This is a genomic window from Aeromonas media (genome assembly GCF_000819985.1).
Lineage (GTDB): Bacteria > Pseudomonadota > Gammaproteobacteria > Enterobacterales > Aeromonadaceae > Aeromonas > Aeromonas media.
In genome coordinates, this window is sequence record NZ_CDBZ01000179.1 from 1 (window position 1) to 56729 (window position 56729).

At 62.9% G+C, this 56729-nt stretch carries 48 protein-coding genes, 5 tRNA genes and 1 pseudogene; 12 read left to right on the forward strand and 42 right to left on the reverse strand.

All coding sequences use genetic code 11. The features are described 5' to 3' along the window. Nucleotides 1-35: 35 nt before the first annotated feature. The 18 genes from BN1127_RS15220 to ruvA all read right to left on the reverse strand — a co-directional run bounded on the left by BN1127_RS15220 (nt 36) and on the right by ruvA (nt 12350). Nucleotides 36-111, reverse strand: a tRNA-Lys gene (locus BN1127_RS15220). 46 nt (nt 112-157) lie between these two features. After that, nucleotides 158-233: transfer RNA gene (locus tag BN1127_RS15225), tRNA-Val, on the reverse strand. Nucleotides 234-255: 22 nt separating this feature from the next. Continuing rightward, nucleotides 256-331 (reverse strand) — tRNA-Lys (locus BN1127_RS15230). 46 nt (nt 332-377) lie between these two features. Then, nucleotides 378-453 (reverse strand) — tRNA-Val (locus BN1127_RS15235). A 32-nt stretch (nt 454-485) separates the two neighbouring features. After that, nucleotides 486-561, reverse strand: a tRNA-Lys gene (locus tag BN1127_RS15240). A 174-nt stretch (nt 562-735) separates the two neighbouring features. Further along, nucleotides 736-1542, reverse strand: coding sequence for a tol-pal system protein YbgF (gene ybgF / locus BN1127_RS15245; protein ID WP_041206741.1), 807 nt, complete (start codon nt 1540-1542; stop codon nt 736-738). A 158-nt stretch (nt 1543-1700) separates the two neighbouring features. After that, on the reverse strand, nt 1701-2225 hold the full coding sequence (gene pal / locus BN1127_RS15250) for a peptidoglycan-associated lipoprotein Pal (protein ID WP_005331552.1): 525 nt from the start codon (nt 2223-2225) through the stop codon (nt 1701-1703). A 50-nt stretch (nt 2226-2275) separates the two neighbouring features. Then, nucleotides 2276-3601, reverse strand: coding sequence for a Tol-Pal system beta propeller repeat protein TolB (gene tolB / locus BN1127_RS15255; protein WP_041206742.1), 1326 nt, complete (start codon nt 3599-3601; stop codon nt 2276-2278). Between the two features lie 93 nt (nt 3602-3694). Beyond that, nucleotides 3695-4831, reverse strand: a complete 1137-nt coding sequence (gene tolA / locus BN1127_RS15260) for a cell envelope integrity protein TolA (RefSeq protein WP_005331548.1) — start codon at nt 4829-4831, stop codon at nt 3695-3697. A 5-nt stretch (nt 4832-4836) separates the two neighbouring features. Further along, nucleotides 4837-5283 carry a protein TolR gene (gene tolR, locus BN1127_RS15265; RefSeq protein ID WP_005331545.1) on the reverse strand — a complete coding sequence of 149 codons (447 nt, stop codon included), beginning with the start codon at nt 5281-5283 and terminating at the stop codon, nt 4837-4839. Continuing rightward, nucleotides 5284-5973, reverse strand: a complete 690-nt coding sequence (gene tolQ / locus BN1127_RS15270) for a protein TolQ (RefSeq protein WP_005331543.1) — start codon at nt 5971-5973, stop codon at nt 5284-5286. It lies immediately after the preceding gene. Continuing rightward, complete coding sequence (gene ybgC, locus BN1127_RS15275; protein WP_005331541.1) at nt 5963-6370, reverse strand: tol-pal system-associated acyl-CoA thioesterase; 408 nt, start codon at nt 6368-6370, stop codon at nt 5963-5965. The genes tolQ and ybgC overlap by 11 nt, the downstream gene beginning before the upstream one ends. Nucleotides 6371-6578: 208 nt before the next feature. Beyond that, nucleotides 6579-6890: a cyd operon YbgE family protein gene (locus tag BN1127_RS15280; RefSeq protein WP_041206743.1), complete on the reverse strand. Its 312-nt coding sequence runs from the start codon at nt 6888-6890 to the stop codon at nt 6579-6581. Continuing rightward, nucleotides 6877-6993: a cytochrome bd-I oxidase subunit CydX gene (gene cydX, locus BN1127_RS21710; protein ID WP_005331536.1), complete on the reverse strand. Its 117-nt coding sequence runs from the start codon at nt 6991-6993 to the stop codon at nt 6877-6879. The genes BN1127_RS15280 and cydX overlap by 14 nt, the downstream gene beginning before the upstream one ends. A gap of 14 nt (nt 6994-7007) precedes the next feature. Next, complete coding sequence (gene cydB, locus BN1127_RS15290; protein WP_042650005.1) at nt 7008-8144, reverse strand: cytochrome d ubiquinol oxidase subunit II; 1137 nt, start codon at nt 8142-8144, stop codon at nt 7008-7010. 12 nt (nt 8145-8156) lie between these two features. Further along, the gene (gene cydA / locus BN1127_RS15295; protein WP_041206745.1) at nt 8157-9713 is read right to left on the reverse strand and encodes a cytochrome ubiquinol oxidase subunit I; all 1557 of its coding nucleotides are present in this window, start codon (nt 9711-9713) and stop codon (nt 8157-8159) included. Nucleotides 9714-10649: 936 nt separating this feature from the next. Beyond that, entirely contained in the window at nt 10650-11660 is a 1011-nt protein-coding gene (gene ruvB, locus BN1127_RS15300) for a Holliday junction branch migration DNA helicase RuvB (RefSeq protein WP_005331532.1), read from the reverse strand. Nucleotides 11661-11735: 75 nt separating this feature from the next. After that, a complete protein-coding gene (ruvA, locus tag BN1127_RS15305; RefSeq protein WP_041206746.1) occupies nt 11736-12350 on the reverse strand; it encodes a Holliday junction branch migration protein RuvA in 615 nt (204 codons plus the stop codon). Between the two features lie 257 nt (nt 12351-12607). Here ruvA and BN1127_RS15310 point away from each other — a divergent pair, with 257 nt between their 5' ends. Further along, on the forward strand, nt 12608-14332 hold the full coding sequence (locus BN1127_RS15310; RefSeq protein ID WP_005331525.1) for a proline--tRNA ligase: 1725 nt from the start codon (nt 12608-12610) through the stop codon (nt 14330-14332). A 93-nt stretch (nt 14333-14425) separates the two neighbouring features. Here the strand turns inward: BN1127_RS15310 and BN1127_RS15315 are convergent, their stop codons facing one another. The 3 genes from BN1127_RS15315 to BN1127_RS15325 all read right to left on the reverse strand — a co-directional run bounded on the left by BN1127_RS15315 (nt 14426) and on the right by BN1127_RS15325 (nt 16409). Next, nucleotides 14426-15106, reverse strand: coding sequence for an SDR family oxidoreductase (locus BN1127_RS15315; protein WP_005331522.1), 681 nt, complete (start codon nt 15104-15106; stop codon nt 14426-14428). Nucleotides 15107-15246: 140 nt separating this feature from the next. Beyond that, nucleotides 15247-15876 (reverse strand): TIGR04219 family outer membrane beta-barrel protein, encoded by a 630-nt coding sequence (locus tag BN1127_RS15320; RefSeq protein WP_041206747.1) that lies wholly within the window; start codon nt 15874-15876, stop codon nt 15247-15249. Between the two features lie 92 nt (nt 15877-15968). Beyond that, nucleotides 15969-16409 (reverse strand): copper chaperone PCu(A)C, encoded by a 441-nt coding sequence (locus BN1127_RS15325; RefSeq protein WP_005331518.1) that lies wholly within the window; start codon nt 16407-16409, stop codon nt 15969-15971. Nucleotides 16410-16498: 89 nt separating this feature from the next. Between BN1127_RS15325 and BN1127_RS15330 the strand changes: the two genes are divergently transcribed. After that, nucleotides 16499-17254 (forward strand): enoyl-CoA hydratase-related protein, encoded by a 756-nt coding sequence (locus BN1127_RS15330; RefSeq protein WP_005331516.1) that lies wholly within the window; start codon nt 16499-16501, stop codon nt 17252-17254. Here BN1127_RS15330 and BN1127_RS15335 read toward each other — a convergent pair. Further along, nucleotides 17247-17675 carry a DUF2753 family protein gene (locus tag BN1127_RS15335; RefSeq protein WP_005331514.1) on the reverse strand — a complete coding sequence of 143 codons (429 nt, stop codon included), beginning with the start codon at nt 17673-17675 and terminating at the stop codon, nt 17247-17249. The two genes, BN1127_RS15330 and BN1127_RS15335, sit on opposite strands and share 8 nt — an antisense overlap. A gap of 85 nt (nt 17676-17760) precedes the next feature. Next, on the reverse strand, nt 17761-18468 hold the full coding sequence (locus BN1127_RS15340; RefSeq protein WP_041206748.1) for a ParB-like protein: 708 nt from the start codon (nt 18466-18468) through the stop codon (nt 17761-17763). A 174-nt stretch (nt 18469-18642) separates the two neighbouring features. Here BN1127_RS15340 and BN1127_RS15345 point away from each other — a divergent pair, with 174 nt between their 5' ends. The 5 genes from BN1127_RS15345 to BN1127_RS15365 all read left to right on the forward strand — a co-directional run bounded on the left by BN1127_RS15345 (nt 18643) and on the right by BN1127_RS15365 (nt 24710). Then, entirely contained in the window at nt 18643-20247 is a 1605-nt protein-coding gene (locus tag BN1127_RS15345) for a peptide ABC transporter substrate-binding protein (protein ID WP_005331510.1), read from the forward strand. A gap of 110 nt (nt 20248-20357) precedes the next feature. Next, entirely contained in the window at nt 20358-20657 is a 300-nt protein-coding gene (locus BN1127_RS15350) for a hypothetical protein (RefSeq protein WP_005331508.1), read from the forward strand. 167 nt (nt 20658-20824) lie between these two features. Then, nucleotides 20825-22384 (forward strand): methyl-accepting chemotaxis protein, encoded by a 1560-nt coding sequence (locus BN1127_RS15355; RefSeq protein WP_005331504.1) that lies wholly within the window; start codon nt 20825-20827, stop codon nt 22382-22384. Nucleotides 22385-22608: 224 nt separating this feature from the next. Further along, nucleotides 22609-23925, forward strand: a complete 1317-nt coding sequence (locus BN1127_RS15360; protein ID WP_041206749.1) for a sphingomyelin phosphodiesterase — start codon at nt 22609-22611, stop codon at nt 23923-23925. Further along, entirely contained in the window at nt 23922-24710 is a 789-nt protein-coding gene (locus BN1127_RS15365; protein WP_041206750.1) for a F0F1 ATP synthase subunit delta, read from the forward strand. The genes BN1127_RS15360 and BN1127_RS15365 overlap by 4 nt, the downstream gene beginning before the upstream one ends. Nucleotides 24711-24782: 72 nt before the next feature. Here BN1127_RS15365 and BN1127_RS15370 read toward each other — a convergent pair whose 3' ends face one another. From BN1127_RS15370 to tpx, 3 genes are all read right to left on the reverse strand, one after another. Beyond that, complete coding sequence (locus BN1127_RS15370; RefSeq protein WP_005331497.1) at nt 24783-26285, reverse strand: alkaline phosphatase D family protein; 1503 nt, start codon at nt 26283-26285, stop codon at nt 24783-24785. 80 nt (nt 26286-26365) lie between these two features. Beyond that, on the reverse strand, nt 26366-27586 hold the full coding sequence (locus BN1127_RS15375; protein ID WP_042650006.1) for a DEAD/DEAH box helicase: 1221 nt from the start codon (nt 27584-27586) through the stop codon (nt 26366-26368). Between the two features lie 258 nt (nt 27587-27844). Continuing rightward, nucleotides 27845-28345, reverse strand: a complete 501-nt coding sequence (gene tpx / locus BN1127_RS15380; protein ID WP_005331486.1) for a thiol peroxidase — start codon at nt 28343-28345, stop codon at nt 27845-27847. A 223-nt stretch (nt 28346-28568) separates the two neighbouring features. Between tpx and BN1127_RS15385 the strand changes: the two genes are divergently transcribed. Then, entirely contained in the window at nt 28569-30965 is a 2397-nt protein-coding gene (locus BN1127_RS15385) for a zinc/cadmium/mercury/lead-transporting ATPase (protein WP_041206751.1), read from the forward strand. A 195-nt stretch (nt 30966-31160) separates the two neighbouring features. On the opposite strand, the gene pulA is transcribed toward BN1127_RS15385, so the two are convergent. Next, nucleotides 31161-35222, reverse strand: a complete 4062-nt coding sequence (gene pulA, locus BN1127_RS15390) for a pullulanase-type alpha-1,6-glucosidase (RefSeq protein WP_042650007.1) — start codon at nt 35220-35222, stop codon at nt 31161-31163. A gap of 267 nt (nt 35223-35489) precedes the next feature. On the opposite strand from pulA, the gene BN1127_RS15395 reads away from it, so the two are divergent. Then, nucleotides 35490-35903 carry a hypothetical protein gene (locus BN1127_RS15395; protein ID WP_005326471.1) on the forward strand — a complete coding sequence of 138 codons (414 nt, stop codon included), beginning with the start codon at nt 35490-35492 and terminating at the stop codon, nt 35901-35903. A 40-nt stretch (nt 35904-35943) separates the two neighbouring features. On the opposite strand, the gene dmeF is transcribed toward BN1127_RS15395, so the two are convergent. Beyond that, nucleotides 35944-36894, reverse strand: coding sequence for a CDF family Co(II)/Ni(II) efflux transporter DmeF (gene dmeF, locus BN1127_RS15400; RefSeq protein WP_005326469.1), 951 nt, complete (start codon nt 36892-36894; stop codon nt 35944-35946). A gap of 71 nt (nt 36895-36965) precedes the next feature. On the opposite strand from dmeF, the gene BN1127_RS15405 reads away from it, so the two are divergent. After that, nucleotides 36966-37241: a metal/formaldehyde-sensitive transcriptional repressor gene (locus BN1127_RS15405; protein ID WP_005326467.1), complete on the forward strand. Its 276-nt coding sequence runs from the start codon at nt 36966-36968 to the stop codon at nt 37239-37241. A gap of 28 nt (nt 37242-37269) precedes the next feature. Here the strand turns inward: BN1127_RS15405 and bcsC are convergent, their stop codons facing one another. From bcsC to bcsG (BN1127_RS22870), 8 genes and pseudogenes are all read right to left on the reverse strand, one after another. Further along, nucleotides 37270-40713 carry a cellulose synthase complex outer membrane protein BcsC gene (gene bcsC / locus BN1127_RS15410; RefSeq protein WP_082030120.1) on the reverse strand — a complete coding sequence of 1148 codons (3444 nt, stop codon included), beginning with the start codon at nt 40711-40713 and terminating at the stop codon, nt 37270-37272. Continuing rightward, on the reverse strand, nt 40698-41807 hold the full coding sequence (gene bcsZ / locus BN1127_RS15415; RefSeq protein WP_005326462.1) for a cellulose synthase complex periplasmic endoglucanase BcsZ: 1110 nt from the start codon (nt 41805-41807) through the stop codon (nt 40698-40700). The genes bcsC and bcsZ overlap by 16 nt, the downstream gene beginning before the upstream one ends. A gap of 3 nt (nt 41808-41810) precedes the next feature. Beyond that, the gene (gene bcsB, locus BN1127_RS15420; RefSeq protein WP_231557500.1) at nt 41811-44033 is read right to left on the reverse strand and encodes a cellulose biosynthesis cyclic di-GMP-binding regulatory protein BcsB; all 2223 of its coding nucleotides are present in this window, start codon (nt 44031-44033) and stop codon (nt 41811-41813) included. Beyond that, entirely contained in the window at nt 44033-46600 is a 2568-nt protein-coding gene (gene bcsA, locus BN1127_RS15425) for a UDP-forming cellulose synthase catalytic subunit (protein ID WP_005326458.1), read from the reverse strand. Before bcsA ends, bcsB begins: the two co-directional genes overlap by 1 nt. Next, nucleotides 46594-47262 (reverse strand): cellulose biosynthesis protein BcsQ, encoded by a 669-nt coding sequence (bcsQ, locus tag BN1127_RS15430; protein ID WP_041206753.1) that lies wholly within the window; start codon nt 47260-47262, stop codon nt 46594-46596. Before bcsQ ends, bcsA begins: the two co-directional genes overlap by 7 nt. Further along, a complete protein-coding gene (locus tag BN1127_RS15435) occupies nt 47259-47489 on the reverse strand; it encodes a cellulose biosynthesis BcsR family protein (RefSeq protein ID WP_231557501.1) in 231 nt (76 codons plus the stop codon). Before BN1127_RS15435 ends, bcsQ begins: the two co-directional genes overlap by 4 nt. Nucleotides 47490-47497: 8 nt before the next feature. Further along, the gene (bcsG, locus tag BN1127_RS15440) at nt 47498-48847 is read right to left on the reverse strand and encodes a cellulose biosynthesis protein BcsG (protein ID WP_306821164.1); all 1350 of its coding nucleotides are present in this window, start codon (nt 48845-48847) and stop codon (nt 47498-47500) included. Between the two features lie 79 nt (nt 48848-48926). Next, nucleotides 48927-49145: pseudogene (bcsG, locus tag BN1127_RS22870) on the reverse strand (cellulose biosynthesis protein BcsG); the annotation flags it as partial. A 394-nt stretch (nt 49146-49539) separates the two neighbouring features. Between bcsG (BN1127_RS22870) and BN1127_RS15445 the strand changes: the two are divergent. Both BN1127_RS15445 and BN1127_RS15450 read left to right on the forward strand, forming a co-directional pair. Further along, nucleotides 49540-50736, forward strand: a complete 1197-nt coding sequence (locus tag BN1127_RS15445; protein ID WP_005332625.1) for an amino acid aminotransferase — start codon at nt 49540-49542, stop codon at nt 50734-50736. Between the two features lie 115 nt (nt 50737-50851). After that, the gene (locus BN1127_RS15450) at nt 50852-51778 is read left to right on the forward strand and encodes a LysR family transcriptional regulator (RefSeq protein ID WP_041206754.1); all 927 of its coding nucleotides are present in this window, start codon (nt 50852-50854) and stop codon (nt 51776-51778) included. 12 nt (nt 51779-51790) lie between these two features. Here the strand turns inward: BN1127_RS15450 and BN1127_RS15455 are convergent, their stop codons facing one another. The 6 genes from BN1127_RS15455 to BN1127_RS15480 all read right to left on the reverse strand — a co-directional run bounded on the left by BN1127_RS15455 (nt 51791) and on the right by BN1127_RS15480 (nt 56400). Continuing rightward, a complete protein-coding gene (locus BN1127_RS15455; protein WP_005332629.1) occupies nt 51791-52114 on the reverse strand; it encodes a DUF1820 family protein in 324 nt (107 codons plus the stop codon). A 118-nt stretch (nt 52115-52232) separates the two neighbouring features. After that, on the reverse strand, nt 52233-53135 hold the full coding sequence (locus BN1127_RS15460; protein WP_042650009.1) for a YjjW family glycine radical enzyme activase: 903 nt from the start codon (nt 53133-53135) through the stop codon (nt 52233-52235). Continuing rightward, on the reverse strand, nt 53125-54651 hold the full coding sequence (locus tag BN1127_RS15465) for a YjjI family glycine radical enzyme (RefSeq protein ID WP_005332633.1): 1527 nt from the start codon (nt 54649-54651) through the stop codon (nt 53125-53127). The genes BN1127_RS15460 and BN1127_RS15465 overlap by 11 nt, the downstream gene beginning before the upstream one ends. 115 nt (nt 54652-54766) lie before the next feature. After that, a complete protein-coding gene (locus tag BN1127_RS15470) occupies nt 54767-55108 on the reverse strand; it encodes an AzlD domain-containing protein (protein ID WP_005332636.1) in 342 nt (113 codons plus the stop codon). A gap of 2 nt (nt 55109-55110) precedes the next feature. Continuing rightward, nucleotides 55111-55824, reverse strand: a complete 714-nt coding sequence (locus BN1127_RS15475; protein ID WP_041206756.1) for an AzlC family ABC transporter permease — start codon at nt 55822-55824, stop codon at nt 55111-55113. Nucleotides 55825-55944: 120 nt separating this feature from the next. Continuing rightward, entirely contained in the window at nt 55945-56400 is a 456-nt protein-coding gene (locus BN1127_RS15480; protein WP_005332639.1) for a L,D-transpeptidase family protein, read from the reverse strand. Between the last annotated feature and the right edge of the window lie 329 nt (nt 56401-56729).

Here is a 56729-nt window from a genome sequence, read left to right on the forward strand (position 1 = left end):
GAGCTAAACGACCTGGGATACTCTGTGTTCAAGATTGGTGGGTCGTGTAGGGATCGAACCTACGACCAATTGATTAAGAGTCAACTGCTCTACCGACTGAGCTAACGACCCATCTTGAACCTGTCACCAACCGCATGTGGCGGGCAGTGTTAAAACATGGTGGTCGTTACTGGGCTCGAACCAGTGACCCCCTCCTTGTAAGGGAGGTGCTCTCCCAGCTGAGCTAAACGACCTGGGGTATTCTTTGTTCAAGATTGGTGGGTCGTGCTGGGTTCGAACCAGCGACCAATTGATTAAGAGTCAACTGCTCTACCAACTGAGCTAACGACCCACACCTTGAACCTGTCACTGCCTGCCGTGGCAGACCGTGTTAAAACTGGTGGTCGTTACTGGGCTCGAACCAGTGACCCCCTCCTTGTAAGGGAGGTGCTCTCCCAGCTGAGCTAAACGACCTGGGAATTCTGTCTTCACCCATTGTGAAGAAATGGTGGGTCGTGCTGGATTCGAACCAGCGACCAATTGATTAAAAGTCAACTGCTCTACCGACTGAGCTAACGACCCTCACCACGACCAGTTCCGAGCGCACTGCTGCACCGGCTCTGACGGCGGCCTATATTACGGATTTATCATCCTGGCGCAATAGAAAAATCTTAAATTAAATCTGTTTGTTCACTGCGCATACAAAGCGGAGCCGTATTTACAAGACTGTTACGAAAACAGTGACATGCAGCAATGTTACAACTTGCTCAGGCTCTGCTTGGCCAACTGGGCCGGAGAGGTATTAGGGTAACCCTTGATCACCTGCTCATAGAAGGCCTTGGCTTCTGCTTTCTTGCCATCAAGCTGCGCCAGCATACCGAGTTTCAGCAGGGCATCGGCCCGTTTGGGCGACTTGCTGTACTTGTTCGCCACAGTGGAGAACTGGCTGGCTGCACCGGCCCTGTCACCCTTGTTGAACATCAGCTGGCCGAGCCAGTAGTGCGCATTGGGAACATAGCTGGAGCTTGGGAACTGCTTGATGAACCCTTCGAAGGCAGGAATGGCCTTGTCGTAATTCTTCTCCTTGAGCACCATGTTCACGGCGGCGTCATAGGCCTGGTTCTCGTCCTGATTGGCCGAGTAGTTGGCCGCGGCGGCAGGTGTCGTGGCGCCGGCTGCCGGGGTCGCGGGCGCTGCGGCGGCAGGCTGGCTGTTGGCCACCTTGTCGAGCTCCTGATAGAGCTGGCGCTGACGCTCTTGCGACTGCTCCATCTGGTAAGTCTGCTGCTCCAGCTGACCACGCAGTTCGGAGACTTCCCCTTGCAGGGAGTCGACCTGTTGCTGCAGCTCGGCCTGCAGGCGCAGACGGGCATTCAGGGTGCGCTCCAGCAGGGCGACCCTGTCTTCCAGGCTACCGGTAGGCACGATAGCGCCGTTGTTGCCGCTAAGGACAACCCCACCACCCGAGTCACCGCCCAGATCGCTGACAGGGGCCGCCGCATGCGCATTCAGAGCAACCAATACGGCTAGCGCAACAACAGCTTGCTTGTACACAGATTTCATTCGGATCAAACCTTAGCGTTTAGTGCAAATAAAACGGCCAGCGCCATAGTCGCTCGCTTATACAGATTTCATTCGGATCAAACCTTGGCGTTTAGTGCAAATAAAACGGCCATCGAAATGGCCGCTTGCATATAAACGAACTTCGTTCGGTTCAAACCTTAGTAAACCAGGACCGCACGGCGGTTTTTGGCAAAGGCATCCTCGGTGTGGGACAGATCCAGCGGCTTCTCTTCGCCATAGCTGACGATGGAGAGCTGCTCGGCCTGCACACCCAGGGTTTGCAGATACTTGGCAACGGCCTTGGCACGACGCTCGCCCAGGGCGATGTTGTATTCCGGAGTACCGCGCTCATCGGCGTGGCCTTCGATCAATACCTTGACGCTCGGACGCTCACGCAGGTAGCTGGCATGGGCATCCAGCAGGTCGGCGTACTGACCCTGAATGTCGTAACCATCGTACGGGAAGTAGATCACGTTATCGCGCTGCAGAGCTTCGAACTTCTGACGCATCTGCTCTTCCGGGGACAACATGCCGTTGGCGCCACCGGTTTGTACACCGCCCATGCCGTCGGTCATGCCAGACTCGGCGCCAGCGGCGTCGGAGTCGGAAGAAGAACTACAGGCAGCCAGGGTGAACAGTGGCAGTGCGATGGCCAGACCCTTGAGCAGTTTATTGAGTTGCATGCTATTTCCTTAAACCTTTATAACAAAACAAAAAACAATCGATTTTTTTATCAATTCAAGAAGGGCGACCAAGCTGGTGCACGAATTTCACCGCTACTGGTCGGAAGCACTGCCTTGAAGCGACCATCGGTCGACACCAACGCAAGACTCTTACGACCCTGATAGATGGTGGCATAAATGATCATGCTGCCATTGGGAGCCACACTTGGCGACTCATCGAGAGCACTCTGGGTCAGTACCAACATGGCTCCGTTTTCCATATCCTGGCGAGCGATGCGATATTGTCCCTGAACCCGGGTCACCACCACCATGGACTTGCCGTCCGGAGTGATGGATGCACCCTGGTTGGAATCCCCTTCCCAGGTCATCCGGCGAGTGACGCCAGTCGCCAAATTTACGCTATAAATCTGGGGTTTGCCACCACGTTCAGAGGTGAACAGCAAAGTTTGACCGTCCGGCATCCAGGAGGGTTCGGTGTCTATGGTGCGGTTATTTGTGACTCGAGTGAGTTGCTTGCTAGCAACATCAACAACATAGAGATCAGGCTGCCCGTCTTTGGACAAAACAATAGCCAAACGGCGACCATCTGGTGACCACTCGGGGGCACCGTTGATGCCGCGGAAACTGGTGATCAGACTGCGCTGCTGGGTATAGATGTCTTGCACGTAGATCTCGGACTTCTGGTTCTCGAAGCTCACGTACGCCAGCTTGCTGCCATCCGGTGACCAGGCCGGCGACATCAGCGGCTCGCGGGAGCGCAGCAGGGTCTTCTCGTTGTAGCCATCGTAATCGGAGATCCGCAGTTGGTACGGGAACTGGGTCCCCTGCTGGACGGAAACATAGGCCAGGCGGGTCAGGAAGGCGCCACGCTCACCGGTCAGACGCTCGTAGACGATGTCGGAGATGCGGTGGGCGAACTGGCGCATCTGGGCACCCGGGATGGTCGCCATGCGGCTGTCCAGGATGTAACCGTTCGCTTCGCCGCCCTGGGTCTTGGCCAGCTGGCCCTTCAGCACGTCGACCAGCTCGAAGTTGATCTTGTAGGTGCCGTCACCGACCGCCGCGATGGAACCGACCACCACGGCCTCCACACCCTGGGAGGCCCAGGGGGCGAAGTTGATCTCGCCACTGCTGCTCGGGGTCTGCGGCATCTGGCCACGGGCCAGCGGCTTGAACTTGCCGCTGCGCATCAGGTCGTTGGAGACCACCTCGGCGATGTCCTGTGGCAGTTGACCATTGCCTTCCCACTTGAAGGGAGCGATGGCGATGGGGCGCGCACTGTCGATACCGCCGGTGATGACGATGTCCAAGGCCGCCTGAGCGCTCTGGCCTAGCAGAAGGCAGCCAACCAAAGCAAAAAACACTTTTCTTATCATGGCTTAAATACTCTGTTCCAATAAAAATGAGAGGTGAAATTCCTTTATCAGCAGATGCTGCCAACCACGGTCAATGACCCCGTTTTATCACGTCTAGATGCTCGGTTCTAACTTGAGGTTAAACTCCTTCAACATCTCGAACGCCGCCGGATCCTTCGGCACCGGCAACTGATTCGCCTTCAACACCGCCGCCTTGCCGGAGCGGCAGACCGCCGGGTCACCCTGGCCGTTGTCCACCGAGATGACGAAGCCGGTACTGGCCAATTTGACACCGATAGTACAGGTTTTGCCCCGCATGGTGGGATCCAAAATCATATAGCGCTCGACCGTTGCCTTGATGAGAGCGGCGTACTTGTCGACCTCCCCCTTCGCGGCCGCCGATGCGGCCTGGCTGCGGGAATTGGCTTCCGCCTCCAGCTGCTGCTGCATCATGGCTTCCATCTCTTTCTGCAACTTGGCCTCCTCGGCCGCCTTGCGCTTGCGCTCTGCCTCTATCTTGGCCTTCTTGTCAGCCTCGGCCTTCGCCTTCTTCTCTGCGTCAGCTTTTGCCTTCTTGGCAGCTTCATCCGCAGCCTTTTTCTCGGCCTCAGCCTTGGCCTTCTTCTCGGCTTCCGCCTTGGCTTTCTTCTCAGCCTCGGCCTTCGCCTTCTTGTCGGCTTCAGCCTTCTTGGCCGCATCCGCTTTGGCCTTGGCCTTCTCCTCGGCCTGCTTCTTCTCCAGCTCTTCTTTCTTTTTCTTGAGCGCCAGCGCCTTGGCGAGTTCCTCTTCCTGGCGCTTGGCTTCGGCCTGCTTGGTCTTCTGCGCCTCCAGCTTGCGAGCTTCCTCGGCCTTCTGGGCCTGCTCTTCCGCCTGCTTCTGCTCGGCTACCTTCTTCTGCTTCTCGGTCTCGGCCTTGCGGGTGGCCTCCTCGGCCTCCTTGCGCTTGGTCTCGGCGATGCGTAGACGCTCCTGCTCCTTCGCCAGCTCGCGCCGGGCCTGATCGGCGTCTTCCTTGTCTTTCTCCTTCTGCTGCTGGGCCGCCTTGGGCTGGGCCTGCTTCTGCTGTTGGACTTGCTGCATCTGCTGTTCCAGCATTTCGCTGTCCATCATGACCGCATTGACGATCTGCCCCTTCGACTCGGGGCGCTTGGGCTTGCTGAAGTCGACACCGACCAGCAATATGATGCCGATGATCAGATGCAGCAGCAGCGACGCGACGAGATAACCGGAAATACCACGCTTCACATCCATCTCCGTCAGTTCACCGGATCCGTCATCAGGCCAACCTGAGGCACACCGGCTTTCTTGAGGGCCACCATCAGCAGGATCACCTCTTCGTAACGCACGGACTTGTCACCCGCTACCACCACGGGCGCGTTCTGGTTGATGGCCAGATAGCCCATGGCCTTCTCGGTGATGTATTGCTGCATCGCCTCGGGCGTGCCGCTCGGCACTGGCTCGTCATCCGCCTCACCAGCCTTGATGACGTACTCACCCTCGGTGTTGACGCTGACGATGAAGGGGGGCTTGGCATCCTCGGGCAGTTGCTCGGACTCCGCCTGGGGCAGGTCCACCTTGACCCCTTGCGTGATCACCGGCGTCACCGCCATGAAGATGATGAGCAGCACCAGCATGACGTCGATATAGGGCACCACGTTGATCTCGGCGACCTTCTTGCGCCGGATCCGCTGATAGGTTTGCATTTACTTCTCACCCTGCTGCTGTGCAATCTGACGGTTCAGTATGGTGGTGAACTCGTCCATGAAGTTGGCGTAGGCGTTCTCCAACTTCTCTACCTTGTTGGTGAATCTGTTATAGAAAATAACCGCGGGAATAGCCGCGAACAGACCCATGGCGGTGGCAATCAGCGCCTCCGCGATGCCCGGTGCCACCATCTGCAGCGTCGCCTGCTGCACCTGACCCAGGGCAATAAAGGCGTTCATGATGCCCCATACGGTACCAAACAGGCCGATATAGGGGCTGATGGAGCCGACGGTCGCCAGCACTGGCAGGTTGGATTCCAGCTCGTCCACCGCACGGGACAGAGAGACGCGCATGGCTCGGTAGGTACCGTCCATCACCGCATCCTGGCCACGGGCACCGGCCTTGAGCAGGCGGGCATACTCCTTGAAGCCGGAATAGAAGATGTCTTCCATGCCTTCGATGTCATCGCGGCGGGAAGAGGACTCCTGATAGAGACGGTTGAGGTCGACGCCGGACCAGAATCTGTCTTCAAACTGCTCCGAGGCGAGATTGGCCGCCTTGATGATCTTGGAACGCTGGATGATCAGCGCCCAGGAGACGACCGACATGCCCATCAGGGTCATCATGACCAGTTTCACCAGCAGACTGGCTTGCCAGAACAGACCAATAAACGAAATTTCAGCGTGCACTTAACAGCACTCCCTTGATTTTTTCAGGTATTGCAACAGGTTTCATTTGCGGATGACTGACACAGGCAATCTGTACCATGGCCTGGGTGATCAGTCGTCCATCAGCCGCCAGGATCTGCTGTGAAAAGCGCATGGAGGCACGTTTCACTTCAGTCACTTGCGTCAATACGGTCAGCAGTTCATTGAAGCGGGCCGCGGAGCGGAAATCGATCTCGGTGCGACTCACCACGAAGGCGATCCCCGCCTGCAACAGGACATCTTGCTCGATGTCGCCGGCGCGCAGGAACTCGGTGCGAGCCCGTTCCATAAACTTGAGATAATTGGCGTTGTAGACGATGCCTCCGGCGTCTGTGTCTTCGTAGTAGACACGTACCGGAAACTCAGAGACTTCCCCCATAAAAATCTGTGATCCATTCGACAGTCAGATGGGGGGCTATCATAGCGCAGGGCTGAATAGGAAAGAAGCAGGGGGAGACAGGGAAATCCCATCTCCCCCTGTTTTTTATGGCAGGGGATAACGACCGATCCACCGGGGGAAAAACCACGGCCGCACTGCGGGGCACAAAAGCAGAGGGAGGCAGAAAATGTCTGGCCTCCCTCGGTGTTTATGGCAGGTAATAACTGCTGGTCAGCCAGAGCCCGTACAACAGGCTTGGCCAGGCGAGCCAGGGGAAAAACAGCACGCGCCCGACCAAGCTGCGGGGGTGGAACCCCAGTCCGTGCATGACGCCGCAGCAGACCGCCCACATCAGCCAGGGGGCCAGCCAGAGACCGTGGTCACTGGTGTTGGCGGCGATCAGATTCGGTGCCTGCAAGATGGCGACGCCCAGCAGGGCCGCCGCCAGCAACATCAGACCTTGCCATGGCTGGCGCTCCAGGGGAGCGGCCAGCCGGGCTAGCCTGTCACTTGTCTTCATCGATCTGACGATCCAGGTTCTCGGTGTGCTCCAGCCAGAGCGCATTGATGATCCCAAACGCACAGGCCAGCAACAGCCCCAGGATCCAGGTGAAATACCACATATCAGGGCACCTTCTTAGTAGAGCGATTGTTGGTTGTCTTCGATGTGCTTGTTGCTCACCCGGCCAAACATCTTGATGTAGGTCCAGATGGTGTAAGCCAGCACTGTCGGTACGAAGACGACTGCGACTACCGTCATCACCTTGAGGGTGTTGAAGGAGGCGGTGGCATCCCACATGGTCAGGCTCTGGGACGGCTCCAGGCTGGAGGGCATCACGAACGGGAACATGGAGAAGCCCGCGGTCAGGATGATGCCGGCAATGGCCAGGGAGGAGAACAGGAACGCCATCCAGCCCTTGCCCAGCTTGGCCGCAAGGGCGGTCAGCAGGCTCATCACCAGACCCAGCACGGGGGCGGCAATCATCCAGGGATAGAGGTTGTAGTTCTGCATCCAGGCACCGGCCTGCACCACCACTTCCTTGTGAAGCGGGTTGGTGACGGCATCGGTGGCGACGGCGCCCACGATCACATAGCCATCCATGCCGCTCACCCAGACACCGGCCAGGGCAAACAGCACCAGGGTCAGCAGGGAGAAGATCATGGCGGCGGTGCGGGAGCGGGCCAGCACTTCACCTTCGGTCTTCATCATCAGCCAGGCAGCACCCTGGGTCACTATCATGAACAGGCTCACCAGACCGGCCAGCAGACCGAACGGGTTGAGCAGGCCGAAGAAGTTGCCGTGGTAGGTCAGCATAAGGAACTGGTTGAAGCTGAACGGAACCCCTTGCAGCAGGTTGCCGAAGGCCACCCCGAAGATGACGGGGGGAATCGCACTACCGGCGAACAGCGCCCAGTCCCAGCTGGTGCGCCACTGGGCACCTTCCTGCAGGGAGCGGTACTTGAAGCCGACCGGACGGAAGAAGAGCGCCATCAGGGTCAGGATCATGGCGATGTAGAAGCCGGAGAAGGCCGCCGCATAGACCATGGGCCAGGCCGCGAACAGGGCACCGCCCGCGGTGACCAGCCAGACCTGGTTGCCTTCCCAGTGCGGCCCCATGGTGTTGAGCATCACCCGACGCTCCACATCCTTCTTGCCGACGAAGGGGAGCAGGGCACCAACCCCCATATCGAAGCCGTCGGTGATGGCGAAGCCGATCAGCAGCACGCCGACCAACACCCACCAGACCAGACGCAACATTTCGTAATCAAACATGGGTTACTCTCCTTATGCCTTGCTCTGTTCGAAGTGGTACTTGCCCGTCTTCAGGCTGCTTGGGCCTAGACGCGCATACTTGAACATCAGGTACATCTCGATGATCAGCAGTACGGTGTAGAACAGGCAGATCCCGATCAGGGAGAACCAGATCTCGGACGCAGGGATATTGGATGCGGAGACTGAGGTCGGCAGCATCTCGGCGATGGTCCAGGGTTGGCGACCGTACTCGGCGACAAACCAGCCTGCCTCGATGGCGATCCAGGGCAGCGGGATGCCGTACAGCAACGCCTTGAGCAACCACTTGCGCTCACCGATCTTGTGGCGAGTGCTGTCATAGAAGGCCAGACCGATCAGCACCAGCATCAACATGCCGCAGGCAACCATGATGCGGAAGGCGAAGAACAGCGGCAGCACCTGCGGGATGGAGTCATCCACGGCGGCCTTGATCTGATCGTCGGTCGCGTCGGTCACGTTGGCGGTGTAACGCTTGAGCAGCAGACCGTAGCCCAGATCCTGCTTCACCTCGTCGAAGCGAGCGCGGGTCTCGTCTGACTTGTCGCCGGATTGCAGCTTGGTCAGCAGATCGTAGGCGGTCATGCCGCTGCGCACGCGCAGTTCATGCTCGCTCTTCAGATCCTTGAGACCGGTCACCTGACCGTCCAGGGAACGGGTCGCTATGATGCCGAGGGCGTAGGGGATCTTGATGGCGTAGTCGGTGCGCATCTCTTCCTGGTTCGGGATGCCGAACAGGGTGAAGGATGCGGGAGCCGGCTCGGTGTTCCACTCGGCCTCGATGGCCGCCAGTTTCACCTTCTGCACTTCCCCGGTCTCGTAGCCGGACTCGTCACCCAGGATCAGCACGGAGAGGATGGAGGCCATGCCAAATGCGGCCGCGATGGCGAAGGAGCGACGGGCGAAGGCCACATCACGATTCTTCAGCAGGTAGTAGGAGGAGATGCCCAGCACGAACATGGCGCCCGTGGTGTAACCCGCCGCCACCGTGTGGACGAACTTGACCTGGGCCACCGGGTTGAACACCAGCTCCGCGAAGCTCACCATCTCCATCCGCATGGATTCGAAGTTGAACTCGGCGCCGACCGGGTTCTGCATCCAGCCGTTGGCGACCAGGATCCAGAGGGCGGAGAGGTTGGTCCCGAGTGCCATCAGCCAGGTTGCCGCCAGATGCTGGCGCTTGCTGAGGCGATCCCAGCCGAAGAAGAACATGCCGACGAAGGTGGACTCCAGGAAGAAGGCCATCAAGCCTTCGATGGCCAGCGGGGCCCCGAAGATGTCGCCGACATAGTGGGAGTAATAAGCCCAGTTGGTACCGAACTGAAACTCCATGGTGAGCCCGGTGGTGACCCCAAGGGCGAAGTTGATACCAAACAACTTGCCCCAGAACTTGGTCATGTCCCGGTACACAGTGTTGTTGGTCATCACATAGACAGACTCCATGATCGCCAGAATGAAGGCCATTCCCAGCGTCAGGGGTACAAACAGGAAGTGATAAAGGGCCGTCGCAGCGAATTGGAACCGCGATAGGTCTACCACATGCTCAGCAATCATGATGTTTCCTCACCGATTATTGGCACGGCTATTTTAAGTTTTAAGGACAAAGCTTCCATTGGAAGTCCCCGAACGGTCGGTCACGCCTCGCGGACCGATCGGATTCGACTGCCACCACATTAACAACAAGGCAATATACGAGAACAAAAAAAGCTAATGTTTAACATCTTTAAAACAATAACTGTGGTTCTATTCTCGCCTATAATGATCGCTGTTTTATATCACCTTTATTTGATTGAAATCAATGTAAAACCATCATCAATACATGCCTTTTCAAGGCAACTTAAGAGCCGGTAAATATTAATTGTGCGAGCCTCATCACAAAAAGAATAAACGCATAAATTATTGATTTAAATCAATTTTAAAAAGAAACCAAATGGTTTCAATTCTGTTAATAAAATAGTGAGCGCCATAAGCAGCGCGCTCATTATTCCATAATTTAAAAAATGGCCTGCCTCATCAGGAAAGCAATTTAAAACCAACAAAAACACATCTTTATGCGAGTAATTCACTTCAGCAAATTCATTACTTTATCTAATCGAAAGCCCATAGATTTTCTTGTTTGTTCCACCCGACAAGAGCTCCTACAATGCGCCTCGCAGTGAGGGCATACCTCTGGATACAGGCCGGTCATTCCGGGTTCCCGGTACGTATTCGATGAACATTTCGAACCTGTTTGTTGGGATTAATGATGAAAAAGTTTGTTGCCAAGACCATCCGCTACTACAAGCTTTCGTTCGTTCAACTCTATCAAATGAACCGACTCTGAGGCCTCGCGACGGCTCCTTTGTTTTTTTCCGACCGGTCTGCAGACGCACTCACTGTCTGTGAACATCCATCCTGAATTGTCTTTGCCCACCGCATCCGCCGTGGGCTTTTTTTTACCCGGATAATAAAAAACCGCCCTTGGGGCGGTTTGTCGTTCAAAGGCTGCTTTTACTGCTCATCTGGCCGTTGCAGGCCAAAGTGAACATAAGCTCTCGGTGTCGCGATCCGCCCTCTGGGTGTACGTTGCAGATAGCCTTGCTGGATCAGATAAGGCTCCAGCACGTCCTCTATGGTGTCCTTCTCCTCACCGATGGCGGCGGCCAGGTTGTCGAGGCCCACGGGTCCCCCCATAAACTTGTCGATGACGGCCAACAATAGCTTGCGGTCCATGAAGTCGAACCCCTCATTGTCAACGTCCAGCATGTCCATGGCTCGGGCAGCTATGGGTCCATCAATACGCCCATCGGACTTCACCTGAGCAAAATCCCGCACCCGTCTTAACAAGCGGTTAGCAATCCGCGGGGTTCCACGGGAGCGGCGAGCAACCTCCAGCGCACCATCCCCCGACATGTCGAGCCCGAGACAGCGGGCGCTGCGGGAGACGATGTCGGTGAGATCCTTGACGTTGTAGAACTCCAGCCGCTGGACGATACCGAAACGATCCCGCAGCGGGCTCGTCAGGGAGCCGGCCCGGGTGGTGGCTCCGATCAGGGTGAAGGGGGGGAGGTCCAGCTTGATGGAGCGGGCGGCAGGCCCTTCCCCTATCATGATGTCGAGCTGATAATCCTCCATGGCCGGATAGAGCACTTCCTCCACCACGGGGCTGAGGCGGTGAATTTCATCGATGAAGAGCACATCGTTCGGTTCGAGGTTGGTGAGCAGGGCCGCGAGATCCCCCGCCTTTTCCAGCACGGGCCCCGAGGTGGTCTTGATGCTGACCCCCATCTCGTTGGCGACGATGTTGGCCAGCGTGGTCTTGCCGAGCCCGGGCGGGCCGAAGATCAGCAGATGATCGAGGGCCTCCCCGCGCTGGCGCGCGGCCTCGATGAAGATCTCCATCTGGTCACAGACGTGATCCTGGCCGGTGTAATCCGCCAGCTTCCTGGGCCGGATGGCCCGATCGATGACTTCGTCCTCGCGGGCGGCGCCGGCCGAGATAAGACGATCCGCTTCAATCATGGGCTACCTCACGCTCTGCGTCCCCACTGCCACCGTCGAGTGATGCAGGATGATCCGCTTGCTTCATTGTCATTCTCACACCAGGCTGCGCAGGGATTCGCGGATGATGGCTTCGACCGACATACCCTCGCTGGCCACCTTGGCCACGATCTGGCTCGCCTGCTGGGGTTTGTAACCGAGCGCCACCAGAGCGCTGGCCGCTTCTTCGCTCGCATCGGGCGCACGCAGCTGGCTCTCCTGGGCAGGCAGGGTGATTTCCGCAGGGGAGAAGAGATCGTGGCTGACCCAGCCTTTGAGCCTGTCTTTCATCTCCACCACCAGCCGCTCGGCGGTCTTCTTGCCCACCCCGGGCAGTTTGACCAGAGAGCTTATTTCCTCGCGCTCCACACTCAGCACGAACTGGGTGGCGGTCATGCCGGAGAGGATGGCCAGCGCCAGCTTGGGACCGACCCCGTTGGTCTTGATCAGCTCGCGAAACAGCGCCCGCTCCTGCTTGTGGTTGAAGCCATACAGCAGTTGAGCATCTTCGCGTACCACGAAGTGGGTGTGAATGACTGCTTCCTTCCCGAGTTCGGGCAGATCATAGAAGCAGCTCATGGGCATATGCACCTCATAACCCAACCCCCCCACTTCGATCAGGACCTCAGGGGGTTGTTTCTCGATGATGACGCCTCTCAAGCGACCGATCATGTTCTCTTCCTCGCCACGCAGACTCTTGCAAATTGGGTCATAGCATAAAGAATAACTGGATAAGTATCCAGCATAGGGCTTGCCCCGCGATCTCCCGCTCGCCCTCCCCTGCCCGGGCTCCAGGGCCCGTGCCAAAAGCGGCCCCTTTCCCTCCGCCTGGCTGAATTTAGCCCTTGGGCCACGGGGCTCAGCCTGTTAAAATTCCGCACTTGAAATTTTCCAGGGCCAAGGGCCCGAACTAGCGAAGGTCTACCGCGATGCGTACCAGCCAATATCTGCTTTCCACTCTCAAGGAAACCCCCTCCGACGCTGAAGTCATCAGCCACCAGCTGATGCTGCGCGCCGGCATGATCCGCAAACTGGCCTCCGGCATGTACGCCTGGCTGCCAACCGGTCTGCGGGTTCTGAAAAAAATCGAGAACATTGTTCGCGAAGAGATGAACAATGCTGGTGCCATCGAAGTCTCCATGCCGGTGGTGCAACCCGCCGAGCTGTGGCAGGAATCCGGCCGCTGGGATGACTACGGTCCCGAGCTGTGCCGTCTGACCGACCGCCACAACCGTCCCTTCGTGCTGGGCCCGACCCACGAAGAGGTGATCACCTCGCTGATCCGTTACGAAGTGAACAGCTACAAGCAGCTGCCGCTCAACCTCTACCAGATCCAGACCAAGTTCCGCGACGAAGTACGCCCCCGTTTCGGTGTGATGCGTGGCCGTGAATTCCTGATGAAGGACGCCTACTCCTTCCACATCGACAAAGAGTCTCTGGTCGATACCTACGAGAAGATGCACGCCGCCTACTGCAAGGCGTTCACCCGCATGGGTCTGAACTTCCGTCCGGTGCAGGCCGATACCGGCTCCATCGGGGGTACCGGTTCCCACGAATTCCAGGTGCTGGCCGAGAGCGGTGAAGACCTGATCGCCTTCTCCGACAGCTCCGATTACGCCGCCAACATCGAGATGGCCGAAGCGCTGGCGCCGGCGGGTGAGCGCGCTGCCGCAACCAAAGCCCTGACCAAGGTTGCCACCCCGGCCGTCCACACCATCGACGAAGTGGCCGCCTTCCTGAACGTGGCACCGACCGTCATCGCCAAGACCCTGCTGGTACTGGCAGAGGAAGATGAGCATGGCAAGCAGGCCGTTATCGCGCTGGTGCTGCGTGGCGACCACGAGCTGAATGAAATCAAGGCCGAGAAGCTCTCTGGTGTTGCCAACCCGCTGACCTTCGCCAACGACGAGCAGATCAAGGCTGCCGCCGGTTGCGATGCGGGCTCCATCGGCCCGGTCGGCTTTGCCGGTCGCATCATCGTCGATCGCAGCGCCGCCCAGCTGAGCGATTTTGTTTGCGGTGCCAACGAGACCGGCTTCCACCTGACCGGTGCCAACTGGGATCGCGATATCGCTTCTTACGAAGTTGCCGACCTGCGCAACGTGGTGGAAGGCGACCCGAGCCCGTGCGGCCAGGGCAAGCTGCTGCTCAAGCGCGGTATCGAAGTGGGCCACATCTTCCAGTTGGGTACCAAGTACTCCGAAGCGATGAAGGCGAGCGTGCTGAACGAAGGCGGCAAGTCCGTCACCATGGAGATGGGTTGCTACGGTATCGGGGTTTCCCGTCTGGTGGCTGCGGCCATCGAGCAGAACAACGACCAGTACGGCATCATCTGGCCGGACGCCATCGCCCCGTTCGAAGTGGCCATAGTGCCGATGAACATGCACAAATCCGAGCGCGTGGCCGAGCAGGCACAGCAGTTCTACGCCGAGCTGAAAGCCGCCGGTGTGGATGTGCTGTTCGATGACCGTAAAGAGCGCCCGGGCGTGATGTTCGCCGACATGGAGCTGCTGGGCATCCCGCACGCCATCGTCATCGGCGATCGCGGTCTGGACAACGGTGTGGTGGAGTACAAGTGCCGCCGCTCCGGCGAGAAGCAGGAAGTGGCGATCACAGACATCGTCGCCCTGCTCAAGGCCAAGCTGGGCCGTTAATTCCGCCTCCTTGCCTGAATAGAAAAGCGCGCCATTTGGCGCGCTTTTTGTTTCTGTATTCTGACGATAGCAACCGGATGATGGAGTAGCTCCTCAGGCGTTGCGACCGATAAAGAGATCGGTCACATGGCAGCTGCTTCTCGCTTCCAGTGCGTCGAGCATGTAGGCCGCCGCATCTTCCGGGGTCATGAAGCCGCTGCTGTCCACGTGATCCGAGTTGTCCCAGAATTCGCTGCGGATCCCACTCGGATAGAGGTTCACCAGCCGTAGCGGCGAGCCTTTCAGCTCGGCCCGCAACGACTCCAGAAAACCGCGCATGCCCCATTTGGAGGCGCAGTAGAGGCTCTCGTTGGCCTTGCCCACCTGGGCGGCGGAGGAGAGCACATTGGCCAGCACGCCGCCCTTGTCGCCAATGAGCCGCACCGTCTGCTGGGCCACCAGAATGGTGGAGATGAGATTGCTCTCCACCACCCGGCGGATCTGCTCGGCGGTATAGACACCAACCGGGCCGAATTCGCCGACTCCGGCGCAGTGGATCACCATGTCGGGCAGGCCGCCCCACTCCACCGCTGCGGCGAAGGCAACGTCGACCTCTTCATGGTGCGCCAGATCGGCAGCGATGCCGATCACCGCGCTGCCGAGCAGTTGTTCCTGCTCCTGCAGTCGCTGATAACGGCGCCCCATCATGGAGACGCGATGACCGCGTTCTACCAGTCCGATGGTCAGAGCACGCCCAAGGCCGGAGCCCGCGCCAGTCACTATGATATGGCCCATATCCTTACCCCTTGGCAATGGACGGTTCTGTCGACGTACCCATCATGGGCTTATTCCAGCCGCTGGGCACGGCTCAGGCCGGAACATACGCCCGTCACCAGAGATGTGCCACACGTTCGCTGTCCTTAACCGTGCCGCCTTTAGAAGCGGAACGCGCCGCCGATGAACCAGCCTTCTATCCCCTGATCCATATCGGCGATGTCGATGGCGGCATCACGCCAGCCGGCACGGATCTGCACCGGGATGGAGGAGAACTGATAAGCCGCTCCAAGACGGTAGTCATAGTGATCGCCGTTCTCGATGCGAGCGTCGCCGAAGAAGGAGAAACCTGTGCCCGGCAGCATCACTTCGGCGCCGGTATAAGCCATCAGCTCACCCTCGTCGTAGGATTCGTTCAGGGTGTGGAACTTGCCGTCGTATTGACGACCGGTCAGGCCCAGATCGATCTTGAACAGGTCGTTGTTCAGCAGACGATAGTAGAGGGTCAGATCATAGGCTTCGAGATCGTTGTTGAATGAACCGCCACTGGTGCTGAAATCGGTGATCTCGAACTTGGCGTTCGGTAGCAGGAAGATGTCGTGCTCGACTTGCAGGTAGCCAGTCCAGTTGTACTGGTCATCATAGCTGCCGTTGGCATCCACACCATGGATGCTGCCGCTGCCCTGGGAGTTCCAGCTATCGACACCCGCCGCGAAACGCCAGTCATCGGCAGCCATGGCGGCTTGACTGAAGAGGGCCAGCAGGCTGGCGGCAATCAAAGTCTTTTTCATCATATCGTTCCCTTGTGGACTGGAAAGGCCATCATTTTACCCGGTGAGCAAGGAATACCTAGAGTAAAAAGCTGAACAAGCGTCCATTAATGTCAGTGCTGCATGCCTTTCATCGGCTCGACCGGCTTCACCGGCAGACTCAGACTGAGGGTTTGACCATCATCCAGGGTCAGCGTCAGCGGGAAGGGCGTGTCCTGGGAGAGCTCACGCACGTCGAACAGCATGATGTGGAGACTGCCTGGTTTGAGAACGGCCTCACCCCTGGCCGGGATCTCGATGCTCTCGACCTGGCGCATCTTCATGACGCCATTTTCGTGCAGATGGGTGTGCAGCTCGGCACGGCCAGCGTCAGGGGAGGCAACCGCAGTCAGGGCCACCGGCTTGTCCCCGTCATTCTTGAGCACCATGAAGGCAGCGGTGTTGGGTGAACCCGGGGGGAGCAAGCGCACATAACCGTCGACGGCCTCGACCTTGGCCAGTGCGGGGGCTGCCAGGAGCAGGGCCAGGGTGGAATAAAACGCACGTTTAAACATGGTTGAAATCCTTTTATGATGTTGTTAAACGACGCAAAGCTTACCCCTGTGGCAAGCTTTTGACAGCCCCCGAACACAAGGATTCAGACATGGCCCTCACAATTCTGGCCGAGCAGCAGGATGGCTTGCTCCTGCTGACCCTCAACCGGCCGGACAAGCGCAATGCCCTCAACACCGACATGTACCTGGCCCTCACCGAGGCCTTTCAGCAGGCTGCCCAGGACGAGAGCGTGCATGTGGTGTTGCTGCAAGGGCAGCAGGAGTGCTTCACCGCGGGCAATGATCTCGCGGACTTCATGGGCAAGAGCAGCCTGGAAGCGGATGACCCCATCCTGCAGTTCCTCCACACCCTGGCCGACTTCCCCAAGCCGGTGATCGCCGCCGTGGGCGGCCCTGCGGTGGGTATAGGCACCACCCTGCTGCTGCACTGCGATCTGGTCTATCTGGGGGACAACGCCAGGCTGCAACTGCCCTTCGTCGAGCTCGGACTGGTGCCGGAGTTTGCCTCCAGCCTGCTGCTGCCCCGTGCCGTGGGCCATCTGAAGGCGGCAGAGCTGTTGTTGCTGGCGGAGGCCATCGACGCCGGAGAGGCGCTGCGGCTCGGGCTCGCCAACCGGGTGGTGGCCGCCGATACGTTGCTCGCGTTTGCCCGCGAACAGGGGCTGAAGCTCGCGGCCAAAGCGCCCAAGGCGCTGCAAAAGAGCAAGGCGCTGCTCAAGCAGGAGCTCAGGCAGGCGGTGCATTTCGTCATCGATCTGGAGGCCCGCGCCTTCTCCCTCGCCCTGCAAGGGGAGGAAGCACAGAGCCGCATCGCACGGCGGCTCGGGCGCACAGCCGCTAGTTGAGGCGGAACCGGCCTATCAGCTCGCAGCCCTGCACCTTGTCCTGCACCTGGATCAACCTGGCGATCTCGGGGTTGGGGTGGCGCTTCAAGAAGGAGAGCAGGGCGGCGCGGCAGCAGCCCAGCTCGCTGACGAGGGATTCGCACGCCCGGTTCGGGCACTGGGGCACCAGCGCCGTCACCAGCTCGGAGGCCAGCTTGAGATAGCGCAGCTCATAGGCGGGCTCCTCCATGGCGCGCCAGAAGTCAGCCATGCGGTGGCAGGTGGCGACCCGCATGCTGGCCAGTTCGTCCAGATCCCCGGACGCCAGCTCATACACCTCCCCCAGGGCCTGCTGATAGAGGCAGATGGCCGTGCCCAGTGCCCCTATGCCAAGGGCATTCTCCGCCTCCAGCATGTAACGCTGCCAGTTCTGATTCGTCATGGTCCTCTCTCCTGCCGATACGAGTGGAGCCTGTATCATGGCCAATCGAGAATAAATATCAACCAGACCCTTTGTGCAGGATCCCTCAACCCGTGGTCCGGGATTGATTGACGCGACACTGCTTGCCGGGATAGCCGGGCAAGGCACTGGCCTTGCTGTTGCAGGCCAGGCGCTTGGCCTCGGCGAGGCGATCCGCCAGATTGGCGGCATTGACCGGCTGCCACGCCATCTGCTGGCCGAGCCAGCTGGCCCAGGCGAACTCGACGAAGTAGACCTGATCCTGCTTGCTGAAGTAGCCCGCGTCCTGCAGCAGGCCCGCCAGGGTACGGTAGGGATAATCCGGCAACTCACCGATATGGCCGGGCAGCTGTTCCGGAGTGAACGGCTGACCCCGCTCATTCTTCAGCCAGGCCCAGTGGTTGTTCTGCATCTGGCTCCAGAAACTGCCCCTGTCTTGCAAGCGGGCGATCACCTTGACCCTCACCGCCTTCACCCCCTGTTGCCACAGCGCCTTGGTCAGGTGGTGCCTGTCGACCAGCCAGTAGCCGCCATCGGGGGCGATGACGATGGGGATTTCTTTCTTTTTCATCAGCTTGTCGAGCTGCTTCTCGCTCTTGTCCGCCAGTTCCCGCACCGTGGTGTCGACCTGCAACTGCCCCACCCCGCCCTGAGTCGGATGCAGTTGATCTATGCTCACCTCGCACCAGCTCCCCACCTGGCTGCTCTTCTCGCAAGGGGCCAGCGCCCAGGCACCCTGGCTCAGCACACAGGCCAATAACATCCATACTCTCATCGTTTGCTCCTCTTGCCCGCGCTCGGGGCGGACGCACATAGGGTTGCCGTCCCGGATATGATGGGACTCACTCTGGCGGTCTGACCAGCAAAGGGGATATCATGATTCCCCGTCTGCCGGCGATGAATTCTCGCCGAGTTTTCTCCTCGCTTCACACAATTTGAAGGATTCGCCATGAAAGGATGGAGCCCCTTGCTGGCCCTGCTGGGCTGTGCCTGTGTCCAGGCCGCCGATGTACCGGCTGGCACCCAACTCGCCACCGAACAGGCCGTCGTGCGTCATCTGAAAGACGAGCCGACCAGCCTGAGTCCGCTCAAACTGGTCGGTCTGCCGGAGCTGCAAGTGCTCAGGGATCTCTATGAGGGGCTCTTGACCCAGGGGCCGGACGGCAAGGTGCTGCCCGGGGTGGCCGCGAGCTGGGAGAACAAGGACAACCGGCAGTTCACATTCAATCTGAGGCCGGATGCCCGCTGGTCCAACGGGGATCCGGTGCGCGCCGCCGACTTCGTCTACGGCTGGCGCAAGCTGGTCGATCCGAAAGAAGCCGCCACCTTCGCCTGGTTCGCCCAGCTGGCCCACTTCGACAAGGTGGACGAGATAGTCGAGGGCAAGCTGCCGCCCGAGGCGCTCGGGGTGCAAGCCCTGGATGACCACACCCTGCAGGTGACGCTCTCCCAGCCGGTGCCCTACTTCCTGAGCCTGCTGACCCACCCCAGCCTGTCGCCGCTGCACAAGGCCAGCATGGAGCAATATGGCAACCAGTGGACCCAGCCGGGCAAGCTGGTGGGCAACGGCGCCTTCGTACTGAGCCACCGGGTAGTGAACGAGAAGCTGGAGCTGACTCCGAACCCCTACTACTGGGATCGCGCCCATACGGTGCTGACCCGCGTCACCTTCGTCCCCATCAACCAGGAGAGTGCCGCCACCCACCGCTATCTGGCCGGGGATCTGCACATCACCGAATCCTTCCCCAAGGAGCAGTACCAAAGCCTGATGGCCCAGATCCCGGGAGAGGTCTATACCCCGGAGCAACTCGGTACCTACTACTACGCCTTCAATACCCAGCGCCCGCCCCTGAATGACGTGCGGGTCCGCCAGGCGCTCTCCTACACCATCGACCGGGCGCTCATCGCCGACAAGGTGCTGGGTACGGGGGAAAAACCCGCCTATCACTTCACCCCGGATGTGACCGCCGGGTTTGTTCCCAAGCCCAACCTGCTCTCCACCAGCAGTCAGCAGGCGCTGGACGAGAAGGCCAGGGCGCTGCTGAAAGAGGCAGGCTATGGCCCGGACAAGCCCCTTGAGCTGACTCTGCTCTACAACACGGCGGAAATTCACAAGAAGATGGCGCTGGCCATTGCCAACCTGTGGAAGCAGAAGCTGGGGGCTCGGGTCGAGCTCACCAATCAGGAGTGGAAGACCTACCTCGACAGCCGCCAGAGCGGCCAGTTCGAGGTGATCCGCTCCTCCTGGGTCGCCGACTACAATGACCCTTCCGCCTTCCTCGGTCTGTGGGGCTCCCACCACAGCGGCAACATGGCCCGCTTCGCCAACCCCGGTTACGATGCCTTGCTGACCCGGGCGGCCAGCAGCCGGGATGAGGGTGAACGGGCACGCCTGTTCGACGAGGCCGAAACCATCTTGCAGGAGGAGGCGCCGATCGCCCCCATCTACCAATACACCAACGCCCGTCTGATCAAGCCCTGGCTCAAGGGCTATCCCATCAACAACCCGGAAGACGTGGCCTACAGCCGCCAGCTCTACCTCGTCAAGCACTGAGTCAGAGGGGGCCGGCGCGGCTGGCCCCCTCTTCGCACTGTTCCAATTCAAGTTCCCGGCATAAAATGCCGCCTCTCTGTCGTCCATCAGCCCGTTGAATCGATCTCCCTATGCGTTGTCTGCTCCTGCTTGCCCTGTTCTCTGCCCTCCCTGCCAAGGCCGCCAATGAAACCGAATGCCGCCAGGCCTTCCTCGAATGGATGTTGAGCCAGCAGAAGCAGTTCAGCGATCGCAAGGCCAGCAAGATGGAACGGCGCAACGCCGAGCGGGCCATCGATCAGGCCCGTGACGAGTTCGCCAAGCAGGAGAGCTTCTGCCAGGCCATGGCCTGGGTCTCCCGCGATCAGGGTCGGGATCCCCGCTTCCAACCCAGGACGGGAGAGATCCACGACTTCACCCCCCGCAGTTGATCCCGCGCTGAAGTCGCCCCCCATCTACTACTTTTTTCAGTCGTCATAGTGTTGATTTATTGACCCAAGCCAAGATAACCACTTGGGTCGCCCCTACAATGAAGCCGTAACGACAACACACAATAAAAATAAATTTATCAGTTACTTGGCTCATTCAGGATGCGCACATGACCACCACCCGGCAAGAAGGGGAGATCCGTTTCCCCGACCACATATCATTGATTTCGACCACGGACCCCACCAGCCACATCACCTATGCCAACCAGCACTTCTGCGACGTGGCTGGCTACAGCGCCGCCGAGATGGAAGGGGTCCCTCACAACCTGGTTCGCCACCCCGACATGCCCAGGGCCGCCTTCGCCGATATGTGGCAGCGACTGCAGCAAGGCAAGAGCTGGATGGGACTGGTGAAGAACCGCGCCAAGAGCGGCCAGTTCTACTGGGTCAATGCCTATGTCACCCCCATCCTCAACGAACGGCAGCAGATCATCGAATACCAGTCGGTACGCACCCGCCCACAGGATCACGACATCGCCTGGGCGGAGCGACTCTATGCCCGGATCCGGGCGGGCAAGGCACTGCCCTGGCAGAGTCGCGTCACCCTGGAGCCGGGGCAACTCAGTCTGCTGCTCTCGGGCACAGCCCTGGTCGGCATGGGGGCCAGCCTGATGACGGGCCAGGCCGGATGGGGTGGCCTCACCCTGCTCTGCCTGCTGGCCCAGATGGGGCACGGCTGGCACCTGCAGCAGCGACTGGCCCGGCTGCTGGCCATGGCGGGCGAAGAGCTGGGCACCCCCCTCTGTCAGGTGCTCTACGCCAGACGGCGGGACAGCCTGGCGGCCCTCGAACTCGTGCTGCGCATGAAGAAGGCCGAGCTCAGGGCCGTGGTGGGGCGCAGCGCCGACACCAACCAGCAGATACTGCAGGCGGCGGAGGATGACAGGGGGCACATCCAGACCATAGACACCCACCTGCAACAGCAGCGGGCCCAGAGCGAGCAGCTGGCTGCCGCCATCACCCAGATGAGCCAGTCGATCCGCGACGTGGCCGACAACGCCCATCAGGCCAACGCCCTGGTGAGCGAGGTGCAGCAGGTGTCGGCCAGCGGCCAGCAGGCGCTGGCGACCACCCGCGCCTCGGTCAACCGACTCCACCAGGAGCTGGATGCCAGTCAGGGCGTGCTGGTCCGCCTGACCCAGGACAGCCAGAAAATAAGCGGGATCCTGGAGGTGATCGGGCAGATTGCGGATCAGACCAACCTGCTCTCCCTCAACGCGGCCATAGAGGCAGCCCGGGCCGGCGAGCAGGGGCGCGGCTTTGCTGTGGTGGCCGACGAGATCCGGGCGCTGGCCCAGAAGACCCGCAGCTCCACCGGCGAGATCAGCGACATGATAGGGGCGCTGCAACAGAGTACCCGGCAGCTCTCCGACGGCATGACCCAGGGCGCCCAGACCTCGGTTCTCTGTCAGCAGCACATGGGGGCCACCGCCGAGGTGCTCGACCAGATCAACCAGATGCTGGCCCAGGTGACCCACACCAGTGACGAGATAGCCCAGGCCGTCAGCCAGCAGGCGGACGTGACCAGCACCCTGGATCAGGGGATCCACCAGATCCACCAGCTGGCCAACCACACCGCCGACAACAGCAGACAAGCCCTCGATGGCATCACCCTGCTGGTGGAGCGGCTGCAGAACCTCTCCCGCCTGATCAACCAGTTCCACGACTGAGATTGCCCTCCGTGTAGCCAGGCGCGTCCTTGGACGCGCTGTGATGACGCTGCCACCAACCCCTGATGCCCGACGCCAGCCCTATCCGATTGCGCTCCCTCCCCCTGGTTCTTCCTCCCCATATGGGGCCTTTCATTTATTTGTAACAAAAATGTAAATGAAATAACCCCGACGCCCGCCATAACAGTCAGTTTCCATCGTGCTTCAACCAAAAGGACTTCATGATGCACAAGCCCCTCAGCTATGCCGCCCTGCTGCTGGCCAGCCAGTTTCCGTTGCAGGCGCTGGCCGATACCGATGTCTACCTCACCAACAACGGCCCCGAGCCCTTGCAACTGACGATCCACCAGAGCGGCTCCGGCGAGCTGCAGGCGGGCAGCCAGTGGACTCAGCACAGGACGGAGCTGGGCCCCTGGGAGAGCGCCATGGTGCTCAGCTTCAACCGCTACGAGGGGGTGAAGGCGGGCAAGAGCTATCTGTTCGAAACCCGGGTCACCACCGCCGGGGGCGACACCTATCGTCTCACCCAGCTGATGGAGGGCACCTGGTGGAACAGCACCCTGCAACACGGCGGCGAGACGCCGGCAGACGGCTCCGGCTGGCAGAGCGATCGCGCCATCCATCGCCTGGCGGGCCCGCAGGAGCTGGCCTTCGCCGCCAAGTTCACCGGCCGCTACGACGATCTGCACTATATGCTCACTCCACCACAAAGGCGGGAACAGTCGGAGCCGGCGGAGGACAAGCTCAAGGTCGCCAGCTACAACGTCTGGGCCCTGCCGGTGATCGCCGCCAGCATCGGCGAGCGGCTGACCCTGCTGCCCGAGTACCTCAAGGGCTATGACGCCCTGTTGCTGCAGGAGGTGTTCGACGGCCGCCGCGAGGGTTTCCTGCAGGCACTGGCCAAGGAGTACCCGTACCAGACCAAGGTGCTCGACAAGCCGGGGGTCAACATCCACGACGGCGGCGTGGTGATCGTCAGCCGCTACCCCATAGTGCGCGAGGCCCAGCTGGTCTATCCCCAGTGCACCGGCACCGACTGCTTCGCCGACAAGGGAGTGATGTACGCCGAGGTGATCAAGGGGGGCAAGGCCTGGCATCTGTTCGCCACCCACACCGCCAGCTTCGACACCGACGAGGCGAGGCGGCTGCGCCAGATCCAGTTCGGCCAGATGCGCACCCTGGCCGCCAGCCTCCAGATCCCGGCCAGCGACACCGTCATCTACGGCGGTGACTTCAACGTCAACAAGCGCAAGTTCGCCGACGACTACGCCGGTATGCTGGCCAACCTCAACGCCGATGAGCCAGTCTATGGCGGCTACACCGAGGCCACCTTCGATCCCAGGCTCAATCCCTACGCCGGCGGGCCCCTCTCGGGCGGCGCCAACGTCGAGTACCTGGACTATCTGGTGGTGAGCAGGGAGTACGGTGCCGCACGCCACAACCTCAACAGCGTCTGGATCCCGCGCAGCAGCGATGGCAGCCTCTGGCCCGCCAGCAACCTCTCCGATCACTTCCCGGTCAAGGGAGAGATCAGCCGATGAAGCGCCGCTACGGCTTTCTGGCCCTGTCATTGCTGGCGCTGTTGCTGCTCAACCTCGGCGGGCGGGACGATCCAGGCCAGCCAGTGCCAGCAAGCAGGCCAAGCCCTGTCACCGCTGCCCCGTCGCCACAAGCATCGGCGCCGCTGGCGCCCGCTGCCGGCCAGACTGCCGCCGCCTCTGCGCCTGTCACAACCGGGCCACTGCCTGTCAGCTGGCGGGCCATGCCGGACGAAATGAACCACCAGCTCGCCAGCGAGATAACGGACAGCGATCAGCCGCTGAACGAGCGGCTGGCCAATCTGGAGGCGATGGAGACTGGATGGATGAGCGAGGGGGAGAGTCTGTTTCGGCTGCAAGGGCGCTACGCCCAGGCACTCGAGCAGCTGGCGCAGGAGAACGAGCAGTTACCGCTGGCCGAGCGGCTGGCGGCCCTGACCCGGCTGCAGGATGAGTGGGTAGCGGATCACCCGGATCTGGCGGCGGATCTGTTCAACCCGGATGCCCGCCTGCAGCAGGCGCGCCAGCTGTGGGGGGACGAGGAGCTGGAGACATTGGCCCGCCACTTCCTGCCAACCGGGCAGGCCGAAGCGACAGTGCAGTTTGCCACCACCCGCCAGCAGCAGCTGGATCAACGCGGCCACTACCAGCAGCAGTTGGCCGAGCTGGAGCAGCAGCTGGCAGCCCGTCAGGGGGCCATGACCCCCGAACGCTGGCAGCAGTACAGAGAGGAGGTGCTCGGTCAGTTCAGGCGCGACTTCTTCGCCCAGACGCAAGACCAGCCCTGAGCAGACAACGGCTTGGGGAAGCTGAGATTGAAAAGAAAAGGGCCCGTCAGGGCCCTTCGCATTTCCCCAGCATCAGGCCAGCGGATAGCTGGCGGCCAGATCGTTCTCGCAATGCCAGTTGGCCCACAGTTTCTGATCCGTGCCCATCTGCAGGGTGGCGAAGTTGCGGGTGCGCAGATAGACAGGAGCACCAAACGGCTTGAGCAGCTCGGCACGGACCAGCCGGCTCTCGTCGAGGTATTCGGGAGCGTCGTTGGTCATGGCGAGGATCCCCGTCCACTGGAACTGGGTGGGGCAGGGATGCACTATGCCGGAGGAGACCAGCTGGTGCACATTCATCACCCCCTCCCCCCGCCGGTCCTGGATCACCCCGAGGCAACCCACGTGCACATCCCCGGACAGGATCAGGGTCTTGGGGAGCACCTGATCCTCTCCCTTGACGGCCTGGCGCCGCAGCCTGGCGTTGTCCAGCAGCCGCATGATGAGGCGGGCCCGCTCCCCCTGGTGTGACTTGGCGCGCCAGTGATCCTTGAGATCGTCGGTCAGCTCCTCCTCCCAGGGGGTCGCATCGAACGTCGCCTCGGTGAAGGAGAAATCCCGATAGACCACGGGCACCCCGGTCATGACCAACAGGTGTCCCTCACCGCAATCGGCCAGCGCCCCGTTGATCTGATCCCACTGCTCCCGGCTCATCACCTGGTTCTGGCTGCGGGTCGCCCGGTTGTCCAACGCCAGGATCTGGTAGCCCCGAAAACGCAATCGCCAGGAGTGATGGGTCAGGTGCACCGGATCCAGCAGGGAGACATTGGCAGCGGAGCGCAGCTGGAACAGCCTGAAATACTTGGCGGCGGCGGCATAGATGGCCTGATAGACCTCGCAGTCCTGCAAGTCGGCGGGATAGCTGCCCCAGCCATCGAAGATGTCGTGATCGTCCCACATCATGACGCTCGGCACCCGGGCCAACATGGTGGCCACCTCGGGGCGGCTCCACTGCCGGCAGTAGAGTTCGCAATAGAAGCGATCGAGCTGTTCCACCATGGTCCGGGTCGCCTTGCGCTTGACCTTGTCCACCCGATCCAGCTCGTTCCAGGCCTTCAGGGTCGGTACCGAGGTCCAGAGGGAGTCGGCATAGACCTGATCACCGCCCATCAGCAGCAGCGACAAGGGGTGATCCCTGTGCTCGGCGGCCAGCCTGTCCCACATCACGTAAGGCTGGGTTGTGGAGGTGAGCAGCTTGAAGTCGGAGAAACCGTTGCAGGAGGCATACCCGATGCGCACCCGCTCCTCCTGCCCCGGCAGATGAAACTGCCACTGGCTGGCCCCGGCCAGATCCCGGGCGGACACACCGTCCAGCAGGATCTCGTAGTCGACCGTGCTGGCCAGGGCCTTGGAGGTCGCCGACCAGACGGCGCGCCAGAACACCCCTCTCGGGGTATCCGCCTGCTTGCTGGCGCTCAGCAGTTTGCCATTGATCTTGACACTGGCCCCTTTGAAGCCCGCCACCGCCAGGAAACAGATGCTGTATTGTGTCTCCGATTCGAGCCCCAGCAGGGGCCCCATTACCAGGGTCGTCATCCGCTATCCTCCATGGTCCATTCCATGGAGCATACCGAAACAGGCGCCCTTTGATACTGCCCAACCGGGCAGCGTCGCCCCTAGGCCTTGCCCTTGAACTGCCTGACGCTGCGCTTGGCCTGGGTGCGGCGGTTAGCCTGCTTGTCCCGGGGGGCCCGCTTGCCCTCCCCGCTCGCAGGCTGGTCGGTCACCGGGAAGCCCTCAAGCTCCTCCAGCGGCAGCGCGCGACCGGTCAGGGTGCGGATGGCCGCCAGCGTCTCGGCCTCCCCATGGCAGACCAGGGAGAGGGCGAGGCCTTTCTGCCCGGCGCGGGCGGTGCGGCCGATGCGATGCACATAGACGGGGGCATTGGCAGGCAAATCCAGGTTGATCACTACCGGCAGCGCCTCCACATGGATGCCCCGCGCCATCAGATCCGTGGCCACCAGCACCCGTACCTTGCCCGCCTTGAAATCGGCAAGCGCCTGCTCCCGCGCCCCTTGATCCTTCTCGCCGTGCAGGGCGGCCACCGCGATGCCCGCCTTGGCCAGCTTTCTGGCCACCCCGTCGGCATCGTCCCTGGCGCTGATAAACACCAGCACCTGGGGCCAGTCTTGCGCCTTGAGCAGGCTGATCAGTGCAGGCACCTTGCTGCTCTTGTTGACCAGATGGAGCCGCTCCTCAATCTCGCTCACCAGCCTGTTGAGCGGATTGGCCTCGATCCGGATCGGGTTCGTCAGTAGATCGGTAGCTAGGCTCTCCAGCTCGAGGGGCAGGGTAGCGGAGAACAGCAGGGTCTGTCGCTCCGTCGGCATGGCATTCAACAACCACTGGATATCGGGCCAGAAGCCCATCTCCAGCAGGCGATCCGCCTCATCCAGCACCAGAGTGCGCAAGTTGCTTAAGCCCAGCCGCCGCTGGGCCAGCAAGTCCCGCAGTCGCCCCGGTGTCGCCACCAGCAGTTGCGGCCCCAGGGCCAGCTCGGCCTGTTGCTGCTCCTGTGGCACGCCGCCACACAGGGTCAGGGTGCGCAGCCCCAGCGCCTCGGCCACCCCTTGCAGCGCTGCGTTCACCTGGGTAGCCAGCTCCCGGGTCGGCACCAGCACCAGCCCCTGTACCCGATCGGAGGCCGCGTCCAGCCCCTGCAGCAGTGGCAGGCCGAACGCCAGGGTCTTGCCGCTGCCGGTCTGGGCCAGCGCCAGCAGATCCTGGCCCGCCAATGCCACCGGTATTGCAAGCTGCTGGATGCGGGTCGGGGTATTCAGCTCGGCAGGCAGTGCAGCCAGCAGGGTGGGATGGAGGGAGAGTTCGTTGAAGGTCATGGGGCTACGCGGCAAGAAGAAGTGGGAGGCGAAGTCTAGCCAGACTGACCCGATAAGTAAAAGAGCTATGAGCCCAAACGCTGGAAGAGGCGGGAGTGACGTTGTCCAGGCAGCCTGATCCCATAAGTAAAAGGCCGGTGAGAAGAAGCAGGGGAATATGGGCTAGCGAGTCTGATCACCTCAACCTTGAGGGCCACTGCGCCCGCAATAAAAACGGCCTGCATCAGCAGGCCGTCGGCAATCAGCGCAAGACGAAACTTACAGAGCAGCCAGGGCAGCGGCGTAGTTCGGCTCGTCGGCCACTTCGGCCACCAGCTCGCTGTGCAGCACCTTGTCGTGCTCATCCAGCACCACGATGGCACGGGCAGCCAGGCCCACCAGGGGACCGGAGGAGAAGGCCACGCCGTAGTCCTGCAGGAAGGAGACACCGCGCAGGGTGGAGAGGTTCACCACCTTGTCCAGACCCTCGGCGCCGCAGAAACGGGCCTGGGCGAACGGCAGATCGGCGGAGATGCACAGCACCACTGTGTTGCTCAGGGCGCTGGCCTGCTCGTTGAACTTGCGTACGGAAGTGGCGCAGGTCGGGGTGTCGACGCTCGGGAAGATGTTCAGGATCTTGCGCTTGCCGGCGAAGGTCGCCAGGGTCGCATCGGACAGATCGCCAGCAACCAGGGAGAAGGGCTTGGCCTGCTCACCGGCAACGGGGAAGTGGCCGGAGACGGAGACGGGGTTGCCTTGCAGGGTGACGGTATTGCTCATGTTAGGTCCTTGATTATCGATGGGGGATCCAGGGTTCCCAGTATAGGCCCAGCGGCAGGGGACAAACACCCGCTAACAAGAGGGATTTGTTGCGGCCCTGTCTCGCCTGTCCCGCTGAGGTGGGAAAGAGAAGGGCTTGACCTTGGACTTAACACCAAGGTTTACACTGGGCTCAGACATAGGCGATCCCGCAGGGGCGGGATCCACTCAAGAGGGACTCATCATGAGCAAATCCTGCTGCAGCCATTCCCATGCCGCCCCCATCAAGGCCATCGGCAAGGCCGCCCCCCATCAACATGAGCACGGGCACGACAGCCACTGCTGCGACAAGGTCGCCTCTGCCAGCGGTTGCGCCAGCCAGGCGCCCCAGGATCACCAGGCGCACGGGGTCGACGAGGGACCCGGGGATGAAGACCCCCCCAGGGGCAATGACGCCGAAGGCAAGCCTTCTCATCCACACGACCATGATCATCGCGCCCATGGAGCAGTGACCGAGGGGCCTCTGCCCGCCCCGACCCGCGACAGTCGCCGCCACAGCTGGCAGGTGCTGGGGATGGACTGCCCCAGCTGCGCCCGCAAGATAGAGACGGCCGTCAACCGGGTCGAAGGTGTCACCCAGGCTCGCGTGCTGTTCGCCACCGAGAAGCTGGTGGTGGATCTCGCCCCCGGCCTCTCCCCCGACCCTGTCACCGCCGCCGTGCTGGCTGCAGGATTCCGGCTCAAGGGGGCAATGCAACCCGGGGACGACAGCTCCAAACGCCGCAGCCCACAGATGGCCATGCTCACCAGATATTGGCAGCCTCTGTCGCTGGCCGGCCTGATGGGGGTGGCGGCCCTGCTGCCTGGCCAAATCGGTCAGCCACTGTTTACCCTGGCCACCCTGTGGGGGCTCTGGCCCGTGGCCCGCAAGGCGTGGGCATTGACCCGAAGCGGCTCCCCCTTCGCCATCGAGACCCTGATGACGGTGGCGGCGCTCGGCGCCCTCTTCCTCGGGGAGACCGCCGAGGCGGCCATGGTGCTGCTGCTCTTTATGCTGGGGGAGCACCTGGAGGCCTACGCCGCCGGTCGCGCCCGCGCCGGGGTGACCGCCCTGATGGCCCTGGTGCCCGACAAGGCGCTGCGCATTTGTACCACAGCAGAAGGTGAAGTACGGGAAGAGGTTGCCGCCGAGATGCTGCGTCCCGGCGACATCATCGAAATCGCCCCGGGCGCCCGCTTGGCCGCCGATGCCCGCCTGCTCGACCCCCTCGGCGCCTTTGACGAGAGCGCCCTGACCGGCGAGTCCATCCCGGTGGAGCGCCGTCAGGGGGACAAGGTGCCCGCTGGCAGTCTGGCGGCGGATCGGGTGCTGCGCCTGGAGGTGGTCTCCGAGCCCGGCAACAACGCCATCGACCGCATCCTGCACCTCATCGAGGAGGCCGAGAGCCAGCGCGCCCCCATCGAGCGCTTCATCGACCGCTTCAGCCGCTGGTACACCCCGGCCATGATGCTGGTCGCCCTGCTGGTGATGCTGGTGCCACCGCTGGCCTTCGGCCAGAGCTGGGACGAGTGGATCTATCGCGCCCTGGCGCTGCTGCTCATCGGCTGCCCCTGCGCTTTGGTGATCTCCACCCCGGCGGCGGTTACCTCGGCCCTGGCGGCGGCAACCCGGCAGGGGGCCCTGATCAAGGGCGGTGCGGCCCTGGAGCGGCTGGCCCACATCGATACAGTGGCCTTTGACAAGACCGGTACCCTGACCCTGGGCAAACCGCAGCTGACCGACTTCATCAGCCTCAATGGCCAGCCACAGACCGAACTGCTGGCGCTGGCCGCCGCCATCGAGCAGGGATCCCACCACCCCCTGGCCCGCGCCGTGGTGGCGGCAGCGAACGAGCAGGGGCTGAGCCTGGCCACAGCAAGCGATCTGCGCGCCCTCCCCGGCATGGGGGTGGAGGGGCGCATCGACGGCGCCCTCTGGCAACTGCTGGCCCCGAGCCGGGTCACCACCCTGGATGCCGCGATGCAGGCCCGGATCGCCGCCCTGGAGCAGCAAGGCAAGACGGTGGTGGTGCTCGGTCAGCCTGATGCCGCCCCGGCGGCCTTGCTGGCGCTGCGGGATCAGATCCGGCCGGAAGCGGCGGCGGCCTTGCAAGAGCTCAACCAGCTCGGACTGCAGAGCATCATGCTGACCGGCGACAACCCGCGCGCCGCCGAGGCGATCGCCACCGAGCTGGGCATGGACTGGCGCGCGGGCCTGCTGCCGGAAGGCAAGGTAGAGGAGATTGGTCTGCTCGCCAGCAGCCGCAAGGTAGCCATGATCGGCGACGGCATCAACGACGCGCCGGCCATGAAGCGGGCCAGCATCGGCATCGCCATGGGGAGCGGCACCGACGTGGCGCTGGAGACCGCCGATGCGGCCCTGACCCACAACCAGCTCGGCGGCCTGGCCGCCATGATCCGGCTGTCGCGGGCGGCACTGGCCAACATCCACCAGAACATAGCGCTGGCGCTGGGGCTCAAGGCCATCTTCCTGGTCACCAGCCTGCTCGGCATCACAGGGCTCTGGATTGCCGTGCTGGCCGATACCGGCGCCACCGCCCTGGTCACCGCCAACGCCCTGCGCCTGCTGCGCAAGCGCTAAGCCGGCCGTTAACGGTACAACCAACAGCCGCCCCAGCAGGGCGGCTTTTTTATTGTCTCGCCCACCACGACAAAGAAAAAGCGCGGCTGCCGGTCGGCAGTCGCGCTTTGCTTACTCTCTCGGAGTTATCCCACCCTTGGCGAGGTGGAATTCAACCCTGGGGTGCCGAGTCAGCCCAGGGCTCGATGGGGTTGCTTACTTGGCGCTGCACTCCTGGACGATGACGGTACCCACCTCGCCAGAGGTCTTGGTCGGATCGACCTTGACCAGGAAGCTCCACAGGCCCTGCGCCAGAGTCATGCTGTTGTTGCCCATGCCGCCATCGCCGTGCTGCAGCGGATAGGACTGCTCAGGCTCCAGGGCGATCAGGGTGCCACCGGCATCCTTGACGAAGAACTGCTTGCTCCAGTTGCCGTCGTCGTTGGCAAACTTGAAGTCGAAGCTGCCCGCGTAGTTGAAGGCAGCCTGATAGATGGCGAGATTGCCCTCCATCCCCTTGTAGTTCAGCTGATAGGTCGGCTGTGCGTTCCAGTCACTCAGGCTGCCGCGCACATAGAGCGGGAAGCCGAGCGGATTACCGGCGACGGTATCCAGCACCTTGCAGCTCTGCACCGGCTCGGTGTAGCTGACGCTCAAGGTCGGCTTGTCCTTGTTCATGGCGGTGAAGACGAACTTGTAGCTGCCCGCCTTGTCGACATTGAACGGCAAATCCCCGCCATTGGCACAGAGCGCACTGACCTGGCCGGTCGCCAGTTGGTCGGTATCACTGCACTTGCCGTAGTTGACGGGACCACCCCAGTCGCTGCCGGCGATCTTCACCTGAGTCGTTCCCAGCTGATCCGTCGTCACGTCGGTGGTGAACTCATAGGTATAGTTGCCACTGAAGTTCATCTTGTTGACCGGATCCCAGGCCCCCAGGAAACCGCGGACAAACACCTCGGTATCACCGAAGGGAGGCAGGGTGCTCAGATCCGTCTTCTTGCTCACCGGCAGACCTGCGCCCTGGGCGCCGTTCTGCGGCTTGACGAAGACGGCAGCAGACCAGGCTCCCAGGGTCAGCTCACCGTTACCCACGGCAGCGCCACTGGCGATGCTGTCGACCCCGCGATGCTTACCACTCAGCACCATGCCGGAGAGGTCGATGGGCTGATCGTCGCCGTCACGGAAGTCGCCGATGGTCTGGCTCTGGCTGGTGGCGTTGATCATCACCACCAGACCGTCGATGGCCGGATCCAGATCCGCGCCAGCCTTGCTGCCATCATCCACCGTCATCACGATGAGACCCGGGGTCTGATCCGGCCCGGTGTTGCGGAAGTCGACCCGCTTGATCACCTCGGCACCGCTGCCCAGACGCAGCAGGCGGGAGGATTGACGCAACTCGGACAGCTCCTGGTAGAAGCTGACCATCTGCTGCATCTCGGCCGAGCCCGGCTTGGCGTGCTGGCCGAGCACCTGCTCGATCAAGGGGTAGTTGTCGCCGTCTTTATCCTTGCGTGGCAAGCCTTTGTCGAAGTTGTTGTCGCCGAGGGTGTAGTCGACCCGGTTGTACCAGTCACCGGAGTCATAGCTGTCCCGCTCCATGGACTTGGAGCGCAGCAGTTCGACCCCGGCATGGGTGAAGGGAATGCCCTGCCCCAGCATGGCGGTGGCCAGCGATACCCCTTGCATCCGCACCAGATCGGCCCCTGCTGGCGCCTTGTAGACCAGGTTGTCGAACAGGGTCTGGTTGTCGTGCTTGTCGACGTAGTTCTGGATTTCGGTCGGATCCTGGGCATAACCCGCGCTCTGACCGTTGTAGTCGATGTCGGCCCCCTTCTTCGGCACGCCATCCTTGTCGGTCAGCACGAACTCCTTGAGGTTGCCCGCCATGCCGAGGCGCACCAGGTCGGACTGGTGCAGGGCGGTGGCGAGATCGACGCCGTCCACCTCGTTGGCATCCACCAGGGCGCCGTTGCCGAAGCCCTGGGTCTTGCGGATGGCGTCACCGCCGTCGAACGGGCTGCCGCCACGCACCGCATCCCGCAGCCGGTCGGAGAAGGAGCCGATACCGGTGCCAGCCAGGTGCTTCTGGGTCGCCTGCACGAAGCGCTTGTCATCCTGCACTTCGCCAAAGTTCCACCCCTCGCCGTAGAAGTACATGTCCGGGTTGACCTTCTTCACCTCGGCCAGGGCCTGCACCATCTGATCTTTCGGGTGGTGGCCCATCAGGTCGAAGCGGAAGGCATCGATCTTGTAGTCCCGCGCCCAGGTGACCAGAGAGTCATCCATCAGCTTGGCGAACATGGCGTGTTCCGGCGCCGTGTTGGAGCAGCAGGTGGAGTTCTCCACCGAGCCGGTCTCCGGGTTCAGACGCTGGTAGTACCAGGGCACTATCTTGTCGAGCACGGATTTGGGGCCGAGGCCGGCCTCGTTGGTGTGGTTGTAGACCACGTCCATCACCACGTTCATGCCGATGTTCTGCTTGATGGCCATGACCATCTCGCGGAACTCCTTGATCCGGGCCGTCCCTTCCGCATTGGTGGCGTAGGAGCCTTCCGGGGTGGTGTAGTGGTATGGGTCATAACCCCAGTTGAAGGAGTCCACCCCGCGCAGATAGCCATACAGCTCCTGCACCACAGGGTTCTCCTTGCTGTCGCTGGCTTGCAGATCGTCCAGCACCGCCGCGATGGTCTCACCGCCGCCGCAGTGGCTGGCGAACTTGGAGTTCTTGACCTCGGCGTTGACCTCGCACAGCTTGCTGAAGTCATCGCTGATGTTCGCCACCTTGGCCGGATCCTCGTTGACGGTAGCGATGTCGAACACCGGCAGCAGGTGCAGGTGGCTGACGCCGCTCTTGGCCAGGGATTTGAGGTGAGTGACGGGGACGCTGTCGGGCTGGGTCAGCCCGAGGAACTTGCCACGCTTCTCTTCATCGGTCGAGGGGTCATTGCCGGTCAGATCCCGGACATGGGCCTCATAGATAGTGATGTCGGCGGGATTCTGCTGGCTGTGGGGCGCCTTCAGGCTGTCCCAGCCATCGGGCTTCAGGGCAGGATCGTCGAGATCCACCACCTGACTGAACTCGGAGTTCATGGCCAGGCTCAGGGAGTAGGGGTCGGTCACCTGATAGGATTCCAGCTTGCGGCTGACCGGATGATAGACCTGGATGTCGTAGCGATAGTATTTGCCCACCAGATCGCTGCCCCCCTGCACGCTCCAGCTGCCGCTGGCCTCGTCCTGTGTCATGGCGCGCTCGCCGATGGCGTTGTGCTGCTCGTCGAACAGCGCCAGTTTGACCGACTTCGCGGTCGGCGCCCACAGCCGGAAGGTGACATTGTCCCCCTCCACGATGGCGCCATAAGTCAGCTTGGTGGCCGCTTCGCTGTAGAGGGCATCGAGGGCACCGGCGCTCTGCACCAGGGTCGCCCCCTGCAAAATGCCGTCGGCATCGGTGCCGATGGCCACCAGTTCTCCCTTGAGCAGGGGCTTGAGGTCTTTCCCTGATGGCAGGGCAAAAGCGGCGGCATCCTTGAGGTGCGGATACTTGGCCTGCTGTTCGGCACTGAGGCTGGTCGGGGTCAGCTTCAGGTAGGGGAAGTCGAATACCCCTTCGCCGTTGGCGGCTATGGTGCCGGACTCGGTGTAATAGAGACGGACATGGGGCTTGTCCTTGCCCCCTTGCCAGATCAGGGTGTTGCCGTCGATCAGGTGGGCACTGGCTCCCGCCACGCCGAAGGCGGCGGTGAAGGCCTCGGCACGGCTGCCGAAGATCTCGTTCTTGCCCACGACAATGGCCACGGTGCGATCCGGGTGCTCGCTGAAGATGACCTTCATGTCGCTGCCGGTCAGGTTCGCCAGATCGCCGTTGCGGGCAATGAAGTTGATGCAGCCTTCCATCTTGCTGAGCGGCACCACCCAGGCCGGGCCGAAGCTGTCTGCCGCTGACGGCGTCTTGCTCTTGTCATCCCAGCCGGTATTGAGACCTGCCTCTGCCGTTGCGTTGCAGGCATCGTTGTTCCACAGGTGCAGGCTGTGACCCGCGAAGGGACCGTCGACGCCACGGGCCGCGCTGCTCTGGGTGTCGACCAGGGCGATCACCGCCTGATTGGGGCCGGCCACCAGTTGCTCGGCCGGAGGTTGCACATTGGGAAGACGAGCGACGGGCTCATCCTGGGGAGTCGGAGGGGTGGAGGGTGAAGAACTGTTGTCGTTACAGCCTGACAAAAGCGCGAGCAGTGAGGCTGTTACCAGCGCCACCTTGGTCTTTTTCATATCCATTTTTTTATAATTCCCGCTGTAGTTGGTCTCGATACTCGAGGTACCCGGTCGTAACCGAGCGATGCCATATTAATCAGCGGAGATTGTTGTAAATGTGAGCGGCCGGGCAAAAAAAACCAACCTGTTTCAACAAGATAACGTTTTCATAACGAAAATTGGATCGCGCTCACAGACCCGCCCCCGCTTTGGGCCCATACCAGCAGAGCGACGGATTCATGCCGGAAAAAATCAATTTCCGATCAAATGGATAGCAAGGAGTCATGACCGATGAAACGGATCGAGGAGCAGGCGAAGCGGCTGGATCAGGAGTATCAGGGGATTGCCCAGCTGTTTCACCAATTCTGTCAGCAGGCCGGGGGACTCGCCGAGCAGTATCACTTCTTCAGCTGGCCCGATTACGAAGAGACGCCGCCCCTCTGCCGGGCCTTCACCCTGCTGGGTGAGCCGCGCGAACTGCGGCTTCGCTGTCAGCCCGGTGAGCGGGGAACCCTGATCGGCATCATCCAGATCCTGGATGACGAGGGAGCGACCCACGCCAGCCTGGGCTTTCGCGCAGACGGTCACCTGCTGCTGGAACCCGGTCGGCTGCTGGATGACCCACCAGGGCTGCTGCTCAAACTGATGCTGGGCTCGCTCTGGCAGGATCAAGCCAAAGGGGAGAACGAACGCCCGCCGCACTGAATCAAGGCCCTGGGATAGGCACCGGGCGCCATCCTATTTCCTATCCCTGAGCGATTTCGATGGTCAGGTGCACCAGCTCCTCGTGGATGGCGAGCCGTTCACGGATCGCCTGTGCCGGGATGGGGACCGCCATCCGCAAGGAGAGCACGGCCGCATATTGCACCTGCCCCACCCGCCAGACGTGCAGATCGCGGATCTCGGCGTCAGGCAGCTCGGCTATCACCTCGCGGATCTCCGCCACCAGGGGGGCGTCCATCTCCGCATCCAGCAACACGCGACCCGTGTCCCTCAGCAACCCCCGGGCCCAGACCGCCACCAGCACGGCCCCCACTATGCCCATCAGGGGATCCAGCCAGTCGGCTCCCCACAGCATGCCCCCCACCAGCGCGAAGATGGCCAGCACAGAGGTGGCCGCATCCGCCAGCACGTGAAGATAGGCGGCACGCAGGTTCAGATCCTGATGGCCGTGGTGATGGTGACCATGATGGTCATGGTGGTCATGGTGGTCATGATGATGGCCGTGACCGTGGTGATGACCGTGATCGTCCTTGAGCAACCAGGCGCAGGCCAGGTTTACCAACAGGCCGCCGATGGCGATGCCGATGGCCTGCTGATAGTGGATAGGGCTGGGATCCAGCAGCCGGGCCACCGACTCGAACAGCATCAGACCCGCCACCCCCACCAGCAGCAGGGCGCTGCTGAAGCCTCCCAGCACCTCTATCTTCCAGGTACCGAAGCTGAATCTGTGATCCCGGGCGAAGTGACGGGCGGCACGATAGGCCACGACGGAGAGGCCGAGGGCCAGGGCGTGGGAGCTCATGTGCCAGCCATCCGCCAGCAGCGCCATGGAGTTGTAGAACCAGCCACCGCCGATTTCCGCCACCATCATGATGAGGGTGAGCAGCACGGCCCAACGGGTTTTCTGTTCGGCCAGCGGATTCCCTTCATGAACGACGGGTTGCTGGCAGTGGGATGAAGCGAGGGATGACATGAATTTCTCCTGAGAGCGACAATGCAATATACTATACCCCAGTATAGTTTTAATGCGCGAGAGGATCCTGTATGTCACACACGGTTCACGACAAGAAGAAGCTGCTGGCACGGGTCAGACGCATCAAGGGACAGACCGGTGCCCTGGAGAGTGCCCTGGAGCAGGAGACGGACTGCGCCGCCATCTTGCAGCAGATTGCCGCCATCCGCGGTGCCGTCAACGGTCTGATGCTGGAGGTGCTGGAAGGCCACATGCGCGAGCATCTGGGGGCGGCGGAAGCGACCCCGGCCGAGCGGCTGGAGGACCTAGATCAGGTGGTGAGGGTACTGCGCTCCTATCTGAAATAAGGGTGCCCGAAGAGATCGGGCGCTCCTGTCAGTCGAAGTCCGCATAGGGGGTCAACGGCCGGGGCGGCATGTCGAGATCCCCCTGCCAGGGCTTGAAGGTGTAGCGCAGGAAGAGGGTGGCATGGCTGGGGGCATAGTCATCCGCTTGCTGGATGTCGATCCGCCCGCCGATGCGCCAGTGCTCGGTCAGGCGGTGCTCCACCACGGCGTTCAGGGTATAGCCGAAGCCGCTGCTGCTGCCCCCCTGCAGCGGCGCATTCCTGTCCGGCAGTCCGGTGGGCAACAGGCCTTCCAGGGGGTAGCGACGACTGTCGTCGGTACGGGAGCGGGACCAGGATCCCGATCCCCCCAGCTCCCATGACCAGTCAGGGGTGCGCTGCCGGTAGCTGACAGGCACCGAGAGCGAGAAGTACCCTTGCGGGCTGTAATAGCCCCCCTGCCCCAGGGTGTAGCCGCTCAGATCCTGCTGGTAATGCCACAGCATGGTGCTGAGCCCCACGCTGGCCCGGCGGTTCGTCTCGTTGATGAGCTTGTAGTAGCCGCCCCCCATGAGCCGGGTGCGCCAGTTGTCCGGCACGTTCTTGCCCGTCAGCAGGTGTTGCTGGGCGCTGCCCCAGAAGCCGACGGCGCCCCCCAGATCATGGCTGAGATCGAGGCGAACCCCGTTCGCTCTCACCCCGCCCCAGCTGATGCCGGTCCCCGGATCCACCGTGCCCGCATAAGAGAGCAGCGAGCTGCTGACAGGACGCCGGGAGAGGGTGAGCCCCCACCCCAGCTCGCGCCAGTCTCCCGTTACCGTCGCGCCACCGACCCAGTCCACCACCTCGAAGCCGAGCGGCGTGGTGCCGAGATCGAAGGCCCAGGCCCCCTTGTGCCAGCCCGCCGCCAGGGTGGTGCCCCGGCTCTGCTGATGTTCCTGCCCACTGCAATCACGGGCGGCGCAGGTGCCGAACTCCTCCCGGTAGGGAGAGGCCGGCAGCCGGCCCGCATCCATGTCCACCAGCTCGAGGCGGCCAAAGGCGGTGCCGCCAGCCAGGGGGGTATCCAGTTGCACCATCTGGGTCAGGGCCCGCAGATCGGAGACGCCACCGGTACCGCTGGAACCCCAGTAGTCGCTGTCGAGGGAGACAGTGGTCTGCTGCTGTCGATAGTGACTGTCCAGATCCCCGCGCAGCCCGGAGGCCAGCCAGTCTTCGCCGTCACGGCTGCGGGCGAGCGCGGTCAGGGCGCCCTCATCCAGATCCTCGCGGGGAGAGAGGCCCGCCGCCACCAGCCCCTTGCGATCCCGCGACAGGGCCCCCTCGGCGTCGCCGGTGGCGAAGCGCTGGCGGGCGGCATCCCGCCAGAACAGGGCCGTCTGCTGGGAGGCCGGCTGCGTCGACACCAGGGGTTCGTAGCCGGTGAAGATGGCCCGCGCCGTCTCCCCCTCCCCCAGCGCCTGATAGAGGTTTGCCACCCGGCGGTAGTAGTTGAACTCGTCCGCCGGCAGCGGGCTGACCGGCCAGGCCGGCAGCCATTGGCGGGCCTCAGCCACATCTCCCCTGGTCTGGGCCAGCTCGGCCATGCCGAGCCTGGCCTCGGGCTGCTGCGGCGCGTGCGCCAGCACCGCGCGGTAATGGCGCTCTGCCCCGGCAACATCCCCCCGCTCCGCGGCCCAGCCCGCCAGCATCAGGGTCACCACATCATCGGGCTGCAACGGCTGCAGCAGGCGCTCGGCGCCCGCCTCATCCCCCTGCTGGTGCAGTTGCCTGGCGTTGGCCAGCAGCTCGCCACGGGCGAGGCGGCGATCCAGTTCCTGCATGTCAGCCGACCAACGCGCAGCCGGCACTTCGGCCAGCACGGCGCGGGCCTGGGATGACTGATCCTGCCCCGACAGGTAGAGGGCAGTAGCGTAGCGCAGGCTGTCGTTCTGTGGTTGCGCCGCCAACCGCCCCCGCAGCAACCGCTCCCCGCCAGCAACATCCCCGAGACGGGCCTGGGTGGCGGCGACCCGATAGGCCAGCCAGACATCATCCGGCAGCAGCCGCAGCGCCTCCTGGCGTTGGGTCAGGGCCTGGGGCAGCTTGCCGGCCTTGTCGAGCTGATCGGCCTGCTCCTGCAACAGCTCGGCCTTGAGCCGCTTGCCCTCGGCCTGCAGAGCTGCACTCCCGTTTTGATCCAGCAGGGCCAGTGCCCGCGCCGGATCCTGACCCTTGTAGAGATCGAACAGCCGGGCCAGGGCCCGATCACGGGCTCCCGGCATGGCGAAGGCCTTCTGATAGGCGAGCTCGGCCTCGCCGTCGCGACGACGGCCCCGCTCGCTGTCTCCCAATCCGAGCCAGGCCTCCGGCTCCTTGCCGTCCAGGGCAATGGCGCTGCGATAGCGGGTCGCCGCCGCCTCCCATTGCTGCTGCGCCAGGGCCTGGGAGCCCTGGTTGACCAGCAGCCAGTAGCGATTGGTGGCCAGCAGGCTGGCCCACTTGTCCTTGTCGGTCACATCGGGATGGCGCAGCACCCGTTCGAACTGGGTGATGGCGAGCGCGCGCTGATCGTTGCGGGAATAAGCCTGACCCAGGGCCCCCATGAGTTCGGGATCCCCGGGATTGACGGCGAGGGCCCGCTGCAACTCGGCGATGGTGGCCCCGCCGCTGGCGGTACGGGCCAGCGCCAACTGACGGGAGCGATAGGCCGGAGAGGCCCACTGCGCCTCCTGGGTCGCGAGCAGCGCCTCGGCCTTGTCGGCCTCCATCTCGGTACTGAAGAGGGGGATGTATTGCTTCAATTCGTCGATGCTCCGGGGGCCGACCGGCATGGCCTCGATGTCCGCGAGCCAGATCGCGGCCGCCTCCCCGCGGCTGTTGTCATCCTGCGCCATCTCGCGCAGCAGCCCCAGAGCCTGCTGGCGCCGCCCGTCGGCCAGGTAGTGGCGGACCAGCCCGCTGCGCACCCGTGGCTCACCCGGATATTGCCGGTTCAGGCTCTCCAGCATCGCCGTGCCCTTTGCCTTCATGGCGGGGATGCGCATCTGCAGCAGGGCATATTCCACCGCCACCTCGAGATTGGGGGGCCTGTCCCCCGCGAACAGGCTTCGATAGAGACGTTCAGCCTCCTCCAGTCGACCGGCGCTGGTCAGCAGCCTCGCCTGTTGCAACTGCTGGCGCCGGGCCGGATCGCTCAGGGCGAGATTGGCCATGCCCTGGCGATAGAGCGCAGAGTCGGGATCCTGCTTGCCGAGCCGGGCGAGCAACCCCCCGGCCTCCCTGGTCTTGCCCTGACGCAGGGCCTGGCGCGCCTGGGCCGCCAGCAGTTCCGGGTGATTGGGCTCCACCAGGGAGAGGGAGTAGAGACTGTTGCTGACGAGATCCTCCCGCCCGCGGGCCTCCCCGATCCGGACCTGTTCCAGCAACCACGACACCGGTTGCACCGCCCCCTGAGCCAGGGTGCCGCCCATCAGGCCGACGAGCAGGCAACCCAGGGTCAATCTGCTTGGCATGACTCGCTCCAGCCTGGTTGCAGGGTGCCGTCCGCGGCGAAGCGATAGCGACCCTGATCCCAGCCGGCACCAAACAGGGTCAGGACGCTGCCGTAATAGGCGTCGGCCTGCTCGCCGTGCTGCTTCACCTGCTCACGCAGGCTGGCCAGCATCGGTTGCCCCTGGGAGAGGGGCAGCAGGGCGGCGGCAAAGCCGACCGGTCCCCGCCCCTGAGTCTGGCCGCTCCGGGTGTCGACCCGCTCGGGAACGGCGCCAAGGGCAGCCGTGCTCTCCAGCATGGGGGTGAAGTGTGCCACCAGGGACGCCTTGGCGGGATCCTCGTCGTTCAGCATGCCGAGCCAGAGGTAGACGCGGATGGCGTCATAGCTGCCCTGGGGGCCTTTGTCCGTCGTCACCTGCCACCCCTTCTCCCCCTGCCAGTCAACCCAGTCGGGGGCAAAGCCCAGGGGTGCGCTCTCCTGCAGCAGCCTCGGCAGTTGCCCACGCATCTCGCGCCAGGGCCCCTGCAGCGCCGCGAAGCGGGCCAGCAACTGGGGCGGCAGGTAGCTCGGGTTCAGGGTCCAGCGCCCCTCCCCTGTATAGCCGTGGGCGCCGGGCAGCAGCACGGGGCCGAGACCGGGGACGGTGGCGACCTCCTCCCGGGCGATGCGCCGCAACAGCAGGGTGCCGATGGATTCGTAGCTGTGGTTGTCCCACAGACGGCCCGCTTCGAGCAGGCTGTAGGCTATCCAGAGATCCGAGTCGGACGCGCTGTTCTCGTCCAGCACGCCCCAGCTGCCATCTTCTCGCTGACCCCAGAGCCAAGAGGGCAGGAAGCCGGTCAGATCCCCGCGGGCGAGCCGCCGCTCGGTCCAGTCGAGCAGACGGGCGAAGGCCTCCCTGTCGTTGTTGACCAAAGCGAAGAAGAGGCCGTAGCTCTGGCCCTCGGAGGTGGTGATCCGCCGACCGTCGGCAGGGTCGATCACTCTCCCCTCCTCGCTGATGTAGTGCTGGCGAAAATAGTCCCACTCGGGCCAGTCACAAGCCGCCAGGGCAGGCAGGGTACACAGGGCCCAGAGCAGCAGGGCGCCACAGGCATTTTTCATCTGAGTCATCTCTTAGTCTTCCTTCAGGCGGCGACGGCTGGCACCGGCCAGCAGCACCCGCAGGCCCCAGCCGAGCACCAGCATGCAGAGCAGCGTCAGTCCGGCAAGGCGCAGCGGATACTCGGCAAACAGTTGCCAGATGCGCTCCCACCAGGGCAGATAGCCCACCTCATAACGATCCCCGACCGCCAGACTCTTCACTCCGGACTCCCGGATAATGGCCACCGACCCCGCGACCTGGCCACGCAGGGTGGTGTTTTGCAGGGTGTCGTTGAGCAGCTTGACCCCCGCCGGGCCGTCGGCCAGCAGGGCTACCAGGCTGCGTTGCTCGTGGGTCGGCGACTGCAGACCCAGGATGACGGCGATGGCGCGGTTGCCGGTCATGCCGACCCTGGCCTGAGGCTGGCGATCGGCCATGCTGTGCAGCAGATCCCCCTGATGCTGGCGAGTCGGCTCGTTGACCCAGCTGCGGGTGGACTGCAGCAGGGCATCTGGCGCCAGATCCCCCTGAAACTCCTCAGGCAGGGTGCCGATGAGCAGGGTATCCAGATCAGCGGTGCGGGCCTGCTCCCAATCATCCAGGACTCGCAGGGAGAGGGCCGGATAACCGGTCTCGGCCCCGATGGCCCCCACGGCATCGAGCAGGGTAGTGATCTGCGCCGGGTGCGGCCTGGCGGGCATGACCACCTGGCTGTCGGCGAGATCCGCCATCCGGCTGAACGGGAAGCCCGCATAGGCGAAGGCCCTGAGGTTCGGCATCTCGATGAAGTGGCGATAGCTGGTGAAGTCGATGGTTGAGCCCTCATCGATGCGCACCTGATGGGCGGGGGGCATCACCAGATCGCAGCGACCGTCCTCATTCCCCCCCATCATCTCCCTGGCATATTCAAACGAGAAGCTCAGGCTGTTGGCCTGAGTGGTCTTGAGCCCGGGCATGCGCAGCGCCGTGGCATCGTTATCGGCGGCGAACCAGAGCGGCAGGGTGAGCAACTGCTCACTCTTGGCCTCACCCGGTTCGAGCGGGAACGACTTCACGAACTGGCCGTTGACCGCCACGTCCAGGCGGGAGCCATCTCGCCGGGTCGGCGCCGTATTGTGGTACTTGAGTTCCGTCTTGATGCCATTGGCACCCAGCAGATAGAGATCCGGCGGCAGGCGCAGCGTCAGGTTCATGGGCCAGAGTCGGCTGCCCGTGGCCTGCAACTGGCCCGGATAATCCGTCAGCTCGTCGAACCGCATCTTGCGATCGAGCCGCACCCAGTTAGGGGCATCATAAGGCTGGCGCGGAGCCAGTGGCTTCACCTCGTCCACCAGCACGCTCTGACCCCGCAGCAGCACCTCTCCCTGGGCCAGCCCCCTGGCTGCAGTCAGCAGATCCTGCTGATCCCGTCCCAGGATCAGCAGCAGCTTCACATAGGGGTTGTCGGGGGAGCTGATCATGTCGATGGTGGGCCCCTTCACCTTGGGGTAGTCGACCAGGAAATCAGGACGCGCGTCATTGGTGGCGAAGATCACCCCGTTGCGATCCGGCAACTGGTTGATGAGCACGGGGAAGTGCTGACCCCGCCACTGCGCCTTGGTACCGAACCAGGACGCCAGCACGGCCGCCGCCTGCTGCTGCAGGAGCGGAACAGTGCCGCTGAACACCATGGGCAGGATCAGCTTGCCATCGTCCCGCACGTCGAGGAACGGCATGGGGAAGAAGGAGAGTTCGTTGCGCACCGGCAGGGTCTGCAGTTGCAGGTTCAGCTTGCTGTCCCGGTTGACGTTGAGCCACAGGGTATCGCTCGCCGGGTTCTCGCACACCTTCTGGTAATGGCCGACGAAGCTCACCTTGATCCGGTTGAAATCCTTGGCGTAGCGCGGATCCAGCTCGATGCGGGCATGGGTACGTTCCCCCATCTGCGCCTTGGTGAGGGCGGTAACCCCCATCAGCTCGTCATTGAGGTAGACCTTGATCTGGGAGAGCAGCGGCAACAAGGAGGGGGACGGGGTGAAGTCGAGATCCAGGCTGGCCCGGGTGACCACCTCGTCCCGCCGCACGGTGAAGTCCGCCTGGCCGTCCGGTGCGTTGCCGCGCAGGGAGAGGGTGCCCGGGGTCGAGGACATCTGTTCGAAACTCAGCGCCTGACTGCGCACCGGCGCGAGCACGGGTGGCAGGGGGCCGCTGGCCTCGGCGGCCAGCGCACTCTGCGTCATCAGCAGCAGAGGGACAAGGTAGCGTTGTGGTTTCATCATCCTTTCACTGTCTGTGTGGTCGGAGCCCCGGACCGGAAACCCGGCGAGACGCGACGTGGAACGAAAGAGAGCAGCCAGCGAACCAGCTTCTCAAGCAGGATACAAACAAACCCTATGGGTGAGGCGCGCGCCAAGCGCCAGTAAGCCCCCCAGCCGAGCTGCGTGATGTCGAGCAGGCTGTGGAGCGGACGATCCTTGCCGAGGCGCTGCTGCCACAGGGACCAGGTGTCGGCCCGGGCAAAGGTGCACTGGATGAAGGCGATGTGCTCGGTCTGATCCATGGGCGCCAGCTCCAGCCCCAGCTTGCGGCCGAACACCCGCTGCACCTTGGCGGCGAAGGCCTGCTCCCGCTGGCCATTGCGCAGCAGCAACCAGACCCTGTCCTTGTCGGCCAGGGGCAGGGGATCCTCGAGCAGGACACCCACCCCGCCATTGGAGTAGTCCTTGACGGTGCAGGGGTAGAGGTGGCCGTTGGCCAGCTTGATGGCCGCCGGCATCACCATCTCCACCCTGGGGTTGGTGCGTACCTGACGCGACTCGAACGCCACCGCCAGAGCCCCCCCCAGTATGGTCATGTTGTAGAGGGTCCACAGCATGCTGAGGATCAGGGTCAACACCTCGTCGGCCGGGCCGGTGGCGATGCGCCAGATGCCAAAGCCCAACCCGCACAGGTTGAGCAGGATCAGGATCAGATAGGGCCTGGAGACCGCCAGATCCAGATACACCTCCTCCGTCATGCCCCCCTTGGCGGTGACGTTGAACTTGCCTTTGTGGGGTGCAAACAGTGCCACCGTGGTCGGCCGGGCTATGTACCAGGCCAGCACCGTCTCGTAGACCTCGCCCCAGAAGGAGTGGCGCACCTTGCCCTGCAACCGGGAGTTGGTCAGGGCGCTGTGGAAGATGTGCGGCAGCATGTAGAGGGCGATGGCCGCCGCCGGGGCGTAGATGATGTAGGCGTGCAGGATCAGAAAGGCGAGCGGCGCCGTCAGGAAGATGAGACGCGGTATGCCCGACAGGAAGTGCAGCATGGCGTTGAAGTAGCAGAGCCGCTGCCCCAGGTTGAGCCCCTTGCCAAACAGGGGGTTGTCCAGGCGCAGGATCTGCACCATGCCACGCGCCCAGCGGATGCGCTGCCCGATGTGGGCGGAGAGACTCTCGGTGGCCAGCCCCGCCGCCAGGGGGATGCGGATATAGGCGGAGGTGTACCCAAGGCGGTGCAGCCGCAGCGAGGTGTGGGCATCCTCGGTGACCGTCTCCACCGCGATGCCGCCGATCTCGTCCAGCGCCGAGCGCTTGATGACGGCGCAGGAGCCGCAGAAAAAGCTGGCGTCCCACATGTCGTTGCCATCCTGCACCAGACCGTAGAAGAGAGCCCCCTCGTTCGGCATCTTGCGAAACCGCTGCAGGTTGTGCTCGAACGGATCGGCGGAGAAGAAGTGATGGGGGGTCTGCACCACCCCGAGCCTGGGAGCCCGGTAAAACCAGCCCACCGTCATCTGCAGGAAGGAGCGGGTTGGCAGGTGATCACAGTCGAAGATGGCGACCAGATCCCCGCTCGCCTGCCTGAGCGCGTAGTTGATGTTGCCAGCCTTGGCGTGCTCGTGGGTCGGCCGCGCCACATAGCGGATCCCCGCCCCTTCGGCAAATTCGCGAAACGACTCCCGGCCCCCGTCATCGAGCAGCCAGATGGTCAGCTTGTCAGCGGGCCAGTCGAGCCCCATGGCGGCATAGACGGTGCCCTTGACGATGGCGAGATCCTCGTTGTAGGTGGGGATCATCAGGTCAACCCTGGGCCACTGGGCCGGGTCCGCCGGCAGGGGCGCCGGCGGGCGGTGCAGCGGCCAGGCCGTCTGCCAGTAGCCAAGCAGCAGCACCACCCAGGCATAGGTCTCGGCGGCCAGCAGCAAGAGACCACAGGTGAGGCTGAGGGGATCGAACCAGTCCAGGGTGGAGGTGTAGCGCCACCAGATGTAGCGGCAGGAGACGGTGAGGGAGAGCACCATCATCATCAACATGGGGTAGCGGCCCGGCACGGCGCGCAAAATGAAGGCCATGGCGGCCAGTAGCAGAACGAAGACCAGCTGCGCCTGCAGGGTGAAGGGCTGGGTAATGCAGAGCAGGGAGAGGATGCCTGCCACCGCGCAGAGCAGCACGCTCTTCCAGCGCGCCTCGCGGGGGGTGGCCCTGGCCGCCGCCAGCCCCCTCTCCTCCTGCCGAATCAGCAGGGTGCCGAGAGCCTGGGTGCCCCATTGCCAGGCCCGTTGCCAGGAGGCGGGCCAGTGCAGGGGGATGGGCTCGGGGCGGCGCACTATGAGCCAGAGGCTCTGCAACAGGATGCGCAGGGGATCCCCGACGCGGGGCCGGGCCAGCTGGGGATAGAGACTCTGGGCGTGGCCCAGCACCCACTGCCAGCCATGGCGCTCCAGGGGGAAGAGGGTCCAGGCCAGCAGCCACACCAGGGTCAGACCGGCAGACCCCAGCCGGGAGCCGCCCTGGCGGCGCAGTGCCTGGTAGCGCTGGGAGCACCAGAGGCCCGCCGTCGGGGTCAGCAGCCTGGCTAGCATGGGTCGGCGCCCTCGATGTCCAGGCACCAGCAGGCCAGGGCGGTCAGCTCGTGGGCGATCAGACTGGTGGGAGCATAGCGACCCACCGGCTGCTTGGCGGCCATGGCCTCGGCCATCGCCTCGTCCCGATGCAGACGCAGCCCGAGCAGGGGCAACCCGCCCGCCTGCCAGAGATCCAGCAAATCCTGTTGCAGGGCACGGCGGCTGGTGAACTGGGTCACCAGCAATCGCTCCCCATCCTCCCAGACATGGCGGTAGAGACGCACATGGCAGTTGGCGTCGGCGTTGACTATGGTCAAACGCTTGCAGGGCAGCCCGGGCAACTGGCCCATGGGCAGATCCAGCAGCACCAGATCATAGCCCTCGATGGCCTGCAGCCAGGCCCCTGCCGATGTCCCCTGCTGGCCGCCATGGGGCAGCAGATCCAGCCCCTCCTCATAGTGATAGAGTGCCGAACGCCACTCCCGCGTCGGGTCCGCCAGCCGGCTCCAGCCTCTGGGGTCGTCATGGGACAGGCCCAGGTGGATGCCAAGCAGGTTGTCATGACACAGATCCACCGCCAGCACCCGGGCACCCTGCTCCCGGGCCGCCAGCGCCAGGCCGGCGACCAGAGAGGTGGTGCCCACACCGCCACGGATCCCCTGCAACGCGACAAGGTTCATGCTGACCTCCCTGCGTCCGGCGCTGCCGGCCCTCTCAGGTCCAGCTCCGCCAGCAGCGGGAAGCGCTCACGCAGGGCGATGAGCCGCTCCCGGAACGCGATGTCCTGGTAGGAGAGATTGACGCCGAAGGCCTGCTGCTCCATGGCCACGTCGCTCATCATGCCGCCTTCTACCGGCCCCCCGAAGGGGGCCTGCGTCGCGGGTCGCCGCTCACTCTGCACGTCCACCTCCGGTGTCATTGGGGATAGGGGACCCAATCCCCCTGCCCCAGCTTGATGTGGAACTGGTTTTGATACTCGAGCACGACAGCCCCCTGGTTTTCCGAAACCGAAGGGGTCTCTGGCAGACCGCTCAGCAGTGCATCCCAGTCGATGGTGTCAGTGCCAAACACGTTGCCCCCCACCAGCCGGGACACCAGCTCGGACACCGCCAGGAAACTGCTGGGCGTGTCGATGTTGCGGGTTGCCTCGTGCTGCGCCCGGGTCCCCAGCAGGGCGACACCGACGGGCACCAGAGTGATGCTCGGGCTGGGAATGTCCCGCAGCCCGGGCATCTGCATCCTGTCGCCGGCCAGCGCGGCCCCGTGCTCAGGCACCACCACCACGGCCACCTTGCGACCGGATTGCTCCAGCGTCGTCATGAAGTCATCCAGCTGATCCAGCAGGGTCTTGAGCCTGGCCTTGTAGGGCGCTACCTGGCGGGTGGCCGCGTAGCGGTTGCCGTCGTGCAGTGCGATCAGGTTGAAGAAGGTCATGTTGCGCGCCGCCTGGTTCTTCTCTCGCTCACTCAGCCAGCGCCCGAACAGGGCATCATCCCGATAGATGGGTTCACCATCGAAGGAGGCGAGATCATGGGCCAGCCCCTCCTTGCCCATGGGCGTGATGTCCAGCCCGGCGTACTGCTGCAGATCCTTCAGGTAGTTGCCAAAGGCCCCCGAGTGATCCATGGCAATCTGCTTGTCAAAACCGAGCCGGGCCAGGTTGTCGAACAGCAGGCACTGGCTGGGGGCCGTCACATAGAGCCCCTGGTGGCTGGTCTGCCCGCAACTGGCTCGCAGCAGACGGATGGAGCTCGGTCCGCTGTAGGAGGTCGCGGAGTTGAAGTGGTTGAAACGAATGTCGAAATGGCGCCAGACCGGGTGTTCGGTCAGGCCGCTGGCCTCCACGTCGCTCCAGGCCAGGGAGCAGATGTTGATGATCAGCAGATCGAATGGCGTCGCGTCGGCCGGCAGGGCGCTCGGGAAGCGCACCAGACGATCCTGCTCTTCCCGGTAGAAGTCGTCGAGATAGGTGTTGAGGTTCTCGTTGGTCGGCGGGGCGCTCTGATCCAGCTGCTCCGTCATCGACACCTGCCGTGGTGTGGACCCGGATTGAGGGGAGGTGACCGTGCTGGCCGCCACCGCATCCCGGGAGGCAAAGGGATCACCCACCAGGGGAGAGAGCCATAACCAGAGCAGGGCAAGCAGGATCCAGGGAGTGAAGCGCAGCCACTGGGCGATGAACAGATACAGGGTCAGCATCACGAAACCGGCGCCGACCATCTCCCAGTTGATGAAGCGCCCGAGCAGCTCCAGCCAGTAATCCAGGGTGAAGGAGAAGACCTGCCCCCCCCTGGGCGCGAATGCTCTCTATCCCCGGCAGCCAGGTGTCGTGATAGAAGATCCCCGCGCCGATGGGCAGCGCCAGCCAGTGCCGGATGCGCCGCAGCCCCGTACTGGGCAGGGGAAAGATCAGGAAGGCGGCAAACACCAGATTGATCAGGGGGTGGAAATTGAGGTAACCCGCCCAGAGCAGGGCGAACTTGGCAAGGAAATAGATATTCCAGCCACCCAGGCCGTGCCAGTCCAGCCAGGGGGAAGCGGCATTAGAAACGTCTCGAGTCATCGGCGATGGGTCACCCGTTATAGTGGGGCCCCGCAACGGGACCCAGGCACACTGCCATGGTTGTCAGAAAAAACTCTATTTATTATGCAACTAATCACTTATCTCAGGTGGCCCCAGGTGAGATCCGGGTAACCGGGTGACCTTCATGCCCGAGTACCATATTCACGGTATATGTTATCCAGTTGACACTATAAAAGGCACCCTCAGCGGCCAAAAGGGGTGATTAATTTTATGGCTGGCATATTCTTCATGGGCGGCCGGGCCCTCTTGCTACGACAACAACTGTCATCCTTGCTGCCATGTCGAACAACTTGAGGCCACTTCCAGATTACGCCATGATAACGGCCCCGGCCCCGGGCCGGCGAAATTGGACAGTCAACTTCAAGGACCCCCCATGTTTGAACACGTCGATGCCTATGCTGGCGACCCCATACTGACGCTCGTCGAGACCTTCCACAAAGATACCCGCGAGCAGAAGGTGAACCTGGGGATCGGCCTCTATTACGACGAGCAGGGCCGCATTCCGCTGCTTCCCTCGGTGCAGCAGGCCGAAGCACAGCGTGCCGCCGCCCCCGCGCCGCGCCCCTATCAGCCGATGGAAGGGGCCGCCAACTACCGCACCGCGGTGCAGCACCTGCTGTTTGGCGCCGATCACGAGGCGGTCAGGGCGGGTCGCATCGCCACCATCCAGACCATCGGCGGCTCCGGCGCGCTGAAGATCGGCGCCGATCTGCTCAAGCGCTACTTCCCGACCTCCGAGGTGTGGGTCAGCAATCCCACCTGGGACAACCACAAGGCGATGTTCGAGGGGGCCGGTATCAAGGTGCACGACTACCCCTACTACGATGCGGCCACCGGCGGCGTGCAGTTCGACGCCATGATCGACTGTCTGAGCAGCCTGCCGGCCAAGAGCATCGTGCTGCTGCACCCCTGCTGCCACAACCCGACCGGGGTGGATCTCTCCCGCGCCCAGTGGGACCAGGTGATTGCACTGGTGGTCGAGAAGAACCTGATCCCCTTTATGGACATCGCCTATCAGGGCTTCGGCGACGGGCTGGAAGAGGATGCCTACGCCATTCGCGCCATGGTGGTCGCCGGCGTCAGCTTCTTCGTCAGCAACTCCTTCTCCAAGAACCTCTCCTTCTACGGCGAGCGCTGTGGCGGCTTGTCGGTCATCTGCCAGGATGCCGAAGAGGCGAGCCGGGTGCTGGGCCAGATGAAGGCTACCGTGCGCCGCAACTACTCCAGCCCCCCCACCCACGGCGGCCAGATCACTGCGGCGGTGATGAGCCAGCCCGAGCTGCACGCCATGTGGGTCGGTGAGGTGACCGAGATGCGTACCCGCATCAAGGCCATGCGCCAGAAGCTCTACGAGGTGCTGAGCGCCAAGGTGCCGGGCCGCGACTTCAGCTACTTCATCAGCCAGCGCGGCATGTTCAGCTACACCGGCTTCACCCCTGAGCAGGTGGATCGCCTGCGTGAGGAGTTCGCCGTCTATCTGGTGCGCTCCGGTCGCATGTGCGTGGCGGGCCTCAACAGCCGCAACGTCGACTACGTGGCGGACGCCATGGCCGCCGTGCTCAAGGGCTGATCCCCGCAAGCCCCGCTTCGGCGGGGCTTTTTGTTTGTTCCGTCTGGAGGGGCAATCCCGGCTGCCAGACGTTCCCCTCATCCTCGCCCGCACGGGCTTCATCCCGGGAGGTTTTATGGATCTCATCGCGCTCTCACGCCTCGGCGGCCGTCATCTGGTGACCCTGCACCTGCTGCTGGATACCCAGAGCGTCACCCGCACCGCCGAGCGGCTCTGCACCACCCCCTCCACCGTCAGCAAGACCCTCAACCAGTTGCGGGATCTGCTCGGCGATCAGCTGCTCTATCGCCAGGGCAACCAGCTGTTGCTGACCCCGTTCGCCGAGCGGCTTGGCCCCAGCCTGCGCCGGCTGCTGAGCGAGCTGAACGGCCTCACCAGTCCGGAGGGCTTCAACCCCGCCAGCTGGCAGGGGGAGCTGAATCTGGCGATGCGGGAAAGCAGCATGATCTGGCCCATGGGGCCCGTGCTGGGGAAGTTGATGCAGGAAGTGCCCGGGCTGGTGCCCGTCATCTGGAACAAGGATCAGCAGGGACTGGCGGCACTGGCAGCGGGCAAGCTCGACTTCGTGATCCTGCCCCATGACCAGAGCCAGCCCCTGCCCAGCCAGCCTGGCCTGGTATGGGAGACGTTGCGGGAAGACAAGCTGGTCTGCCTGCTGCGGGACGATCACCCGGCGTTGGCCGGGCCCTGGGATCTGGATGCTTACTTAAGCTGGCGCCATGTCGTCATTCGCGACAGCGAGCTGGCCGACCCCTTCTTCGAGCAGAGCCTGGCCCAGCGTCAGGTACGACGCCAGATCGGTGCCACCCTGCCGGACTTTGGCAGTGCTGCCGCCCTGCTGCGCCAGAGCGATCTCATCCTCACCGCCATCGACGGCTGGGCCGGGCAGGCCAGGCCGTCCGGGCTGGTGAGCCGGCCCGTCCCGTTCGACTACGGCGCCGTGACCCACAGCCTGGTGTGGTACGGCCCCCTGGGAGAAGATCCCGCCCTGCACTGGTTCCGCCAGCGGATCCTGCAGCTCGCACGGGAGCTGAGTACCTAGTACCCGGGCGGCTCAGGGCTTCTTGGTGTAGATGGGGCTCGGGAAGGAGGCAACGTTGCTGCCCAGATCCGTGATGCGGGCAGCCCCCTGCTTGCGCACCTGATCGATGCGCAGCACCTGGTGCATGGGGATCAGGGTGCGGTTGACGTCGGCAAACTCACTCTTGAGCTTCTCATGGCTGGGATCGACGATGAGCGCCGTGTGGTTGTCCCACACGAAGTTCGCGATCTCGATGAAGCCGAACAGCTGGCCCTGATTCACCTCCTTGACATAGACCTCGTAACGCTCGTTGTGACAAATAAACTGCACTCGATATAAGGCGTTGGTTTCACTCATGGGTATCTGTTGATGATGGGCGGTTTTCCCATTCTAGCCGCCACTTTCCGCACACCAAATAGACAGACATCACAGTTGCGTCATATCGGGACTCAGGAGGAAAAACATGCCGGCCTCGTCACAATGGCGGCAGGGAGATTGGGCCAAATCCTTTCACCTTCAATGCGTTGGACAGCCCATCCAGCTCGTCCATGGCGGCCTCCTGCCAAGCCAGCGCCTCCCCGTGCACCCCGTGGTGGCGAAACCCGTTGAGACGGATGGGGACGGGCCCCAGGCTCTGCAGAAAGCTGACCAGGCCCGCCTCCAGCTTGCCATCGGCATCGATGAAATCAGTGCGCCCCGGTACATGGAGCAACCGTAATTCCGCCAGCTTGCCCACTCGTGCAAGCAGTTGCAGCGACGCCAGCACCCGCTCCCGACCCTGGCCGGTGAGCGCATGATGCACGGAGTCGCGCCATCCCTTGAGATCGATCATGGCACCGTCGAGTACCGGCAGCAGCCGCTGCCAGCCCGCCTCACCAAGGGATCCGTTGCTGTCCAGCAGGCAGCTCAGGTGGGTCAGGTCGGGCGCGGCCTTGATGGCCGTAAACAGGTCGGTCACGAACGGCAGCTGGGTGGTCGCCTCGCCGCCGGAGACGGTGATGCCGGTGAGCAGCGGGCCGTAGCGGCGCAGCAGGGCCAGCACCTCGGCCACCGACATCTGGTGGGTCTTGGGGCTGGCACTGCGGGGACAGGCATCCAGGCAGCGATCACAGTGGGTGCAGAGCGACGCCTGCCAGCGCACTCGGCTCTCGCCAGGACGACCCTCGACGAGCGTCAGGGCCCCACTCGGGCAGCCGGGCACGCAGTCGCCACAGTGATCGCACAGCCCTATGGTGTGGGGGTTGTGGCAGCCAGGGCAGCGAAAGTTACACCCCTGCAGGAAGAGCACCAGCCGATTGCCCGGCCCGTCCACGCAGGAGAAGGGCAACCAGCGACTGACCGTCGCCGTGCGCCTCCCCTTGTCATCTTCAGTAGTCACGCAGGCTTGCCTCAAGGCCCACCACTCGCGGCGCCCGCCGGCGGATCCCGGTCAGCTCGCTCGCCTCGGCGCCGAGGCAGGTGGTCTGCAACCGCGACCCTTCGGCGGCGAAGCGGGCCACGTCGCTCTTGCGGATCATGTAGCCGGTCACCCGCACCAGGTCGCTGTCCGCCACGTTGGCGCTGAATTCGCGCATGCCGAGGGCGAAAGCCCCCTTGCAGAGCTGCAGCAGCGCCTGCGGGTTCTGGCGTATGGTGGGATCCAGGGTCAGGATCTCGCTGATCCCGGAGTGGTAGTAGCCGTGGTGCGGGGCCAGGGCCAGCAGGTGGCTGGCGGGATCCGGCTCCTCCCCATAAGGGATGCGCACCCCGGGGGTGACTCCCTGGTCCAGGCTGAGCCCGCCCTGGGAGTGCAGCAGGGCACGCCCGCCCCAGGCATGGGGCTGGGGCCGGGCCGCCACCCAGGCCGAGAGCAGGGCCGAGATGCGATGGCCGAGCTGGTTCGCCCCATCGTCGTGGCCATAGCGCCCGGGCAGCCCCGCCTTATCCATCAACAGGTTCACCGCCTCCGCCATGCCAAAGATGCCGAACATGGGGACGAAACGCGCCTCCTCGATCAGCCCCTCCTCCACCAGGAAGCTGGCGAAGAAACCGGACTTCTGGTGCAGGAAGGCGGCCCTTGCCTCGATGAGCCGGGAGGCCTGCTCGCAATAGTGGGGCAGCCAGCGCGTCATGAACTCCTCGAGGTCGGCACTCTGCTCGGCCATTCCCTTGAGGGAGAGGCGCACCAGGGTATTGGCACCGCCCCCGAGCGGCAGGGCGTTGTAGCAGCTGACGATGCCAAAGCCCCGCTCGTCGAAGGTCTCCCTGTGGATCGGGTAGTTGACGATGTGGGGCTTGCCGCACAGGGCTATGTTCTGTACCCCCTGCATCAGCAGACTGTCCGGGGTCGATGCGGGATCGTGAAACAGGCTGAGGTTCGGCGCCACCTGCTTGAGTTCGCCGTCGATGCGCAGGATCAGGCGGCAGATCCTGTTGTCATCCGGGCCTATGTTGACGTGCATGAAGGCATCCGGCAGCACCCTGTCCAGGTAGATCCAGAAGCCTTTCAGCTTGCGATACAGCGTCTCGTCGTCCAGCTCCCCGACGAAAGGCAGCAGCAGGTGATCGAGGCGCCCCAACCAAACCGGCATGCCGGTGACGGAGGGCACATGGTGATAGAGGATGCGCAGGGCATCGAGTGCCTCGTCGAAATCCTGTGGCGGCGCCAGCTCCAGCCAGGGGGAACCCTGGCACAGGAACTTCTGGTAATCCGGCAGCACATAGCGCGGCTTGTAGGGGGCATGTCCCTCGAACATGTCGCACAGCACCCCTTGCGCCATCGCCTCGGTCACCTCGGCAGGCAGCGCGGGATAGGGCAGTGCATTCTCGGCGGCGAGCGCCAGGGCATGGCTCTTCTGAGCGGGTGAGAGCAGGGGGTCGCGCACTATGCGCTGACAGGTTTCGGTGAAAGACATGGGGAGCTCCTTGGCGGACAGTCCCTAAATCCTCACACTTGAGAGGCCTTTTTTAAAGTGACATTCACAACATAACGGATGTTTGATAGAGACATCCGTTATGTTGGATCACGACTCAACCCAACCAGGGCAGCAGCGCCGCCAGTCCCCCCTGCCAACGCAACAGGAAAAAGCACCCCATACCGACCACCACCACCACCAGGGTCGGCAGGCGCAGCAGGGTCAGCGCGGTCACCAGCAGGGTGGCGGCCAGGTAGTCCGGATCCCAGTCCAGCCCCTTGCCTGGCTCATAGCTGAAGACGATGGGCAGCCAGATGGCGGTCAGCACCGACTGGGCCGAGAAGCTGAGGAAGGCCCCCATCTCGGCACCGGGCTGATAGCGGGTCAGCCGCGAGAAGAAGGCGAAGCGGTTGAAAAAGGTGATCAGGGCCAGCAGGCCAATCATCAGCCAGCCCATGGTTATCTCCTCATCCGGTGCAATACATAGCCCACCACCATGCCGGCCAGGGCCGAGATGATGATGTGGATCTCCGCCAGCAGCGGCTTGGTGAGCAGTGCTGTGCCGCCGCTCACCACAGTCGCCGCCACCATGGGCAGGTTCTTCATGGCGGGGATCGTCATGGCGATGAAGGTGGCGGCGATGGCAAAGTCCAGCCCCATCTTGTCCAGCCCCTCGATGTACTGGCCGGCGGCGATGCCGAGCAGGGTCGCCAGGTTCCAGAACAGGTAGAACACGAAGCCCGCGATCAGGGCATAGGCGGGGTTGAAGACGCCGTGGCGCTCCCTGTCTTTCAGTGCCACCGCGAACATCTCGTCGGTCAGGAAGAAGGCGAGGCTGGCGCGCCAGCGCAGAGAGAGCGGCAGCACGTCCCGGCGGAAGGTGAAGCCGTAGAGCAGATGCTGGGAGGTGATGACCATGGTGGAACCCATGATGGGCAGCAGGGGAGTGCCCGCCCCGAACAAGGTGGTGGCCGAGAGCTGGGCGGCACCTGCATAGACCAGCAGCGACATCAGCTGGGCCTGCACCGGGCTCAGGCCCGCCTGCAACGCCAGGGCGCCACACAGTATCCCCCAGGGGATCACGGAAATGGAGAGTGGGAGAATATCCAGGGTGGCGCGCCACCAGAGCACACCCGTGCGCTCGGGCACGGGGAGGCTCGTTCCTGACATCATGGGATCATCCTTGTGACTGCCAACGCGAACCGGAAAAACTAGCACGGTGCGGGATGGACTGTCACGCCATCCAGGGAGGAAATAAAACGCCCGCTGGGCAGCGGGCGTGAGGGGCGAGGATCAGGGCTCGATGATGATGGGGGTGCCGGGCTCGACGGCGTTCCAGATCTCGTCCATCTCGTGGTTGAGCACGGCGATGCAACCATTGGTCCAGTTGGACGGCTGCACCCTGCGATCCCCCATACGGTTGAGCTGACCGTGGATCATGATCATGCCGCCCGGGCGCACTCCCAGCTCATTGGCACGCTTGATGTCGTCCAGATTCGGGTAGTTGATGTGGATAGCCTTGTAGAAGCCGGAATTGCTCTTCTTGTAGTCGAGGGTGTAGCGCCCTTCCGGGGTACGCTGATCCCCTTCCTGCAGCTTGTGCCCCTTGGGAGCCGGACCCAGGGCGACCCAATAGCGTTTGACCGGCTTGCCATCCTTCATCAGGGTCAGGCTATAACTCGACTTCTTGACCACCACCATGTCGGCGGACAGAGTGGCAAAACTCAATGCGGGCCACAGCCCCAGCAAACACAACAATACGGCTCTCAATTTCCATCCCTCGACAAGCCTTCAGGGCTTTGTATTTAGCTAATCATCTGAATGTCGCCACTCTCTGGCGGCGAGCGAGCGCCATGATATGGGATCGCCGTGAATACTCAATATATCCAGAGAAACATATCTGTGACCCGCCTCGCCAGCGCTCAGCCAAAGCCTCTGCGCATCACCATAATTAATAGTCAAAACAGATAGATGGCGCAAAAAACAGGCACATCTTGCGCCGCGGCAAAGATCCCGCCCCACCTGACCAAGCTTGCTTCCTGCTGAAATGAACAAGCCCTGCCGAGGGGCAGGGCTTG

Excerpts from the sequence above, each read along its gene's own strand:
- ybgF (WP_041206741.1), bottom strand. The coding sequence starts at position 1,542 with ATGAAATCTGTGTACAAGCAAGCTGTTGTTGCGCTAGCCGTATTGGTT.
- pal (WP_005331552.1), bottom strand. The coding sequence starts at position 2,225 with ATGCAACTCAATAAACTGCTCAAGGGTCTGGCCATCGCACTGCCACTG.
- tolB (WP_041206742.1), bottom strand. The coding sequence starts at position 3,601 with ATGATAAGAAAAGTGTTTTTTGCTTTGGTTGGCTGCCTTCTGCTAGGC.
- tolA (WP_005331548.1), bottom strand. The coding sequence starts at position 4,831 with ATGGATGTGAAGCGTGGTATTTCCGGTTATCTCGTCGCGTCGCTGCTG.
- tolR (WP_005331545.1), bottom strand. The coding sequence starts at position 5,283 with ATGCAAACCTATCAGCGGATCCGGCGCAAGAAGGTCGCCGAGATCAAC.
- ybgC (WP_005331541.1), bottom strand. The coding sequence starts at position 6,370 with ATGGGGGAAGTCTCTGAGTTTCCGGTACGTGTCTACTACGAAGACACA.
- BN1127_RS15280 (WP_041206743.1), bottom strand. The coding sequence starts at position 6,890 with ATGAAGACAAGTGACAGGCTAGCCCGGCTGGCCGCTCCCCTGGAGCGC.
- cydX (WP_005331536.1), bottom strand. The coding sequence starts at position 6,993 with ATGTGGTATTTCACCTGGATCCTGGGGCTGTTGCTGGCCTGTGCGTTT.
- cydB (WP_042650005.1), bottom strand. The coding sequence starts at position 8,144 with ATGTTTGATTACGAAATGTTGCGTCTGGTCTGGTGGGTGTTGGTCGGC.
- cydA (WP_041206745.1), bottom strand. The coding sequence starts at position 9,713 with ATGATTGCTGAGCATGTGGTAGACCTATCGCGGTTCCAATTCGCTGCG.
- ruvB (WP_005331532.1), bottom strand. The coding sequence starts at position 11,660 with ATGATTGAAGCGGATCGTCTTATCTCGGCCGGCGCCGCCCGCGAGGAC.
- ruvA (WP_041206746.1), bottom strand. The coding sequence starts at position 12,350 with ATGATCGGTCGCTTGAGAGGCGTCATCATCGAGAAACAACCCCCTGAG.
- BN1127_RS15310 (WP_005331525.1), top strand. The coding sequence starts at position 12,608 with ATGCGTACCAGCCAATATCTGCTTTCCACTCTCAAGGAAACCCCCTCC.
- BN1127_RS15315 (WP_005331522.1), bottom strand. The coding sequence starts at position 15,106 with ATGGGCCATATCATAGTGACTGGCGCGGGCTCCGGCCTTGGGCGTGCT.
- BN1127_RS15320 (WP_041206747.1), bottom strand. The coding sequence starts at position 15,876 with ATGAAAAAGACTTTGATTGCCGCCAGCCTGCTGGCCCTCTTCAGTCAA.
- BN1127_RS15325 (WP_005331518.1), bottom strand. The coding sequence starts at position 16,409 with ATGTTTAAACGTGCGTTTTATTCCACCCTGGCCCTGCTCCTGGCAGCC.
- BN1127_RS15330 (WP_005331516.1), top strand. The coding sequence starts at position 16,499 with ATGGCCCTCACAATTCTGGCCGAGCAGCAGGATGGCTTGCTCCTGCTG.
- BN1127_RS15335 (WP_005331514.1), bottom strand. The coding sequence starts at position 17,675 with ATGACGAATCAGAACTGGCAGCGTTACATGCTGGAGGCGGAGAATGCC.
- BN1127_RS15340 (WP_041206748.1), bottom strand. The coding sequence starts at position 18,468 with ATGAGAGTATGGATGTTATTGGCCTGTGTGCTGAGCCAGGGTGCCTGG.
- BN1127_RS15345 (WP_005331510.1), top strand. The coding sequence starts at position 18,643 with ATGAAAGGATGGAGCCCCTTGCTGGCCCTGCTGGGCTGTGCCTGTGTC.
- BN1127_RS15350 (WP_005331508.1), top strand. The coding sequence starts at position 20,358 with ATGCGTTGTCTGCTCCTGCTTGCCCTGTTCTCTGCCCTCCCTGCCAAG.
- BN1127_RS15355 (WP_005331504.1), top strand. The coding sequence starts at position 20,825 with ATGACCACCACCCGGCAAGAAGGGGAGATCCGTTTCCCCGACCACATA.
- BN1127_RS15360 (WP_041206749.1), top strand. The coding sequence starts at position 22,609 with ATGCACAAGCCCCTCAGCTATGCCGCCCTGCTGCTGGCCAGCCAGTTT.
- BN1127_RS15365 (WP_041206750.1), top strand. The coding sequence starts at position 23,922 with ATGAAGCGCCGCTACGGCTTTCTGGCCCTGTCATTGCTGGCGCTGTTG.
- BN1127_RS15370 (WP_005331497.1), bottom strand. The coding sequence starts at position 26,285 with ATGACGACCCTGGTAATGGGGCCCCTGCTGGGGCTCGAATCGGAGACA.
- BN1127_RS15375 (WP_042650006.1), bottom strand. The coding sequence starts at position 27,586 with ATGACCTTCAACGAACTCTCCCTCCATCCCACCCTGCTGGCTGCACTG.
- tpx (WP_005331486.1), bottom strand. The coding sequence starts at position 28,345 with ATGAGCAATACCGTCACCCTGCAAGGCAACCCCGTCTCCGTCTCCGGC.
- BN1127_RS15385 (WP_041206751.1), top strand. The coding sequence starts at position 28,569 with ATGAGCAAATCCTGCTGCAGCCATTCCCATGCCGCCCCCATCAAGGCC.
- pulA (WP_042650007.1), bottom strand. The coding sequence starts at position 35,222 with ATGGATATGAAAAAGACCAAGGTGGCGCTGGTAACAGCCTCACTGCTC.
- BN1127_RS15395 (WP_005326471.1), top strand. The coding sequence starts at position 35,490 with ATGAAACGGATCGAGGAGCAGGCGAAGCGGCTGGATCAGGAGTATCAG.
- dmeF (WP_005326469.1), bottom strand. The coding sequence starts at position 36,894 with ATGTCATCCCTCGCTTCATCCCACTGCCAGCAACCCGTCGTTCATGAA.
- BN1127_RS15405 (WP_005326467.1), top strand. The coding sequence starts at position 36,966 with ATGTCACACACGGTTCACGACAAGAAGAAGCTGCTGGCACGGGTCAGA.
- bcsC (WP_082030120.1), bottom strand. The coding sequence starts at position 40,713 with ATGCCAAGCAGATTGACCCTGGGTTGCCTGCTCGTCGGCCTGATGGGC.
- bcsZ (WP_005326462.1), bottom strand. The coding sequence starts at position 41,807 with ATGACTCAGATGAAAAATGCCTGTGGCGCCCTGCTGCTCTGGGCCCTG.
- bcsB (WP_231557500.1), bottom strand. The coding sequence starts at position 44,033 with ATGAAACCACAACGCTACCTTGTCCCTCTGCTGCTGATGACGCAGAGT.
- bcsA (WP_005326458.1), bottom strand. The coding sequence starts at position 46,600 with ATGCTAGCCAGGCTGCTGACCCCGACGGCGGGCCTCTGGTGCTCCCAG.
- bcsQ (WP_041206753.1), bottom strand. The coding sequence starts at position 47,262 with ATGAACCTTGTCGCGTTGCAGGGGATCCGTGGCGGTGTGGGCACCACC.
- BN1127_RS15445 (WP_005332625.1), top strand. The coding sequence starts at position 49,540 with ATGTTTGAACACGTCGATGCCTATGCTGGCGACCCCATACTGACGCTC.
- BN1127_RS15450 (WP_041206754.1), top strand. The coding sequence starts at position 50,852 with ATGGATCTCATCGCGCTCTCACGCCTCGGCGGCCGTCATCTGGTGACC.
- BN1127_RS15455 (WP_005332629.1), bottom strand. The coding sequence starts at position 52,114 with ATGAGTGAAACCAACGCCTTATATCGAGTGCAGTTTATTTGTCACAAC.
- BN1127_RS15465 (WP_005332633.1), bottom strand. The coding sequence starts at position 54,651 with ATGTCTTTCACCGAAACCTGTCAGCGCATAGTGCGCGACCCCCTGCTC.
- BN1127_RS15470 (WP_005332636.1), bottom strand. The coding sequence starts at position 55,108 with ATGGGCTGGCTGATGATTGGCCTGCTGGCCCTGATCACCTTTTTCAAC.
- BN1127_RS15475 (WP_041206756.1), bottom strand. The coding sequence starts at position 55,824 with ATGATGTCAGGAACGAGCCTCCCCGTGCCCGAGCGCACGGGTGTGCTC.